We start from the raw sequence: 55458 nt of genomic DNA, 5'->3' as shown, positions 1-55458 counted from the left end.
ACTTGATGTTGTGGCCGCATTGCACAGCCGTCCCGGCCGGGCTGGTTTGTCATCCGCTTACGCGCCCGCCACCTCGCGGTGGCGGCGGTCAAGCTCCTCATTATAGCGCCGCAGGGCATATTGCTCGGTCAGGATGCCCAGCACCTGGCGCGTCTCCGGCCCGTCCAGCACCGCCAGGGCATCCGCCTCCGCCGCCTCGAAACGGCTGAGCGCCTCCTTCACGTTCATGCCCGGCAGGAGAAATTCGTTCTGAAGATGGAGGATATCGGCTACCTTGCGGTCCTGGCCGAGCATGGTCGCCGCCTCGGCGGGGTAGACGATGCCCGCATATTTTCCATCCCCGCCCACCACCACCACGCGCTGGACCGCCCCCAGCGGCACCTCCTGGCGGAAGGCGGCGAGGCTGGTCTCCGGCCGCGCCGTGGCGGTGACAGGGCGCATCATCCGCCCGACGGTGAGGGTCTGGACCCAGCCCACATCCACCGGGGAGCGGATCTGCTCGCCGCGCAGATGGAAGCGCCAGGTCGCGAATGAATAGCCGAACAGGCGGCGCACGGTGATGGTGGCGGCGATGGCCGCGGCCAGAACGGCCATCGTCACCGCGAAATTCTGGGTCAGCTCCAAAGCGAGGCAGGTCATCGTCATTGGGCCGCCGACGATCGCGGTGGCGAGCCCGCTCATCCCCACCACGGCGTAGAGGTCGGAGGGCATGTGATTGAGAAAAGGCAAAACCCCGACGACGCCGGCGAAGACCTTGCCGAACAGCATGCCGAGGAACAGCGAGGCGAAAAACAGGCCGCCGCGAAAGCCGGAGCCGATTGAGAAGGCCGAGGCTACGGCCTTGGCCAGGAACAGCCCCGCGACGGTGATGAAAGGAAAGCCCACACCGATATAGGCGCGCAGGGCGGAATGGCCGGAGGACATCGCCTTGGGGGTGATGCAGCCAAGCAGCCCCACCACCACCCCGCCCAGCATCGGGCGCAGCCAGCCGGGAATGCCGCTGCGGCGAAAAACAGCCTCGATGGTGGTGACGCCGCGCATGATGAGAATGCCCGCCATGCCGCTGGCCACGCCCTCGAGCACGATGATGACGTAGACATCGTTGGGGACGTTGGCGGGCAGGGCCACGTTGAGCGGCGGCGAGGCGAAGCCGAGAATCTGCACGGTGAGCGTGCCCGCCAGCGAGGCGATGACGACGAAGGGCAGCGTGGCGATGGAATACAGGCCGATGACGAGTTCGATTCCGTAAAACGCCCCGCAAAGCGGGGCGTTGAAGGCGCCGCCAATGGCCGCCGCGGCGCCGCACCCCACCATGGTCCGCAAATCGTTACGGCGGAGGCGGAAGTTGCGCCCCAGCCAGGAAGCGATGCCCGAGCCGATCTGCGCGTACCCGGCCTCCATGCCCACCGAGGCGCCGACGCCGTTGGACCAGACCGTCTGCGCCGCGACGATGATGGAATCCAGCAGGGACATGCGCCCGCCATACAAGGCGTTGGCCTCGATGGGGTCGATGGCGGGTTTGGGCCGCAAGCGCGCCAAAACCCACATGAAGAGCCCGAGCAACAACCCGCCCAGCACCGGCGCGGCGATGGCGCGGCGCGGGTCGAGCGAGGGCGATTCCGAAAGCCCCTTGCCCGGCGGCAGGACGAAGAGCGCGGTGTGCATCTGGATGGAGATGGCATCCATGATCGCGACGCCGCACCCGGCGCAAATGCCGATGCCCGCCGCCAGCAAGGCGAGCCAGACCTCGTCCACCCGCACCAAGGCGCGGAGCAAACGCGGAACCTGAAAACTCCCCGGCTTTTCGACCGCCATATCCACGCTGCCCTGTTGCCATGCCGGGGCATGGGCTAACAAGCCGCATGGCCCAAGATTCATTAGATTCCTTGCCGTCTCTGGCGGCGGTCATCCGCGAATTCGATTTGCGGGCGGATAAATCCCTGGGCCAGCATTTTCTGCTGGATGCCGGGCTGCTGGGGCGCATCGCCGCCGCCGCGGGGGATCTCGAAGGGGTGAACGTGATCGAGATCGGCCCCGGCCCCGGCGGCCTGACCCGCGCCCTGCTCGCGCGCGGGGCCCGGCATGTCACGGCCATCGAGTTCGACCCGCGCGCCGTCGCGGCGGTCCAGGCGCTGGCGGCGGCAACGGACAGGCTGACCGTGATCGAGGCCGACGCGCTGCGGGCGGATCTGCCCGCGCTGGTGCCGGGGCCGCGCGCCATCGTCGCCAACCTGCCTTACAATATCGGCACCTCCTTGCTGGTGAACTGGCTGCACCAGGCGGGGGAATACCAGGCGATGACGCTGATGTTCCAATGGGAGGTGGCGGCGCGCATCTGCGCCCGGCCGGGCACCGGCGCCTATGGCCGTGTATCGGTGCTGGCGCAATGGCTATGCGAGGTAACGATGCTGATGCGGATTCCGGCCGGCGCCTTCGCGCCGCCGCCCAAGGTGGATTCAGGGCTGATCCGGCTTACGCCCCGGCCCGCGCAACCGCCGGCGGTGGAGATCAAGGCTATGGAACGGCTGACCGCCGCCGCCTTCGGCCAGCGGCGCAAGATGCTGCGCGGGGCGTTGAAGCCGCTGGGCGGGGCGGCGCTGTGCGAGGCGGCGGGGCTCGACCCCTCGCGCCGGGCGGAGACGCTGGAGGTGGAGGAATTCCTGGCGCTGCTGCGCGCGCTGCGCGGCCAGGGCGGATAGACGCTCAGACCTCGCTGAAACCGATGATGGCGGCGAAGCCCTCCTCCGTGCCCAAAGCGAGCTCCGCGCCGGAGGGGCTCCAGGCCAGGGCCGAGACCGCGCCCCGCCCTGGCCCGCAGACCGGCAGCACGCGCTCGCGCCCCACGTCGATGATCAGCGCCAGGCCGGTATTGAGCCCCGCCGCCACCACCTCGTGCTGGGGGTGGCTGGCGACGCGTTTGACCACGCCATCGCCCATGCCGAGCTCCGTGGGAGGCTTGCCCATGGGGCCGCCGCCGAAAAACGGCCAGAGCACCACCGATTCCGCCCCCGCCGAGGCCAGCCAGCGGCCGGAACGGGTGAAGGCGATGGATTCCGGCTTGCTGGGATAGCCGGACATGCGCATGTGCTTGCCCTCCGGCAGGGTCCAGCCATGCAAGGCGTTTTCCTGCATGGAGGTGACCAGCGCCGCGCCCGCCGGATGCAGGGCGAGGCCGGTATGGCTGCCCTTCCATTCCAGGCGCTGCGGCGTGCTGGCGGCAGGCGCGGTGAAATTGAGCGTGGCGCCGTTGTAATGCGAGGCGGCGATGCGCTTGCCCTTGGCATCGAAGGCGAGGCCGGTGACGGTGGAGGGATATTCCAGGGTTTTCACCACCGCGCCCTCCGGCGTGAGCAAATGCGCGGCCTTGCCGGCCGCCGCCGCCAGCAGGCTCCCCTTGCCGGAAAACGCCGCGACATGCTCCACCCATTTCGAGCCGAAACTCCGCAATTCCTGGGCCACACCGCCGGCGCTGGTATGGACGAGCCGGCCATCATCCCCGCCGGAGCAAAAACCGCCCGCGGGATGGGCGGCGAGGCAGAGCGCCGCGCCCCGGTGCACCTCCAGGGGCGTGAACTCCCGCCCCAGCCGCAGCGTGCCATCGCCCAGGGCGAAGGCGGAATGGCCAGAGGCATCGAAAGCGATGGCCGTAACATATGCGCCCAGCCGGGCCTGGCGGCCGCGCGCGGTGAGAAGCTGGTCGAGATCGGAAGACATGGCGGATCATTTGCCCGGCCCGGGCCGGGGCGGCAAGGGGCCAGAGAACGGCGGCGCGGCCAGGGCGAGCCTGGAAAAATATCTTGCTAACCGTCATCTCGCCATGGCAATCTTGGATATGGTTTCAGCAGCCCAACCAACTGCGCCCAATTTGCAAGCAGAGTTGCTTATTCTCTGCGCACGTATCGGCTTTAGCCCGCCCCGCCGCTGAAAATTCTGAACCCAGCGCTGAATAAGCGCGATTTTTCATGATATTTTCAGCCTTATCGGAGCATCCATTCATGTTGGACGATCTCAATCACGCGATCGATTGGCAGGCCGAGGACGCCGCCCATCATTTCCACCCCTTCACCGACCATAAAGAGCTGCATCAGCAAGGGGTGCGGGTCATTACCTCCGCCGAGGGCGTGTATATTCACGATTCCCAGGGCAACAGGATCATGGACGGCATGGCCGGGCTGTGGTGCGTGGCGGCGGGCTATGGCCGCGCGGAGCTGGTGGAGGCGGCCGCCAGCCAGATGCGCCGGCTGCCCTATTACAATGCCTTTTTTAAAACCACGACGGAGCCCACGGTTTTACTGGCGAAGAAGCTCGCCTCCATCGCCCCCGCGGGGTTCGAACATGTGTTTTTCGCCTGCTCCGGCTCCGAGGCGGTGGATTCCGCCCTGCGCACCGCGCGGGTCTATTGGCAGACCCTGGGCAAGCCCGAGAAAAAAATCTTCATCGGCCGGGAGTATGGCTATCACGGCTCCACCACGCTGGGAGCCTCGGCGGGGGGCATGAAGGACATGCACCGCCAGGCCGGGGATCTGCCGAATTTCGCCCATGTGCTGCCGCCTTACTGGTACGGCAAGGGCGGGCAGATGAGCCCCGAGGAATTCGGCCTCTACGCGGCGCGCGAGGTGGAAAAGAAGATCCTCGAACTCGGGCCCGAGCATGTGGCGGGCTTTATCGGCGAGCCGATCCAGGGCGCGGGCGGTGTCATCATTCCGCCCGAGACCTACTGGCCGGAGATCAACCGCATCTGCCGGCAATACGACATTCTGCTCATCGCCGATGAGGTGATCTGCGGCTATGGCCGCACGGGGCGGATGTTCGGCACTGATTATTTCGGTATCAAGCCGGATATGATGACGACCGCCAAGGGACTCACCTCCGGCTATGTGCCGCTCTCGGCGCTGTTCTTGAACAACCGCGTCGCCGATGTGCTCATCAACGAGGCTGGCGAGTATTTCCACGGCTTCACCTATTCCGGCCATCCGGTTTCCTGCGCCGTGGCGCTGAAGAATATCGAAATCCTCGAGACCGAGAGGCTGGTAGAGACCGCCACCGCCAAAGGGGCGCTGCTGCGCGAGAAGCTGAACGAGGCGATCGGCGATCTGCCGATCGTGGGCGAGATTCGCGGGGTGGGGCTGATCGGCGCCATCGAGCTGACGGCGGATAAGCGCACGCGCAAATTCTTCGCCAAGAATGGCCGGGTGGGCGCGCTCTGCCGTGATCATTGCATCGCCAACGGGTTGATGATGCGGGCGACGCGCGACACCATGCTGTTCTCCCCGCCCCTCATCATCTCCGAGGAAGAGGTCGCCCGCTTCGCGGCGATGGCGAAGACGGCGTTCGAGCAGACCCTGCGCGACGTGCGCGACGAGGTGGCGGAATGAACATGCTGACGCATCCCGAGATCGAGACCAAGCTCGGCCTGCTCAGCAGCGCCGATTATATCGAAACCTTCATCATCGACGTGAACGGCGTGCCCCGCGGCAAATGGCTCCAGCGCGACAAGGCCAAGGCCCTGCTCAATGGCGGGGTGGCGATTCCGCGCTCCGCCTTTCTCCTGGATATCTGGGGGCGGGACATCGTGGAGGGGGGCATCGTCCACGATACCGGCGACCCGGACGGGCTATGCGTGGCCGTGCCGCATTCCATCACCCGCATGGGCTGGGCCGAGGGCAATGTGGTGCAGGCTCTGCTCACCATGCGCGAGGCAGATGGGCGCATCTTCGATCTCGACCCGCGCGGGGTGCTGGCGCGCGTGCTGGACCGCTACGCCGCGGCGGGGCTGACCCCGGCGCTGGGCGTGGAGCTGGAATTCTACCTTGTGGATTCCACCCGGCATGACGGGCTGCGCATCGCCCCGCGCGGAGCGGATGAATCCGGCTGGCGCGGCTGGCAGATCGACGCCGTGGGGCTGGCCGAGGTGCATGATTACGAGCCGATCCTGCGCGAGATGATGGCCTGCGCCCAGGCCCAGGACATTACCCTGGAAACGCTGGTGAGCGAGGCGGGGCCAGGGCAGTTCGAGGTGACGCTGAAATATTCCACAGACGCGCTGCGCGTGGCCGACAGCGCCACCTTGTTCAAGCGCACCATCAAGCAGGTGGCGCGCAAGCACGGGCTTACCGCCACCTTCATGGCCAAGCCCTACGGGCAATGGGCGGGCTCGGGCATGCATGTGCATCTCTCGGTGCTCGACCGGCAGGGCCGCAACATCTTCGCCGCCACGCCGGAGCGCGCCGCGCCGGCCCTGTATCATGCGCTGGGCGGCATCATCCAGGCCATGCCGGATACGATGCTCACCCTGGCGCCCCACGCCAATTCCTACCGCCGCTTCGCCCCCGGCGTGCACGCCCCCACCTATGGCGATTGGGGGCATGACAACCGCATGGCGGCGGTGCGGGTGATCACCGCCGATCCCGCGGCCTCGCGAATCGAGCATCGCGTGGCCGGGGCGGATTGCAACCCGTATCTCGCCTTCGCCGCGCTGCTGGGCACCGCCCTGCGGGGGCTGGAAGGGGAGATGGAGCCGGGCGAGGAAAGCCTGGGTGGCGCCCGCAGCCAAGCGGCGCCGCCTTTGCCCATCGCCTGGTCCGGGGCGGTAGAGCGCTTCGCCGCCTCGCCCGCGATGGCGGAGGTATTCGGGGAGACGTTCCAGCGTTACTTCACCGCCTGCAAGCGGCAGGAAATCAGCGAGATGCGCAAGCGGATTTCCGATGTGGAATACGACGCCTATTTGAAAAATGCCTAAAAGAGAGGGGCAAGAGGTGACGCCGCGCGAGGCCGGGTTCGCCATGCCGGCGGAATGGGCGCCGCATGCCGGGTGCTGGATGATCTGGCCCGAGCGCCCGGATAATTGGCGCCTCGGCGCCAAGCCGGCGCAAAAGGCGTTTACCGAAGTGGCCAGCGCCATCGCCCGGTTTGAGCCGGTGACGATGCTGGTGAGCCGCCGCCAATACGATCATGCCCGCGCCATGCTGCCGCCCGGGGTGCGGGTGGTGGAGATGAGCAGCGACGACGCGTGGGCGCGCGATGTGGCCTGCACCTTTTTGCTGGGTCCCGGCGGCGAGCTGGCGGGGGTGGACTGGCCGTTCACCAGCTGGGGCGGGCTGTACTTCCCCTGGGATAAGGATGACGCCATCGCCCGCAAGATCCTGGAGCTGGAGCGCGCCCGGCGGTTCCGCGCGCCGCTGGTGATGGAGGGCGGCGCCCTGCATGTGGATGGCGAGGGCACCGTGCTCGCGGTCGAGCAATGCGTGCTGAACGAAAACCGCAACCGGGGCGTCACCCGCCAGGAGATGGAGCGGATGCTGAAGGATTATACCGGCAGCCGCCACGTCATCTGGCTGAAGGAGGGGGTGCCGCATGACGAGACGGATGGGCATGTGGATAATCTCGCCTGTTTCGCCGCGCCGGGGGTGGTGCTGCTGAGCTGGTGCGATGACCCCGCCGACCCGCATTACGCGGTCAGCCGCGACGCCGAGGCGGCGCTGCAAGCGGCGCGCGACGCGCGGGGCCGGCGGCTGCGGGTCGAGAAGATCCCGATGCCAGCACCGATGTTCTACACCGCCGAGGAGGCGGACGGGGTGGACGCCACCGCCACCGGCATGAACCGCGAGGCGGGCGCGCGCCTGGCCGCCTCCTATGTGAATTTCTACATCGCCAACGGCGCGATCATCGCCCCCGCCTTCGGCGCCGAAACCGATGCCCCCGCCCGCGCGGTGCTGGCCCGGCTTTTTCCCGGCCGCGAGATCGTGATGATTCCGGCCAGGGAGATTCTCCTCGGCGGGGGCAACATCCATTGCATCACCCAACAACAGCCCAAATCAACGGCCCCGGGCGGGCCGTGATCCAGACAGGAACGATCCTCGAATGACGACACAGCTGAAAGCGGATTCGCTCTCTTTTGCCGAGTCCATCATCATGGGGGTGGCCGGCTCCGCCCCCGGCTTCTCCATCGCCGTGGCCATCGCCGGGCTGCTCTCCACGGCGGGTTATGTCTCGCCCAACGCGCTGCTGGTCTTCGCGGTGCCGATGCTGGGCATCGCTGTCGCCTATAAGGGCCTGAGCCATAAAATGCCGAATGCCGGCGCCGCCTATGAATGGACGAAATCCGTCTTCGGCGGGTTTTTCGGCTATCTGTCGGGCTGGGCGCTGCTCATCGCCGCGCTGGTCTTCATGGTGACGGGTTCGGTGCCGCTCGGCACCGCGACGCTGCAACTATTTGCCCCCGATTATGCCGGCCATGTGCTGCTCACCACCGGCATCGGCGCGGTCTGGTTTCTCGTCATCGGCGCGGTTCTGATCGCGGGGATCGAGCTGACCAGTAAGATCCAGATGGTGATGAGCAGCATCGAGCTGGGCATTCTCTTCATCATTTCAATCGCGGCTTTCTTCCATAGCGGCGTGCGGGGCGCGGCCTCGCCCTTCTCCTGGTCATGGTTTGGATTTCATTATCCCCCCGGCACGTTCGCCGCCTCCTCACTCAGCGTGGTCTTTCTCTATTGGGGCTGGGACGTGACGGCCAATCTGGCCGAGGAAACCAAGGGGCAGGACCGCAACTTCGCCGGGCGCGGCGGGTTCTGGTCCATTTTCGCGACCATCGCCTCCTTCGTCGCCTTCACCGTGGCCGCGCTGATGATGTTCTCGCTCAAAGACGCCTCCGGATTTTCTGATAATCTCATCTATCACGTCGCTTTGGCGGCGGGCCTCGGCAAGGTGGGCGGCTATGCGGCGGCCCTGGTGCTCATTCTCTCCTCCGTGGCGACGCTGGAGACGACGATGCTCCAATTCTCCCGCACCTTGTTCGCCATGGGGCGCGACCGGGCGCTGCCCGCCGCCTTCGGCCAGGTCCATGAGAGAACGGTCACGCCGGTGCGGACCATGTACCTGCTGCTCTTCATCGGTCTGGCGCTGATCGTCCTGTCCAGCTTCATGCCCTCGGTTTCGGTTATTCTGAGCGATTCTGTGGCGGCGATCGCGGTGCAGGTCTGCTATTATTACGGTCTGGCCGGGCTGGTTTGCGCCTGGATCTATCGCGGCAGCCGGGGCTTCACCTTCCTCCAATACGTGGTCTTCCCCGCCCTTTCCGCGCTCGCCCTCATCGGGCTTGGCTTCTACGCCATCACCACCTTCGACATGATCGTCAAAGTGGTGGGGGTCGGCGGGCTGTTGATCGGTATCCTGTTTTTCCGGCCCAGCGGCTATGGCCGCCCGGCCCTGGTTTCAGCAGAATGACTCAAGCCTCGGGCAATGGCCGCGATCAGAGAGTTCGGCCGTTGCCCGATGGCCCATTATCATAGGGCTGGGTATTGGATTGCGGGGCCGGGTTGACCGGCTGGGTTGAATAGGGCTGGGTGCTGCCGCCATTATTGTCGATGAGGGATTGCGTGCAATCCAGCAAATCCTGCGAGGCGCGGGACGTGCCGGTGAGATCTGCGGTCCATTCCGGCTCCGTGCCATTGATGAATTGAATGTCCATGCTGTTGGATTGCGCGAAATCGTTCACGAAATCCTTCATGTCCTTGATGCCGATCGTGTAATCGACAACCTGGCCGTTATCGCTGGCGGCGCTGCCATTCGCGCTCCAGCTGTCGCCATTGGAAAATAGGAATTTCGTCGGCACGTCCGCATTGGCGGGGATCGACCAGTCCGATTTGAACAGATGCAGCTCGAAACTTGGGCTGTTTCCCAAAGGATAGATGGCGAGAACGAGTCCATAGCTCTGGTCGGAGGAGTTCTCCTGCAAGGAACAATAGGAGTTGCCCTGCGAATCCGTGCCCGTGCCGACCTCCCACCCATCATCATTGCCCAGCACATGATAATCGCCACCGGCCCTGGCGGCCTGGGGCAGGAGAATTCCCGCCGCCAATATCCAGGGCAAAGCATGGCTCAAGCAGCGCGGCATAGGCGTCTCCCCTCGATTGCCGCGCCAGTGTAGACCGGTCCGTTGCGGGATTCCAACTGTTTCTTACCCGCTACAAAGCCCGCCTGAAGGTGAGGTTGAGCCGCGCGGCGCCGGTGCGCGGATGCGCGCCCGGCTTGAGCGGGGCGACCCCATGAAAGAATTTGCGCGCGGCGCCGCCCCATACCGCCACATCCCCGCTCCGCAGGGCGAGCCGGGCGGGGCGGTCCGCCCGGTTTGGCCCGCCCCAGAGAAACACGGCCGGCAAGCCGAGCGAGACCGAGACGATGGGAGCGGAGAAATCGCGCTCATCGAGATCCTGGTGGAGGGCCATGCCGGCTCCTGGCTCATAGCGGTTGATGAGCGCCATATCCGGCATGAATCCGGTGAAGCCCGCCGCCCGCGCCGCCCGCGTGGCCAGCCGCCTGAAGAGATCCGGCAGTTCCGGCCAAGGCTCGCCCGTCTGCGGATCCTCCCGCGCGTAGCGATACCCCCGGGCATCGCTCACCCAGCCCGCCGCGCCGCAATTGGTCATGGCGGCGCGCATCTCGCGCCCGCCCGGGGTTTTCATCCGCCGGAAGGGCGCGCGAGACGCGATGGCGAGCGCGGCCTCGACCAGGGCTTCCTCCTCGGCCAGGGCGAAGCCCGGCAGAACGCACAAGCCGGGTGGCGAGACGGGAAACAGATCACCGTTGATCACAGCGTCAGCTGGGAAAACGGAAAGGCGCGCGTCAAGTGACCATCAGTGCGACGACGAGCAATACCGCCACCGCCTGCAGCCCCACCCGCCAGCGCATCAGCCGGTTGGAGGTGCGAGGGTTGCGGCCCGGATTGGTGAGGCCGAGAACCCCGGCCATCATCACGCCAACCACGGCCAGCATGTCCACCGCCAACAGCAGTAACAAAACGCCTCTCATAAGAAATTCATATAATATCGCGGCCTGGATTTTGCCATGGCCTCGGCACAATTGACTTATAGCGCGTTTCTCTCTCAGGCTCCGGCCATGTCGCTTTCGTCCCGCTTTCTCCGCCTTGTCGTGTTGCTCACGGGGCTGGCCCTGGGAGCGCAGCCCAGCGCGGCTCAAACCGCGCCCGCGCCTTCCCAGGCCGCCCCCAACGCCCCCGCGCTCTCTCAGCACAACCCGCCGCCGGCCAAGAGCGCGCCCGCCATCATTCCCGGCTCGCCCCTGGCCGCGCTGACCGGCGCCGGGGCCAATGAGAACGATGCCAAGCAAACCCCCGCCCCGTTCGGCACCGATGAAATCGGCTTCGCCCTTGCCACCGTGCTGGGCAACGAGGCGGGACACACCTTCGCTCAGTTCACCGATGCGCTGAAACGCTCGACCCGGCTGACCCCTGTGCTGAGCTGGATGAAAAGCTTCACGACCCAGCCGCAGCGGCGGAACAATGCCGCCGCGATTTTCGCGGGGCTGGGCATCGCCTTCGTGCCGGGTGTTCTTCTCGATCTCTTCGTGCGGTTCCTGCTGCGCCAGCCCATGGGCTTTTGCGCCCGCACCGCCGTTCCCGGCACGCCCAGAGCCGAGACGGCCCAGGAAACGGAAGGGCTGGCCAGCGCCGAGAGAGGCGAAACCGAGAAACGCCGCTGGCGCTCCGCCTCGCTTGCCTCGGTTTCGCGGCGGCTGGGATTTGCCCTGCTGCGCTTTCTGCTGGCGCTGCTGCCCCTCGCCATGTTCGGCACGTTCGAGCAGCTTTGCCTGAATTCCGGGATGATCGGCACGCGCGCGGCGCATCTCGCCGTGGTCGGCCTCGCCAATGCCTATCTCACCGCACGGCTGGCCCAGGAGGTGCTGCTGTTGCTGCTTGCCCCCGGCGCGCCCAGCCTGCGGCTGGTGCCCATGAGCACGGCCCACGCCAAATGGACCATGCGCCATGCCCTGGTGGTGATCATCACCGTCTTCGCCGAATTTTCCCTGATTTCCGTGGCGGAGATCCTCGGGCTTTCCAAGGATGGGGCGGGCGCGGTCATCCGCCTCGCGGCGCTGATCGTCAACCTGGAGGTCGCCTTCATAATCTGGCAGAGCCGCCGGGTCGTCGGCCGCTGGATGGCGGGGCCGCCCGGTGCCGAGGGCAGCATGGCCGAGCTGCGCCGCCGCCTCGCCAAGGTCTGGCACGTCCTCGCCATATTCTATGTCCTTGCCGTCTGGGTGGCCTGGGCGGGCGGCGTGCGCAACGCTTTGGGGACCTTGCTGTGGGCGGTGCTGGTCGTCATTCTGGCTTTGATCATCGGCCGCGCCGCCTGGAAGGGCGGGGATATGCTCCTGGCCCGGCTGTTCCCGGATAGTGACAGCGCGGCCAAGCCCACCACCTCCACCTTCAAACGGCGCGTCCGCGCCTACAACCCGCTCATCCGGTTTCTGATCCGCGCGATTGTGGTCGCCCTGGTGGTGTTGCTGATGCTGCAAGGCTGGGGGCTCGACGCCTTCAACTGGCTGTTGAGCAACTCGGTGAGCTGGCTGCTGCTGAACGCGCTGTTCTCCATTCTCATCACCGTGGCCTGCGCCATCATTTTATGGGAATATTTCAATTACAGAATTGACCGCCGGATCGACAGGCTGAATGAGACCGGCCGCACCCGCCACGCGGCGCGGCTGCGCACCCTGGCGCCGATGCTGCGCGCCGCCCTGGGCACGGTCATCATCGTCGCCACCCTGATCATCTGCCTGTCCCGTATCGGCGTGAACACGACCGGGCTGCTGGCCGTCTCCTCCGTGGTTGGCATCGCGGTCGGGTTCGGCAGCCAGAAACTGGTGCAGGATCTCATTACCGGTCTGTTCCTGCTCTTCGAGGACGCGATGCAGGTGGGAGACGTCGTCACGCTGGGCGGCATGTCCGGCACGGTCGAGCGTCTCTCCATCCGCACCATCCGTCTGCGCGGCGGCGATGGCTCGATCAACATCATCCCGTTTTCCTCCGTCACCACCGTGACCAACCAGACCCGCGATTTCAGCTACGCGCAGATCTCGATCATGGTCCGCTATGAGGAGGATATCGACCGGGTGATGGCGGTGCTGATGGAAATTGGCAAGCAGATGCGCGCCGAACCGGCCTGGGGCACGATGATGCGGGATGATTTGCAGCTTTTCGGCCTGGATTCCTTCGATGAGCTGGGCCTGGTCTTCGCCGGACAGATCCGCACGGGGCCGGGCCAGCACTGGTCGGTGCGGCGGGAATTTTACGCCAGGGTGCAAAAGCGCTTCAAAGAGGAGGGTATCGAACTGCCCTATCGCCGCCAGAGCCTCCAGCTCGAACTGCCGGAAGAAGTGATCGAGCATCTCGGACCGGAGCTTCATGACGGGCAGGCGAAGCCGGACCAACCCGTCCAGGAAAAGCCGGGCGAAGCCAAGGATAAATCGTAACTCGGATTTCCGCGCGGCCGCCGTGCCGGCCCCCCGCGCGAGGGATATCAAATACGATCCTCGGCCAGCACCCTCCGGCTGGGTGCCCGCCGCCCCGCCGGAATCATTCCGTGCAGGGCCTTCGCCGCCTCGATGATCACCAGCCCGGCGAATCGCGGCGCCAGGGAGGGGCCGCACCGCTCCGCCATCCTCGCGAGAAAGGCGGGTGCGGCGATGGGGGGCGCGTAGAGCGCCGCGTCCCGCCCTTCCAGACGGAAGAAAAGCCCGGTGAGCAATCGGCTGAGCTGACCATCGGAGTAAGGTTGCCCATGGCCGAAGGGCGTGCTCTCCGCATAGGCCCATAACCCCCTGCGGTTGGGCGCAACCACGATCAGCCGCCCGTCATCCTTCAATACCCGCCAGATTTCTCGCAACATCCGCCGGGCGTTTTCAGCCTGCTCCAGCCCATGCACGAGCAAAATCCGGTCGAAGCATAAATCCGGGAAGGGCAGCGCCTCCGTCTCGGCCAGGCAGGCAAGGCGCGGGCCGCTCGCTGGCCAGGGGGCCGGGCCCATCTCGGCGGGTGACAGGCTGACGCAGCGCGCCTGGCGCCGCCAGGCCTCCAGATAAGGACCGGCATGGCCGATGCCGAGCAGGGAGAGGCCCGCCATCGCCGGCCAAAGCCGGTCCAGGCTCTGCTGGAGCACGCCCGCCGTGCGCCGGCCGAGCGGCGTCTCATAAAATGCCGCCACATCTCGCGCATCCATTGTCATAATCCCTATATAGCTGCTTGGAACAGAGAGGAGCGAGAGCCATGACCGTGACGGCGCAAGCCATCCCCATGCTATCGGACAATTATGCCTGGCTTTTAACCGAATCCGTAACCGGCAAGACCGGGATCGTCGACCCGGCCGAGGCGGCCCCCGTGATCGCCGCGCTGGACCGGCTGGGCCGCAAGCTCGACTCCATCTTTCTGACCCATCATCACGACGACCATGTCGCAGGGACCGCGGAGCTGGTCGAAAAATATCACGCTACCGTCGTCGGCAACGGCGCGGATGCGCACCGGCTGCCCCCGCTGGATGTCTCCGTGCATGAGGGGTCGCTGGTGGAGTTCGGCGCCGCCCGGCTGCGCGTGATCGAAACACCCGGCCATACACTCGGCCATATTTCCTATTACATCGCCGATGGCGGGATTTTATTGCCGGGCGACACGCTGTTCAGCCTGGGTTGCGGGCGGCTGTTCGAGGGCACGCCGGGCCAGATGTTCAAGTCCCTCGCCAAATATCACGACCTGCCCGACGAAACCCTGGTTTGCGCCGCGCATGAATATACCGCCGCCAACGCCAAATTCGCTCTCAGCGTCGATCCGGAGAACGAGGCCCTGCAAGCAAGGGCGGAAGAGGTGGCGGCGCTGCGGCAACGCAATCTGCCCACCCTGCCAGTAACCCTGGGGGAGGAGCGCGCCACCAATCCGTTCATCCGCGCCGCAACGGAGGAGGAGTTCGCCCGCCTGCGCGCGGCGAAGGATCGGTTCTGATCCGCCGCCGTGTATTTGCGTCTTTTCTGCAACAGCTTGGGGAAATAGAAACGTTGTTACATAATAACTCTACCATGTTTCGGAGTGAGCTGGCTAAAAGCGGATCGACGCAATGGCCCATTGAGAGGCTCCGTCTGGGAGATCGGATTTCGTTCCGGTTGGGGGCTTGGGTCGGCATGATGCTGGCGAGCTTTGTCTTCGTAAGTCAACCGGCGCGGGCCGCGGCCTTTTCGCCAGGGTATTGGGTCTCGGCCCAGCATCAGATCGTGTTGCAAATAACCCCCTGCGGGGGCGATCTATGCGGCTTCATCATGGGGATCGCGCTGGATCACCCGCAGGACCCCATGCCCAAAACCTGGAAGGGCGACAGCCAATGCGGGTTTCTGATGTTTCGCGCCTCCCCCACCGACCCGGATGGCCAAGGCAATCCCCAATGGAAGGGCGTGCTGCAGGACCCGCGTGATGGCAAGGTGTATCGCCTGATCATAAAATTCGACGCTCAGGGCAATTTGTACCTGCATGGCTATGTCGGCCTGCCAATGCTGGGCGAGACGCAACTCTGGCCCCGGTTCACCGGCCAGGTTCTGCCCGGTTGCCGCGTGCCCGCGCTGGATGGCTCGTAACGCAAGGCCCTATGGCGCGAAGGGCGGCTTGGCCTGGATTTGCTGGGCGGAGGGCAGATCGCTCTCCTCGAAGCCGCCGCCCAGATCCTCATAGAGCGCGACGCTGGCGAGCAGCCGGCTCTGCTGGATGGAGAGCGCCGTCTGCTGGTCGCTCAACAGGGTGATCTGAGCGGTGACGACCGTCGTGTAATCCTGCGTGCCCGCCTCGTACTCATTGAGCGCGATTTGCGCGGCGCGCGCCGCGTCCGCCACCGCGCGGTCCTGCACCTGGGCCTGGAGCGCGTATGTTTGGAGGTTGGACAGGTCGTTTTCCACATTTTGAAAGGCGCTCAGCACCGTCTGCCGGTAGGTCTCCACGCTCTCCAGATAAGAGGCGCGGGCCGCCGCCACCGCCTGGCCGCGCGCGCCGCCGGTGAACACATCCTCCGTCGCGCTGGTGCCCAGGGACCATAGCGCGTTGGTGGTGCTGAACAGATCGGTGATGGGGTTGGCCGAGAACCCGCCCAGCGCGGAGAGGGACAGATCAGGATAATAGGCGGCGACCGCCACGCCGATCAGCGCGTTTTGCGCCGCCATCTGCCGCTCGGCCGCGGCGATATCCGGCCGGCGCTGCAACAGCGTGCTCGGCACTTGCGGCGGCGCCACCGGCACGCGGGCGATTTGCGGCCCGGCGGGGATGGATAATTCGGCGGGGGCGTGGCCGGTGAGCACGGCGATGGCATGCTCGTATTGCGCCCGGACCGCGCCCTGGGCGATCAGGCTGGATCGCGCGCCTTCCAGCTGCGTCTCGGCGGTCAGCACATCGGATTGCGAGACCGTGCCCGCCGCGTATTTGTTTTGGGTGATGCGCAGGCTGGTCTGGTAGGCGGCCACGGTCTGGCCCAGTAGGGCGATATTGGCATCCGCGAGGCGGAGATCCACGTAATCCATGGCCAGCTCCGCCTGGGCGGAAAGCGTGGCATTGGCGAGTTCCGCGGCGCTGATCTGGGCGCTGGCGACATCGCTTTGCACCTGGCGGCGGATCTTGCCCCAGAGGTCGAGGGTCCAGGCGGCCTGGCCCTCGAAGCTGCCCGAGGTGGTGGGGCCGACATGGATGCCGTTGCTGCTATAGGAGGCGCTGCCCGTGCCCTGGCGGGTGGCGCTGCCGGTGAGGCCGAAGCTGGGGAACAGCCCGGCCCGCGCCTCCTGCGCCAGCGCCACCGCCTGCTGATAGGCGTAATAATCCGCCGCCAGCGTCGCGTTGTTCACCGCCACCAACGCTTCCAGCCGGTTGAGCACCGGGTCCTGGAAATTCTCCCACCATGCCCCCTTGGGAGCGGCATCGGCGGGATCCGCCTTTACCCAGCCTGGCGCGGTTTTGTAGGCGGCGGGAACGGCAAGGCCGGGGCGATGATAATCCGGCCCCGCCATGCAGCCGGAAAGCCCCACACAAAGGGCGAGAAGAATGCGCTTCATGGGGCCTCCGCGATGCTGCCCGCGCGCGGGGCGGCGGTGTCGCGCCCGCCCCGCAAGGCGGTGCCCAGCCGTTCGAGCCAGAGGTAGAGCACCGGGGTGGTGTACAGGGTGAGGGCCTGGCTCACCAGCAGCCCGCCGATGATGGTGAGGCCCAGAGGCTGGCGCAGGCTGCCCCCCTGCCCCATGCCGATCGCGAGCGGCACCGCGCCGAGGATCGCGGCGCAGGTGGTCATGAGAATCGGGCGGAAGCGGAGAATGGCGGCGCGGAAAATCGCCTCCTGCGGGGCCAGCCCCTCGCCGCGCTGGAGGGCGAGGGCGAAATCGATCATCAGGATCGCGTTTTTCTTGACGATGCCGATGAGAAGGATGAGGCCGATCAGCGCGATGATGGTGAGCGGCGTGTTGAGAACGAGCAGAAACAGAGTGGCGCCCAGCCCCGCCGAGGGGATCGTGGAGAGAATGGTCAAGGGGTGGATCGTGCTCTCATAAAGAATGCCGAGCACAATATAGACCACCGCCAACGCGGCGAGAATGAGCAGCGGCCCGGCATGGGAGGAGGATTGAAACGCCGCCGCCGTGCCCGCGAAACCGCCTTTGATGGACAGCGGCATGTCGAGATCACGCATGGTTTTCTCGATCGCCGCCGCCCCGGTGCCGAGCGCCACGCCGGGCGGCAGGGAGAAGGATATGGTCGCCGCGATCTGGCCGCCCTGATGGTTGAGGGTGATCGGCATGGTGCCCGGCGCGATGCTGGCGAAGGCGGAAAGCGGCACCATCGTCTCCTGATTGGTGCTGACGGCGGCCCCCGAGGAGCTGGCGCGGCTGCCGGTGATGGCGTTGATCGCGGCATTGGTGGCGCTGTCCTGGGCGATCGTCGCGGTCATCTGGGCGGGGTTGGCGGGGCCATTGCTCACCGAGCCGGCGGCGAGCTGGCTGGCGCTGGCGCCGCTGGCCGCCCCGCCCACGGTGGAGACATAGAGGCGGGCGAGATCGGCTGGGGTCTGCCGGTAGCGGGGCGCGAATTCCATCACGACTTTGTATTGGTTGAGAAGGTTATAGATTGTGGAGACCGTGCGCTGGCCGAACGCGTCGTAGAGCGTGGCGTCGATCTGCTGGGGGGTGAGGCCGAAGCGCGCGGCCTGGGCGCGGTCGATTTTTATATCCGTCTCCAGCCCGCCATTCTCCAAATCGGAGTTGAGGTCGGTCAGGGTTTTATCCCGCTTCAGCGCCGCCAGGAGTTTGGGCACCCATTGCTGCAAATCCTCCAGACTGTCGCTGGTGAGGGTGTATTGATACTCGGCGTTGCCCTGCCTCCCGCCCACCCGCAAATCCTGCCCCGGCACGAGAAAGGTTTGCGCCCCGGCGATACGCCGAAGCGGCGCGCGCAGCCGCGCCACCACCCGCGCCGCCGAGACATGGCGCTGGCTGAGCGGCTTTAGCGTGACGAACAGAAAGGCGGAGTTGGTCGAGCGCCCGCCGGTGAAGCCGGAGACCGATGCCACCGCCGGGTCATGCTGGATCACCGCCTCCGCCGCCGCCATCCGCGCCTTCATCGCCGCGAAGGAGGTGGATTGGTCGGCCTGCATGGTGCCGATCAAGAGGCCCGTATCCTGCTCGGGAAAAAACCCCTTCGGCACCACGGCGAACAGCAGGATGTTCAACAGGATGGTCAGCACGAACCCGGCCCCCACCAGCCGGGCATGGCGCAACGCCCAGCGCAGCGAGCTTTCATAGGCGGCGCGCCCGGTCTCGAAACCGGCGGCGAACCAGCCCTCCAGCCGGGCGAGCCTGGAGCGGCGCGGCGCCGTCACCTCCCCCGCCGGGCGCAGCAAGAGGGCGCAGAGCATCGGCGTGGTGGTGAGCGAGACGAGAAGCGAGATGAGGATGGTGATGGTGAGCGTCAGCGCGAATTCATGAAACACCAGGCCGAGAAGCCCCGGCATGAGCAGGATGGGCGCGAACACGGCGATGAGCGAGAGGCTCATGGAGATCACGGTGAAGGACATCTCCGCCCCGCCGCGCAGGGCGGCGTCGAGCGGGTCCATGCCATCCTCCAGATGGCGCATGATGTTTTCGGTCATCACCACCGCGTCATCCACCACGAAGCCGGTGGCGACGGTCAGCGCCATCAGCGAAAGGTTGTCGATGGAAAACCCCAGCAGATACATGGGGCCGAAGCTGCCAATGATGGAAACCGGCACGGCGAGGCCGGGGATCAGCGTCGCCCGCGGCGCGCGCAGAAAGACGAACACCACCCCCACCACCAGCAGCACGGCGATGACGAGGCTTTTCTCGGTATCGTCCACCGCCGCGCGGATGGATTGGCTGCGATCCATGGCGAGACTGACCTGCACGGCGGGCGGCAGCGCGGCGCGCAAGGCGGGCAGCAGCGCCTTGATGGCATCAACCGTGCGGATGATATTCGCCTCCGGCGTGGCGTGGATGATCACCAGCACCGCCGCCCTGCCGTTGTAAAGCCCGGCATTCAAGGTGTTCTCGACCGAATCCTCCACCCGCGCGACATCCGAGAGCCGCACCCCCTGGCCGTTGCGGTAGGCGATGATGAGGCCGCGATATTGGGCCGCGCGCGTTGCCTGGTCGTTGGTGTAAAGCTGGTAGCGCGTCGCCCCCGTGTCGAAATAGCCTTTCGGAGAATTGGCGTTGGCCGCCGCCAGGGCGGCCCGCACATCCTCAAGGCCGATCCCGTATTTGGCGAGGGGGCCGGGCTGCAATTCCACCCGCACGGCGGGCAGGGCGGAGCCGCCCAGCTCCACCTCGCCCACCCCAGTCACTTGGCTGAATTGCTGCTCCAGTACCGTATTGGCGGAATCATAGAGCTGGGCCGGGGTCATGCTGTCCGAGGTCAGGGCCAGGACCATGATCGGCATGTCCGCCGGATTGAACTCGTGATAGGTGGGGTTGGCGCGCAGGCTGACCGGCAGATCCGCGCGCGCCGCCTGGATGCCCGCCTCCACGTCCCGCGCCGCGCCGTCTATGCTGCGGTCCAGCCCGAATTGCAGCACGATGCGGGTGACGCCCAGGCCGGATTGCGAGGTCATCTCGCTGAGATCGGCAATGGCGCCGAGATGGCGCTCCAGCGGCCCGGCCACGGTGGCGGCCATGGTCTCCGGGCTGGCCCCCGCCATCTGGGCCATGACCTGAATGGTGGGAAAGGCGATCGCCGGCAGGGGAGCCACGGGCATGCGGGTGAAGGCCAGCAGGCCGGACAGCGCGATGCCGATGGTGAGCAGAATGGTGGCGACGGGCCGCCGGATGAAAATCCCGCACAGGTTCACGCCGGCCGCCTCCGCAACCGCGCGGCCAGCGCCTCGAAGGCGAGATAGATCACCGGGGTGGTGAACAGGGTGAGAACCTGGCTGACCAGCAGGCCGCCGACAATGGCGATGCCGAGCGGCGCGCGCAGCTCCGTGCCCATGCCCCCGCCGAAGATCAGCGGCAGCCCGGCCAGCATGGCCGCCAGTGTCGTCATCATGATCGGCCGGAAGCGCAGCAGTGCCGCCTCGCGGATGGCGGCGCGGGCGGGGCGGCCCTCCTCGCGCTGCGCCTGCAAGGCGAAATCGATCATCATGATCGCGTTTTTCTTGACGATGCCGATCAGCAGCACGATGCCAATGATGCCGATGACGCCCAGCCCATCCCCGGCCAGCCAGAGAAAGAATAGCGCGCCGATGCCAGCCGATGGCAGGGTGGAGAGGATCGTCACCGGGTGGACGAAGCTCTCATAGAGCACGCCAAGAACGATATAGACGGCGATGATCGCCGCCAGCAGCAGGAAGGCCTCGTTGCCCAGCGAGGATTGAAACTGCGCCGCCGCGCCTTGAAAGGAAGTCTGCATCGCCGAAGGCAGGCGCGCGGTTTTTTCCGCCCGCTCTATGGCGGCGACCGCCTGGCCCAGCGTGGCGCCGGCGCCGAGGTTGAAGGAGACGGTGGCGGCGGGAAACTGGCCCAGATGCTGGATGACCAGCGGCGCCTTGCGCACCGTGAAGGTGGCGATGGCGGAAAGCGGCACTTGCCCGCCCGTGGCGGCGGAAGACGGCAGATAGATATGACCGAGCGAGGCGACCGAGCTCATCCGCTCGGGTGAAACCCCCATGATGACGCGGTATTGATTGCTTTGGGTGAAAATGGTGGAGATGATGCGCTGGCCGAAGGCGTCGTACAGGGCGTTATCCACCGTGGCGGCGGTGATGCCGAAACGCGCGGCATTGGCGCGGTTGATCTCGATGTAAACCGATTCGCCCGCCGCCTGCAGGCTGCTCGCCACATCCGCCAGCTGCGGCAGGGCGCGCAGCCGCTCCAGCAGGTTGGGCATATAGGTCGCGAAATCGGAGAAAACCGGGTCTTCCAGCACGAACTGGTATTGGGTGGGGGAGACGATGGTATCCAGCGTCAGGCTCTGCACCGGCTGGAGATAGAGCGAGACGCCGGGAACCGCCGCCGCCCTGCGGTTGAGGCGGGGAATCAGCGCCGCCGCGCTTAAGCGGCGCTCGGGTTTCGGTTTGAGGTTGATGAGAAAGCGGCCCTGATTCAGCGTGGTGTTGATGCCGTCCACGCCGATATAGGAGGTAAGGCTCGCCACGTCGGGGTCTTGCAGGATCGCATCGGCCAGCTGTTGCTGATGCAGCGCCATGGCGGCGTAGGAACTGCTCTCCGCGCCCTGGCTGATCCCCTGGATCACTCCGGTATCCTGAACCGGAAAAAATCCTTTCGGGATAAAAACATACATCACGACGGTGAGGATGAGCGTGGCGACGGCCAGGCCGAGGATGAGCGGCTGGCGGCCCAGCACCCAATCCAGCCCGCGCCCATAGGCTTGCGTCAGCCGGGCGAAGCGCGTCTCCGCCCAGCGGGCGAGCGGTCCTGGGCGTTCCTCCGCCTGGGGGCGCAGGATGCGAGCGCTCAGCATCGGCACCAGGGTGAGGGAGACGATGGCGGAGATGACGATCGTCACCGCCAGGGTGACGGCGAATTCCGAGAAGAGCCGGCCCACCACGTCACCCATGAACAAGAGCGGGATCAGCACGGCGATGAGCGAGACGGTGAGCGAGATGATGGTGAATCCCATCTGGCCCGCCCCCTTCAGCGCCGCCTGCAACGGCGCCTCGCCCATTTCCAGATAGCGGGCGATGTTCTCGATCATCACGATCGAATCATCCACCACGAACCCGGTGGCGACGATCAGCGCCATCAGCGAGAGATTATCCAGCGAGTAGCCGCAGAGATACATGAAGGCGAGCGTGCCGATGAGCGAGACCGGCACGGAGACGCTGGGAATGATCGTCGCGCGCGCGCTGCCGAGAAACAGGTAGATGACGGCCACGACGAGAAAAATGCTGATGAACAGCTCATATTTCGCCTCCCGCACCGAGGCGCGGATGGAAAGCGTGTCGTCGCTCATCACCGAGATCTGCAACGCCGCCGGCAGACCGGCGGTGAGGCCCGGCATGGCGCGTTTGATGGCGTCCACCGTCTTGATGACATTGGCGTTGGGCTGGCGCTGGATGTTGAGGATGATGGCGGGCACGCGGTTGGCCCAGGCCCCAAGCTCGGCGTTCTCTGGCGCCGCGATGATCTGCGCCACGTCCTTCAGGAATACCGGCGTGCCGTTCTTGTAGGCGATGACCAGGGTTTCGTATTCGGCGGGATCGCTGATCTGGCCGTTATCGTTGATGGTGTAGCTTTGCGCCGGGCCGGAAAAACTGCCCTTGGGCGCGTTGACGTTGAGGTTGGCGATGTCCGTGCGGATATTGTCGATGGAGATGCCATAGGCGGCGAGCGCCTGCGGGTTGACGTTGACCCGCACCGCCGGGCGGTTGCCGCCGGACACCGAGACCAGCCCGACGCCGGGGATTTCAGAAAGTTTGGAGGCCAGGCGGGAATCGGCGATGCGCTCGATATCGGTGAGGGCGAGCGTCTTGGAGGTGATGGCGAGCGTCATCACCGGCGCGTCCGCCGGGTTGACCTTGTTGTAGATGGGCGGGGCGGGCAGATCCGAGGGCAGGAGATTGCCAGCGGCGTTGATCGCGGCCTGCACCTCCTGCTCCGCCACATCCAGGCTGAGCGAGAGCGCGAATTGCAAGGTGATGACCGAGGCCCCCGCCGAACTCTGGCTCGACATCTGGTTGAGGCCCTGCATCTCGCCCAGCTGGCGTTCGAGCGGCGCGGTGACGGCGGTCGCCATCACATCCGGCGAGGCGCCAGGGTAGAAGGTCTGAACCTGAATGGTGGGATAGTTGACATCCGGCAGCGCCGAGACGGGCAGGAATTGCAGCGCCACCAGCCCGGCCAGCATGAAGGCGATCATCAGCAGCGAGGTCGCCACCGGCCGCAGAATGAAGACGCGGGAGGGATTCACTGCGCGCGGCCACCGCCCTGCCCGCCAGACCCGGCCACCGCGACGCGGCTGCCATCCGCCAGCCGGTCCACGCCATCCACCACCACCGTGGCGCCGGGTTGCACCCCCTTGATGATGACGGTGTTGACGCCATCGGTGGGCCCGGTCTCAACCGGTTGCATCTTCACGCTATGGTCGGGCTGGACGAGATAGACATAGGCGCCGGGCGCGCCCTCCTGCACCGCCGGGCTCGGCACCAGCGTGGCGTTCTGGAGCGTTTTCACAAGCAGATGCACGTTGACGAACTGGTTGGGGAACAGCCGGCCATCCGTATTGGGAAAATCGGCGCGCAGCTTCACCATGCCGGTCGAGCTGTTCACTTGGTTATCCACCGCGGTCAGCGTGCCATCCTCCAGCTTGGTGGTGTCGGCGCTGTCATAGGCGGCGGCTTCCAGCGTGGCGCCGCTCTCGATCTGTTCCAGAACCATCGCCAGATCCTGCTGCGCGACGGAGAAGATCACCGTTGTCGGGCTGATGGTCGTCACCACCGCGAGGCCGGTCGAGCTGCCGGAGGTGACGTAATTGCCGAGATCCACCAGCCGCAGCCCCACCCGCCCCGCCACCGGCGAGGTGATATGGCAATAGACGAGATCGAGCTTGGCGCTGTCGATGTTCGCTTGATCCGCCTTGACCGCCGCCGCGTTCTGGGCGGCGAGAAAGCGCTGGTCGGAGACGGTCTGGGCGGAGATGCTGTCCTGCGCCGCCAGTTTTTCATAGCGGGCGAGGTCGGAGCGCGCCTGGGCGAGGCTCGCCTCGTCCTTGGCCAAGGCCGCCTGATATTGCTCAAGCTGGATCTCGTAGGGTCGCGGATCGATCTGAACCAGGAACTGGCCCTTTTGCACCAATTGGCCCTCGGTAAAGCCGATCCCGGTGATATAACCGCTGATCTGCGGCAGCACCGTCACCGTGGCGAGGGGCGTCACCGTGCCGAGCTCGTCGAGCGTCACCCGCATCGGGCCGCTTTTTGCCTCGGCGACGCCCACCGCCACCGGCGCCGGACCGCCGGCCCGCTCTTTCCGCCCGGCATGACGCCACCAGATGAAAGCCGCCAGCAGGACGATGAGAAAAACGGCGACCCAGCGCCTGCGGCGTTTCTTTCCCGAGCCAGTCTCCGCCACGTTCTTACTCCTCCAACGCGTCGCCCGGCTGCCTTATAGCGCCGGGATCACGGCCTGTCCCGAAGCCTCCCGGGCGCGGCGGGTAACAAATCGTAGCCCGCTTCAGGGCAGGGTGCTGAGGGAGGGATGGTGCAGGCCGGGCAGCCCCGCCGCCCAGGGCAGCGCCGCGAGCGCCAGCGTGACGGCCAGACTCGCCAGCAGCATCAGCGCCGCCTGGCCGCCGCCCAAGCCCAGCCCGGCCTTGAAGATGAACCAGCGGTTCCAGAGCAGATACAGCCCGGCCAGAGCCAGCACCGCCAATTGCGCATCCAGCATGCCCAGGCCAAGCTGGACGAGAAAGGCGCCGAGAAAGGCCGCCACCAGAATCGCGGGCAGTACCAGCCAGAAACACCAGTTGAGCGCGGTGGCCGTGCGCAGCCAGCCCGCCTGCCGTCCGAAGAGCCGGGCGAATTCATACACGATCACCGGCAGGGCGAGCACGGCGCAAAGCCGGGAGAGCAGGCCGATGATCGCCATTTTCCAATCCCCCGCCATGGCGGTGATGATCGCCCCCGCCAGCGGAAAGGCGATGAGCGGGGCGAGGGAGGCGGAAAACGCCTCCAGCGTGCCGGAGAACTCCTCGATTCCCTTGGCATCTCCTCGCGCCAGCCGGGCGATGCCGCGCAGAATCATGCGCAAAAATCCCGGATGAGCGCCTCATAAACACGGGTAAGCTCCTCCAGCTCGGCGAGCGGCACCGCCTCGTCCACCTTATGCATCGTCACCCCCACCAGGCCGAATTCCGCCACCGGACAGTAGCGCGCGATGAACCGGGCATCGGACGTGCCGCCGCCGGTGTCGAGGTCCGGCTCCAGCCCCGTCACCTCGCGGATGGCCCGCGCCAGCGCCCCCAATTCATCGCCCGGGCTGGTGAGAAAGGCCTCGCCTGAGATCTTGACCGAGAGCGAGGCGTCCGGGGCGTGGCGGGCCAGCACCTCCTTCAGCCAGGCGGTCAGCGAGGCGCCGCTATGCAGATCGTTGAAGCGGATGTTGAGCCGGGCCACCGCCTCGGCGGGGATGACATTGGCCGCCTTGTTGCCGACATCCACCGAGGTGATCTGCACGGAGGACGGCTCGAAGAATTCCGACCCCTCATCGAGCCGGCGCGCGGTGAGTTCGCCCAGCACGGCGATGAGCCGGTGGATGGGATTTTGCGCCAGCTGCGGATAGGCGGTGTGCCCCTGACGGCCCGGCATGAGGATGACGGCGTTGAGGCTGCCGCGCCGGCCGATCTTCACCACATCGCCCAGCCGGGCCTTGCAGGTCGGCTCGCCCACCACGCAGAAGGCGGGGAGCTTGCCCTCGCCGCGCAGCCAGTCCAGCACGCGGGCGGTGCCGTCCACCGCCTCGCCCTCCTCGTCGCCGGTGATGAGCAGCGAGACATGGCCAGGCGCGCGCGCCACGGCGGCGGTAAAGGCGGCGATCGCGCCTTTCATATCCACCGCGCCCCGGCCATAGAGCCGTCCATCCGCCTCCTCGGCGGCGAAGGGCGGATGCGACCACCCCTCCCCCGGAGGCACCACATCCGTGTGCCCGGCGAAGCAGAGATGCCGCCCCGGACCCGGGCGCTCGGCGAAGAGGTTGTCGATGTCGCCGAAGCGCAGCCGGGTGACCGTGAAGCCCAGCCCAGCCAGCGCCTCGGCCAGCACATCCTGCGCCCCGGCATCCGCCGGCGTCACGGAAGGGCAGCGCAGCAGGCCGCGCAGCAGCGGGGCGGCGGAGATCACGCCCGCAACAATTCGTTGATCGAGGTCTTGGCCCGCGTCTGCGCGTCCACGCGCTTGACGATGACGGCGCAAGCCAGGCTGGGCGATGCCGCCGTCTTGCCTGGCAGCGTGCCCGGCACCACCACGGCATAGGGCGGCACCTGACCATAAAACACCTCGCCGGTGGCGCGGTCGACGATGCGGGTGGACGCGCCGAGAAACACCCCCATGGACAGCACCGCCCCCCGCCCGACGATCACGCCCTCCGCCACCTCGGAGCGCGCGCCGATGAAGCAGTCATCCTCGATGATGACCGGATTGGCCTGCAACGGCTCCAGCACGCCGCCAATGCCCACCCCGCCCGAGATATGGCAATTCGCGCCGATTTGCGCGCAGGAGCCGATGGTCGCCCAGGTATCCACCATCGTGTTGGCCCCGACATGGGCGCCGACATTGACGAAGCTCGGCATCAGCACCACCCCCGGCGCGATGAAGGCGGAGCGGCGCACCACCGCCCCCGGTACGGCGCGGATGCCGGATTCGGCGAAGCGGTCATCCCCCCAGCCCGCGAATTTCATCGCCACCTTGTCGAAGACCGGGGCGCCGCCCGGCCCCTCCAGCATGCGGTTGGGATAAAGCCGGAAGGAGAGCAGCACCGCCTTCTTCAGCCATTGGTGCACCTCCCAGCCTTGCGGACCAGGGGCGGCGACCCGCGCCTGGCCCGAATCCAGCAATTCCAGCGCCGCCTCCACCGCCGCGCGGGCAGGCCCGGCGCTAACGGGGCTGAGACTGGCGCGGCCTTCCCAGGCGGTCTCGATGGCGGCTTGCAAATCAGCGGTCATGCGGCTTTCCCAAATCATGCGGGCGGACCATGCGAAGGCAGCGCCCGCCCTGTCAAATCATGCGGCGGTGATGCGTTCCAGCCCGCCCATATACGGGCGCAGCGCCTCCGGAACGGCGATAGAGCCGTCCTCGTTCTGGTAATTCTCCATCACCGCGATCAAAGCGCGGCCCACCGCCACGCCGGAGCCGTTGAGCGTGTGGACGTAATCCGGCTTCTGTTCCGGGAGACGGTAGCGGGCGTTCATCCGCCGCGCCTGGAAGGCGAGCGTGTTGGAGCAGGAGGAAATCTCCCGGTAGCTCCCCTGCCCCGGCATCCAGACTTCGAGATCATAGGTCTTGGCGGCGGCAAACCCCGTATCCCCGGCGCAGAGCAGCATCCGCCGGTAGGGCAGGCCGAGGCGTTCCAGCACGGTCTCGGCGGCGCGGGTCATGCGCTCATGCTCCTCCCAGCTTTGCTCCGGCGCGGTGATGGAGACCAGCTCGACCTTGGTGAACTGGTGCTGGCGCAGCATGCCGCGCACATCCCGCCCGGCCGCGCCCGCCTCGGCCCGGAAGCAGGGGGTGAGCGCGGTGAGACGCAAGGGCAGGCGCGCGGCGGGGAGAATGTCCCCGGCGGCGAGATTGGTGAGCGAGACCTCGGCGGTGGGGATGAGCCAGCGGTCATCCTTGGTGACGAAGAGATCATCGATGAATTTCGGTAACTGGCCGGTGCCGAACATGGCGGCCTCGTTGACCAGCAACGGCACCGCCGTCTCGGCGTAGCCATGCTCGCCGGTATGGAGGTCGAGCATGAACTGGCCGAGCGCGCGCTCCAGCCGGGCCAGCCCGCCCCGCAACACGGTGAAGCGCGCCCCCGCGATCTTGGCGGCGGCGGCGAAATCCATCAGGCCGAGCGCCTCGCCCAGCTCGAAATGGGGCTTGGGCGAAAAACCGAACTCACGCGGCGCGCCCCAGTTTTTGACGAGCTGGTTGGCGGTTTCATCCTCGCCCGCCGGCACGGAGTCATCGAGACGATTGGGGATTTTCGCCAGAGCGTCGCGCAGCATGGCGTCCAGCCGCGCCGCCTCCGCCTCCTGCGCCTCGATTTCCACGCGCAGCCGCGCGCCCTCTGTCTCGAGCGCGGCGCTGTCCTGGCGGCCGCGCTTGGCCTCGCCTATCTTCTTCGCCAGCGCGTTGCGCCGCGTCTGCAATTCCTGCTGGCGGGCGATGGCGGCGCGGCGCTGTTCGTCCAGTTCCAGCAATTCCCGCGAGAGCGGCAAGATGCCCCGGCGCGCCAGCGCCGCGTCGAACCCGGCCGGGTCCTCGCGTATCATTCTGATGTCATGCATGTCCGGGCTCTTGATCCGCTTCGGTTGGGTTCTCCGCCTCCGGCCGGGGCTCGACCATCCGCACGAGGAACAGGGAAATCTCAAACAGGAAAATCAGCAGCCCCGCCATGATGCACTGGCTGGGCACGTCCGGGGGCGCCATCACCGCCGCCAGCACGAAACAGCCGACATAAGCATAACGCCGGTATTTTTTCAGCGCCGCGTAAGAGACGATGCCGACCTTGCCGAGCAGGGTGAGCAGCACCGGCAGCTCGAAGCTGAGCCCGAAGGCGAAGATCAGCTTCATCACGATGTTCAGATAATCCGCCACCTTCGGCAGCAGCGAGATTTCCACCCCGCCATTCTGCTGAAAGGAGAGGAAGAACTTCCAGGCCACCGGGAAAAAGACGTAATAGGCGAGCGCCCCGCCCGCGAAGAACAAGATGGGCGTGGCGATGAGAAAGGGCAGCAAGGCCCGCTTTTCCCGCTTATAGAGCCCGGGCGCGACGAACAGCCAGATTTGCGACGCCACGATGGGAAAGGAAAAGAAAGCCGCCGCGAACACCGAGACCTTCACATAGGTGAAGAACGCCTCGTAGAGCGCCGTGTAGATCAGTTCCGGCTTCTCTCCCCGCGCCTCGAGCGCGTGCGCCAGCGGCGCCGCGAGAAAATCGTAAATCCGGGGGGCGAAGTGATAGCAGACGACGAAACAGGCCAAAAACGCCACGGCAGACCAGATGAGCCGCATCCGCAGCTCCGCCAGATGGTCGAGCAGCGGCATTTCCTTGTCGTTGATCTCGTCCTCAGTCTCGGCCATGCCTAGAAACCCCAACGCCTCGTGCCGGGCGGGATCATGGCGGGCACCGGCGGTTTGCGCGCCGCCTCGGGCGGGATGATGGCGGGCGCGTCGGGCGGCGCCTCCTCCACCGGGGCAGGCGGCGTGTAGGGGGTGGCGAGAGAGTCGGTCACGCTTTTCGCCGTGGCGCGCAACCCGCCATCCGGGTCGAGCGCCGTCTCGGCGGCGGCGCGGAAATCGAAGCGGCGGAGCTTGTCGATCTCGGTCTTGACGTCGGAGAGATTGGCCTCGCGCATCATCTCATCGACATGGCTCTGAAATTCCGCCGCCATGCCCCGCGCCTTCTTGATGAGACCGGTGACGGTGCGGATGGCGACAGGCAGATCCTTCGGCCCGATGGCGATCAGCGCCACCGCCATGATCAGCCCGATCTCTCCCCAGGATAATCCAAACATCGCGCCGGCTTGCTAGCAGCCCCTCACGCGGATGGCAAAAACGCGGCAATGCGGCTAAGCGCCGAATCCCGCACGCCCATCGCCCGCAGCGAGGCCATGGTGTTCTCGAAATATTCCCGGCAGGTGCCGAGATCGCCGCAGCCGGAGGTGATCAGCGCCGCCGTTTCCCTCGGGGATAATTCCTTCACGTAACGGGGATGGTCGCGGTTGATGACGAAGGTGACCGCGCGGAGCCGCCGGCCCCCGGCCTCTATCCAGACCCAGCGGGCATGATAGGCGCTGCCATACATCTCCCGCTGCCAGAGCAGCCATAATTCCTCCCGCGCCTTCGCCGCCGCGATGCGGAAGGCCAGGCCCCGGCAGGCGCCGCCATGGTCGAGCGCCAGCATGAGCCCCGGCCGTTCCGGCGTGCCGCGCCCCATGAGCATTTTCAGGCAGAAACGCCGGTGCCAGCCCCGCAACAGGGCCGGACGGGTTTCCTCATATTCGAAGGCGGGGTTCCACATCAGCGAGCCGTAGCCGAACACCCAGAGATCCTCGCCCGGCGGGTGGGAGGCCAGAATCGCCTCGAAGGTCGCGACAAGCTCGTCATCGCTGCGCCAGCGCATATCCGGATGCACCTTGGCGTATTCACGCTGGCGGGCGCGCAGCGTGCCGTCCATCAAGGTCTCGCGCGTGATTTGCACCGGCTTCATGGCGCCCCGCCCTCACCCGCGCCCGGCCCGGCGGGGTCGAGCAGCAAATCCTCCCGCCGGGGCAGTTCCTTAAGATGGTTCAAGCCGAAATGGGCGAGAAATGCCGGGGTCGTGCCCCATAAAGTCGGGCGCCCCGGCGTCTCCTTGCGGCCCTGGGGCGTGATCAGCCCGTTTTCCAGCAGCAGGTCGAGCGTGGTCTGGGCGAGAGCGGCGCCCCGTATCTCCTCGATCTCGGCGCGGGTCACCGGCTGGTGATAGGCGATGATGGCAAGGCCCTCCAGCGCCGCGCGCGGCAGGCGGCGGGGCAGCTCCACCACCTTGCGCAGGCTGGGGGCGAGGTCCGGCGCGGTGCGGAATTGCCAGCCTCCCCCCGCCTGGACGAGATTGACCCCGCGCCCGGCATAAGCCCTCGCCAGCGCCGCCATCACCGCCTCCGCCTCCGCATCCTCCGGCAGGAGATTGGCCAGCATGCGCGCCGTCACCGGCTGGGCGGCGGCGAAGACCACCGCCTCCGCCAGGCGCATCGCCGGGGTGAAATCCTCACTCATTCAACCCCGCTTCCCGTTTGCGCATCAAAATCGGCCCGAATTTGTCATCCTGGCGTAAATCTAAGCGCCCGTCACGCGCCATTTCCAGCCCCGCGAGCAGCGTGGCTGATATGGCGGCGCGGCGGGGAAGGCCATCCTCCAGCCCGCCGGGGAGAAACTGCTCCAAACTCGCCCAATCCGGCAGCGAACCGAGCAGCATTCCCAGCCGCTCCAGCGCGGTCTGTACCGTGAACAACATCATTGGCCTGGGCCGGTAGCGCTGGCGGGCACCCGCCCGCCGCCGCGCCGCGAGATAGGCGGCGAGCAGGCCGGGCAGGTCGAGCTTCAGCCGGGAGCGGTCGGTCTCGGTCATCTCCTCCGGCTGGCCGCGGGCGAAAACCTCCTGCCCCAGCTGCGGCCGCGCCCCCAGCCAGGCCGCCGCTTGGCGCAGGGCCTGCAAATCCAGAAGCCGGGCTTGCAGAATGTCCGCGGCCGCCTCCGCCTCCTCCACGGGGCCAAGCTGCGGCACCAGCAGGCGGGATTTCAGCCAGGTCAGCCAGGCCGCCATCACCAGCCAATCCGCCGCCAGCTCCAGCCGCACCCGCCGCGCCCCCTCGATGACGCCGAGAAACTGCTCGACCAGCTGAAGGATGGAAATCCTGGCGAGATCCACCTTCTGGGCGCGGGCGAGATCCAGCAGCAGGTCGAGCGGCCCCTCGAACCCTTCCAGCTTGAGCACCAGGGCGTCAGCGGCTTCCAATGGGCGTTCCCGTGAGGGTCAGCACCGCCTGCTCCGCGACGGGCAGCACCACCCGGATCAGATCGCCGAACGGATCGAACCTGATCCCGAATTGCGCCAGCGCCAGCGGCAGCACGAAGAGCGCCAGCAGCACCAGCGCGATGCCGAGCCGCTCCGCTTGCGCCAGCAGCGAGGCGAGCGGCAGCGGCAGCAAACCCACCGCGATGCGGCCGCCATCCATCGGCGGCAAAGGAATCAGATTAAACAATCCAAGCAATAAGTTAATATCGATGAAATAGATCAGCGCCTCCGCCGCCACGGGCGACGCCATGGCCGCGCGCAAGGCATAGCCGCCGGCCAAAGCGAGGAGAAAATTGACGGCCGGCCCCGCCAGGGCGACGAGCGCCATCAGCCGGCGCGGGTTGCGGTATGCGCCGATATGCAAGGCGAACGGATCCACCGGCACCGGCTTGGCCCAGCCGAACAGAAACGCCACCCGGCCGAGGGTGAGCCATTGTCCCACCGCCAGGAATAACGGCAGGATGATGCTTCCCATTTGATCGATATGCCGCAGCGGGTTGAGGGTGAGCCGCCCGGCGCGGCGGGCCGTCTCGTCGCCCAGCCAATGGGCGACGACGCCATGCCCCAGCTCGTGCAGGATGATGGCCGCGCCCAGCGCGGCGATGACGAGGAGGATTTCCACGCTACAGCGCCTCCAGCACGGCCCGGTTGCCCGCGAAATCGCCAGGGCAATAGAGCGCCACGTCACAGCCCGCCGCCAGGGCGCGCCGGGCGCGCTCGGCCGGGGTGCCGCTGAGCGCCCCCATGGCAAGATCGTCAGAAACCAGAACCCCGCGGAACCCGATGCGGTCCCGGATAAGATTTTGAATGATAATTTTCGAGCAAGTCGCTGGATTTATTGAATCGTATTGCTCATAAACCACATGCGCCGTCATCGCCCAAGGCAGATCGCGGTTGGCGATGAAGGGCAGAAGGTCGTCCCCGGTCAGCTCCGGCACGCGCGGCAGCGCCAGATGCGAATCCACGAGCGCCCGGCCATGGCCGGGCAGGTGCTTCATCACCGGCAAGACGCCCTCGGCGAGAATGCCGCGCGCGATCTCCCCGCCCAGCCGCGCCACGGTGGCGGCGTCGCCGGTAATCGCGCGGTCGCCGATCACGCCGGATGCGCCGGGCACCCGCAGATCCAGCACCGGGGCGGCGGTACAGCTGAACCCCGCCGCCTTCACCAGCACGCCGAGGGCGCGGCCATGGGCATAGGCCGCCGCCGCTGTGCGCAGCGTGCCGGCGGCGGGCAAGGCGGGCCAATGCGGCGGTTTGAGCCGCGCCACCCGCCCGCCCTCCTGGTCCACCATCAACACCGCGCCAGGGGGGAGGATGGATCGTAAATCTGTTGTAAGATCAGACAACTGATTCGGGTCTATGATATTCCGCGCGAACAAAATCACCCCGCGCGGGGCATGGTCACGAAACAGGGCGCGCTCCTCCTCCGTCAGCGCCGGGCCGGAGATGCCAAGAATCGCGGGCTTCAAAACGCGGCCACGGCGCAGGCCGCGCCCTGGGCGGTGATCTGGGCGCAAAACGCCTTGGCCGCCGCCGCCGAGGCAAAGCCGCCGAGCCGCAGCCGCCATACGCTCTGGCCGTTGACGATGGCCGGGATGATTTCCGGCTGGCGCCCCTGGAGCAAGGAGGGGAATTTTCCTTGCAACTGGGTCCAGACGGCGAGCGCGCCCGCCTCGCTATTGGTGGCGGCGAGCTGCACGGCGGTCAGCCCCTCCGCCTGGGCGGCGCTGGCGGCGGTGGAGCCGGGACGCGGTGTTTGCGAGGCCGCCGGCGTGACGCTGCCCGGCGTATCGCCCGCGGCTTGCTTGGCCTGGGCGGTTTGCGGCGCGGGAGGGCTGGGCTGCCCAGGAGCGGGCTGGACAGGCTGGTTCAGCCCCGCCGCCTGGTCCAGCGCCGCGAGGTCGGGCGCCTGCCCCGCCGGGGCGAGATGCGGGACGGCGTCCCCCTTTTCCCCGGACATGATGGGGATATCCGCCCCCGGCACCACCAGCCCACCCGGCTCGGCCGGAACCACGCGCAGCGGCGTGGCGGGCGGGGTGATGACCGGCGGCGGACCAAACGTATAAGGGTGGATGCCGCTCCACAGCCAGGCGATGACGATGACGAGCGCCGAAACCCCGCCCGCCGCCATCGCCATGCGCTGGATCGCCGGGTCCAGCCGCTGGCCGCGGGCCCGGTGCGGACGGTACAGGAAATCGTCATCATCCTCGGGCAAGACCTACCTCATCTCTTCGGCCGGGGTGACGCCGAGCACGGCAAGGCCGGAGCGAAGCACGATGGCCGTCGCCGCCACAAGCCCGACGCGCGCCGCCGTGCCCTCCGGGTCATCCTCGCGCAGGAAGCGCAGCGCCGCGTTGTCCCGCCCAGCATTCCACAGCGCGTGGAAATCGGCGGCGAGATCGTGGAGGAAAAACGCCACGCGGTTCGGCTCGCGCGCCTCGGCCGCCTGCTCGACCAGGCGCGGCCATAAGATGAGGCGGCGGATCAGCGCCATCTCTTCCGGCGCGCGGAGCCGCGAGACATCGGCCCCGTCCGAGGGGGCGGGGCCGGCCCGCAGCACCGAGCGGCAGCGGGCATGGGCGTATTGAACGTAAAAAACCGGATTCTCGCGGGTCTGCGCCACGGCGGCGGCAAGGTCGAATTCCATCTGCGCGTCCGCCTTGCGCATCAGCATTAAAAACCGCACGGCATCGGGGCCGACCTCGTCGATCAGATCCCGCAGCTCGACGAAGGTGCCAGCCCGCTTGGACATCCGCACCGGCTCGCCATTCTTCAGCACCTTGACGATCTGGCAGAGCAGAATGTCCAGCCGCGCCCCTTCATTGCCCGCCAATGCCCGCACCGCGGCCTGCATGCGCCGCACATAACCGCCATGGTCGGCGCCCCAGACATCGATCATGTCGAGAAAGCCGCGCGCCACCTTGTCGGCGTGATAGGCGATGTCATTGGCGAAATAGGTGTAGGAGCCGTCTGATTTGGCGATGGGGCGGTCCACGTCATCCCCGAAGGCGGTGGCGCGGAACAATTCCTGTTCGCGCGGCTCCCAATCCTCCGGCGTTTTGCCCTTGGGCGGCTCCAATATGCCGCGATAGATCAACCCCTGCGCCCGCAGCCGCTCCAGCCCGCGCTCCACGCCGCCGCTCTCCACCAAGGCCCGCTCGGAGGAAAACACGTCGTGGCGCACGCCCAGCGCGGCGAGGTCCTCGCGAATCATGTCCATCATCCGGGCCACGGCGAACTCGCGGAACAAGGCCAGCCAGGCGGATTCGGGCCGTTCGGCGTATTCATCGCCATATTGCTCCGCCAAGGCCGCGCCGATGGGGATGAGATAGGCGCCGCCATACTGCATGCCGCCGGGCACGGTCTCGATATAGGCCTGGGCAGAGAGGCCGAGCGCCTCGAGATAGCGGACATAGACGGAGCGGGCGAGGGCATCCACCTGCGCGCCGGCATCGTTGACGTAATATTCCTTGGTGACGTCCCAGCCCGCCTTGCGCAGAAGATTGGCGAGCGCGTCCCCCACCACCGCCCCGCGGCAATGGCCGACATGGAGGGGGCCGGTTGGGTTGGCGGAGACGTATTCCACATTCACCCGCCGCGGCCTGGGCTTGCCCTGGCCGTAAGCTTCACCCCGGGCGAGAATGAGAGGGAGCTGCGCGCGCAGCAGGTCTGGCGCCAGGGTGAGGTTGACGAAACCCGGCCCCGCCGGCTCGGCCCGGAGACAGCCTGGCGCGGCGCCCAGCCGCGCCGCCAGCGCCGCCGCCAGTTCGCGCGGGTTTTTGCCGGAGGGCTTGGCGGCGATCATCGCCGCGTTGGTCGCCATATCCCCATGGACCGGGTCCTTGGTCGGCGTCACCTCCACCCGCGCGAGCACCTCCGGCGCCAGGCCGGGGGCCAGAATGGCCAGGGCGGCGAGAACCTCGCCCCGCAGGGCGGCGAACAGATTTTCCTCTTGCATGCTCTCTCTCAAGCGGGGATGGCTGGGTCCGTCAAACGGGAAAACTCGTCCAGCGCGTAGCGGTCGGTCATGCCGGCCACATAGTCGCGCACCGTGGCGGCGGCCTCGGCGGTCTCGCCCTGGCCCGCCCGCTCGCGCCAGTCATCCGGCAGCAAATCCGGGCGCTTGAGCAGCAGCCCGCCCAGCGTGCGGGTCACGTGCTCGCTTTTATATGTCATGCGGTTGACCTTCCAATGCCGGTACATTCGCGCCATCAGAAAGCGCTTGAGGGAGGTGTTGGCGGCGCGGATCTCGCCGGAGAAGCCGATCACCGGGTCCGGCGCGGCGCGGATATCCGCCGCGCTGCGCGGGGCCAGCGCCGCCAGACGCCGCCCGCTCTCGGCCAGAGCGTCGTGCACCAGGGCGTTGATCACCCGCCGGCTCAACTCCGCCCGCAGGCGTGGCGGGTCCTCCGTGAGCCGCCGCGCCTCGCGCAGCAAATCGCCGATCACCGGCAGGGCAAGTATATCCTCGAACCCGAACAGCCCGGCGCGCAGCCCGTCATCGAGATCATGGGTATTATAGGCGATATCATCCGCGAAAGCGGCGACCTGCGCCTCAGCCGAGGTCTGGCGGGCGAGGTCGAGCGGATGCAACGCGTCAAAGGCGGCGATGGCGGGGGGCGGGCGCTTCAACGGGCCATTATGCTTGGCCAGACCCTCCAGCGTCTCCCAGGTGAGGTTGAGTCCGTCGAACCCGGCATAGCGCTGCTCCAGCATGGTGACGACGCGGAAGCTCTGATCGTTATGGTCGAAGCCGCCGAAATCCCGCAGCGCCTCGTCCAGCCCCCGCTCCCCGGCATGGCCGAAGGGCGGATGGCCGAGATCATGAGCGAGGGCCAGACACTCGGTGAGATCCTCATCCAGCGCCAGGGCGCGGGCGATGGCGCGGGCGATCTGCGCCACCTCCAGGCTGTGGGTGAGCCGGGTGCGGTAAAAATCCCCCTCGTGATTGACGAAGACCTGGGTCTTGTATTGCAGCTTGCGGAAGGCGGCGCTGTGCACCACCCGGTCGCGGTCGCGCTGAAAAGGCGTGCGCTCATCCGAGCGTTCCTGCGCATGCACGCGGCCGCGCGACTCCTGCACCTGCACCGCATAGGGGGCCTTCATCATGGGGCAGGCTTTAAAACAGCCCGGCCTTACCACCAAGGCCCCGCCGCGCTATATTAGGTGGCATGAGCGACACGATGACCCCCTTCTCCATATCTCCGGCGGCCGCCGCCCGGGTGGCGGAAATTCTGCGCGCCGAGCCGGGGGCGCGGGCGCTGCGGGTGGAGGTGCTGGCGGGCGGCTGCTCCGGGCTGCAATATAAATTCGACCTCACCGATACCCAGGCCCCGGACGATACCGTGCTCGAGCGCGGCGGCGCCACGGTCTATGTGGACCCGGTGAGCCTGGATTTTCTCGCCGGGGCGGAGCTCGATTTCAAGGACGCGCTGATGGGCGCGCATTTCCTGGTGAAAAACCCCAACGCGACCTCCGCCTGCGGCTGCGGCACCTCCTTCTCCGTTGATTAAGATCACCACCTGGAACATTTCCATGTTGATTTTAAACACTTTTCTTGTGGTTTTTGGCCCAAATATAAGCCAAAATGAGACGCTTATACTGCCCTAAATTGCCATCATTATCTGAGGCAATAGAAAGCCACCACACCAGCTGGCTTCCATGTGGCCAGACGCGAGTTGGAAGGGTGGCCGCTGACCAGCATCCACAAGAAGGCGGCGAGGATCGGCGCGGAAGGAATCGCTCTGGCCCGCTATGTCGTCTTCCAGATGGCCGCAGTCGCTATGCCGCGCGACCCTGTTCCGGCGCGTCCTCGTAAGCATGGTTTACGACCTACCCCCTGAGAGCCAAGCCAGCACCATGTTGACAGCCGAGGTCATCGGCGCCGGGTGAACGATAGGAGCTGTGCGTCCCCTACTATAGGACGAAATGGCCGGGAATCGCCCCGTCGAGGTCGGTCATAACGCTCCCGTCAGTCATCATGCCGAGGCGGAGGGCGTCGCCGATCAATGGCTATGCAGGATGAGCCAGATAATGATGAAGGCGATCACCAGCGTCAAAAAGCCGTGGCGTTTTTTAAGCCGCCGGTGGAAGCCGATGCGCTTTCTGTAGCTGAGCCCAGAGCCAGATATGCCGGTGGTTATGGTCTCGCCATGACGGCCGACATTCAACGTGGCTCCGCGTTCGCCGATCGACAGGCTCGTGCCGGATTTCGAGAGGTTCAATTTGAACCCCGGAGCGATCTTGATTTGCTTTCGGTAGCGAAAACCCATTGCAATCTCCTAGCCGGCACGGCTTGCCGACTCACAGAATGAGATTAAACGTGTTTTCTTACAAAGGATAGCATTTTGTTATTGCCAATATAATAGCTAAAAGCTATAAAGCAATATGAAGGAAGTGGTCTACACTCTACCTGCGCTCAAATCGCTCAAGCTACACAGCAATGTACGGGAGCGCATCATGAGGGCAATTTCCGAATACGCGGCGGACCAACGGGCTCATGCGAATCAGGTTACCGCTCTTGTGGGGATGAATGCCAAGCGGCTCCGCATAGGCGACTTCCGGGTGATATTCGAAGAAACGGTGGACCGGATTATCGTCACCAAAGATCGGCTCGCGAGGCGGTGTTTATGATTAAGGAGAATGGCCGTGAACAGCATTACGATTACAACTGAGGAGTATCAAAACCTCATCGATGCCCGCGATCACGCGATTGCGATGCGTGACGTAGCCAATGGCGCGCCTTTACTCACCGAGAAAGAGGCGCTCGACTACCTCGCCGCCCCAACGCCGCTCGCATTCTGGCGTAAATACCGGGGATTAAGCCAAGAGCAGCTCGCCAAGGCGGTGCATATATCCCAAGCTTATTTGGCGCAGATCGAGACCGGCAAGCGGACCGGCGCGATCGGTATTTACGCCAGCCTTGCCCGCGCGCTGGGGCTGAGGATCGAGGATCTGTTGCCGAAAGAAGATCAGGCCAATATCCCGCCAGACTGTTCGTAGGCCGCCAAAGGGGAGGATATTCCTTACCACGATAGGCATGCCCACGCGCGCCCAACGCGGCAGCTTTTGCGCAGGAATCCCCGACAACCGGTGCTACGCCGGGTAAAAGCCCGATCCCGACCACAGCTTGGGGATGTCTGCCATGGCGGCATAGATTCACCGCTTGGCCAGCATATCAACGGAAAGAACTCGCCGGTAGTGGGTCAGTATTAGACATTTGGCCAAGCGGCTGCGATAAAATGGCATGCGTTTTCGATGTCATTCATCCGTCTAGAGTTTGCGTTTGGAGCCACGAAAATTTCGCCATGCTGGATGTCTATCGACATGCACAGGCGATTTGCGGGTGGTCGGTTCAAATTGAGATTTTGCTCAACATGGAGTCTCGCCAAGGATGCTACATATATCCCCATGTTTCGGCGGCGTTCCTTAGCGGCATCAGTTTCAGCATCATCTTGAGTCATACGAAGGACCGCCGCTCCTACCTGGTCTTGTCCCTTGGCCACACCATGCACCAGCAAATCAGCCCATACTGAAATTTCGACACCTCCAACGATTAGCTTTGGCTGCTCGCGGGGCGCAGCAATAAAGTCGAACTGCCCTAGTTGATTTGCCATGCGCTGAACAGCGCGCAGGACTTCAATCGAAAATTTGGCGTCTTCTTGCCAGAATGCTGAAATGGCTGGATCTTCCGACCTCTGTTTAAGCATTGACTCCGCTGAGACAAGTTGATTCAAGCTACGTGTGCGGTCTGTCAAATACCGGCAAACGGCGTCGCGGGCGTCCCGATACCGGATCAGCGGAGCGGATTGAGGATATTTGGCGCGGCGTAGGATGCCCATACGCGCTGTGTCTGAGGAGACCATGTAATGTGCAAATTCGTTAGCAGACAACCGTGGTGCTTGGCGTTCTTTTTTGAGGGGCGCGGCCATGGATGACGTTCTTTCAAGTATTGAACTTGGAGTTGATTGTAGCTTGCATATCGCAACCTTGTCGCGTCAAACAATAATCGAGTCTGGCGCGGAGCATATGGGATTCGAGGGGTATTTTTTGTTCGAGGCCAGCGATTCGCCGGAGCGGAAAGGTATTAATATTTTGTGCAAGGCCCGCTCATTTGAAGCGGCGCTGCGCCTTGCTGATCTATGGGAAGGCGCCCGCCAGCTTAGCTGACGGACGCCGCTTTTTGTAAAGCGTATCCGGATTTAGCTGCGTAGAACGGCTCAGAGCTTGCCCTCCTCGATGAGCCTGGTCAGTGTTGAAATGTCGGTGCCGTAGTTCTTCGCAGGGATCGAGGATCTATTGCCGGAAGATGATCAGGCCAGCACCCCGCCAGCTCGCCCATAAGCGGCTTGCAGGTCCGCAGCGGATGCTCGGGCTGGCCGTAGCTATTCCCCGGCAGGCTGGCCCAGATCGCCGCGCAGAGGTCGATTGCCACGCTCAGCCGCCCGGCATCGATGGCGGGCATCGCGCCCCGCTCGCGGATGAGGTGCAGCGCCGCCCAATCCTGGCTTTGCGGCGAAAAATCCGGCAGCCGCAGCGCCTGCTGGCATTCCAGATGCCGGTCATAATTATGGGCGATTATGCACTTTACAATACCTTCCGACACATAGTGATATCAGGGCCGCTATGCGCTAATCGGTTTTAGGTAGTTTCTTGACCTTACCATTTTTGGGCTTGGCGGGTGGTTTTGAGTCCTCGTTGGGCGGTGGCGTGCCGAGTGCCCGGCGCATTATGGTATCAAACTTTTCAGCAGGTATCTTCATCTCGTCTGGCTCAATTGCTTTTTTGGTCATCGGTAAATATCCTTCCGGTGATCGATATCAAGGATCACAACTTCACGATGCTTATCTCGAACGACATAAAGAATCCGGTAATCCCCTGAACGCTCCCGATAAACGGGTTCCCCCGCCGCTGTCGCAATGCCGTTTAGTTTCTTTGCGCCCTGCGGATATGGATTCTCAAGCAGAGATTTTGCCTTTTTCATGACTTGCGAGCGCAGTTTTGGCGGCAAGCTTTCCAAAAAATCAAGCGACGCCTCCGAGAAGGCAAACCCAACGAGCGGCATACTGTCTACTGCTCTTCTAACTTAAGAAGACGCTTGTTAAGAGCAGATCCCCGTAACCACCTCTCAGGGTTTCGACTTAATTCAGTTAACCGCCGTTTCGCAATTGAAGCGTCTCGTTCGTCCTCTGTCTGATATGGAGACAAACTGGCCGCTATCACTTCCTCAAATTTTCCATAAAGGTTTGCGGCAAATGCGAGTATATCGGGAGAGTGACTTAATTTCACGCCAGCGAGGCGCTGGGGCGTGATCTTGCGGCCATAGTTATATCTCCATTTCTCCAAACGGATTGCGGATGCCGCCATTATTAACTCGGAGATCGTTGACCATTCTGCACGCCTCGGAAGCAATACGATGCAATCGGAATTAGGCGCGCAAGGCTCTAGATGAACGAAAGCCTCGCCAATACTTCCAGTGCGAGCAACGGTAATGAAGGGGGGCTCTAGAACGGTATCGAATTCTAGCCAACCGTCGCACCCGTTATACTGCTCTGTAGGTGAGATTATGAGCGTACGTCCCGGCGGTATGCCTTCGCGAGATTCCAGTGCTCCTAGGCCATAAAACATATCAAAACGACCGCCGACGTCATCCTTGTTGCCGCTGATTGTGGCTGCGTTATCTAGCTTCTTGTTTGAAACAATCTCCCTGTAGGGTTGTTGCACGATCTCGCCAGCCTCAATTGCGCGTCTTTGGTTCAAAACTTCTGGCGCGTAGCGAGTATAGAAGGAAGCCATGCGCCTCAACAAAACATCTACCGCTTCACGTAGCTCTGCCTCCTCCGGTGGAGCGGATGGAATATACGCACCGGCTGACCATTCTACCGCACCTGCGATTGAGGCGGTTCCAGAGAAGCCCGGCTTGACCGTTCCATTCAGAATAGCCTCAATCGCCTCAGGAATTTGGTTGCTACCACGCTCAACGCGTGCGCCTTTTTGCAACTCCAACCCATCATAATGAAGGCGTACAAACGTAGTCTTCCGCTTGGGATTGTGCGGAACTCCCTTCTCTATTACAACAAATGATGTGGTTGCCGCCGCGAACGGCTGAAACAACTCATTGGGAAGCTGACAGACAGCTACAAGCGTATTGTGCCGAAGAATTTTAGCCCGCCACTCCCCTGCTCCGGGCTTGGCGAGTAGCCCGGTAGGAAGTATTACAGCCAGTTTCCCGCGATCTCTAAGCGCTTCAAGGGCGCGATCAACAAACTCCTCACTAGGGGTGTCGGTCTTTTGATGTGGGAATGGCGGATTCATAAGCGCCACTGACGCAAGACCTAAAGGATATGATGGCGAAGACAGGCAGTCAGCTCGATGGATTCCAGTAGAGCCATCACCCCGCAAAATCATGTTCGCGACGCAGAGTGCTGCTGTTTCAGGCTCCGCCTCAAATCCGATTAGTTTTGATTTGATCACCTCAACCATCTGGCTTCGCGACAGATGATCTTCCTTTAATAGGCGGTCCATGCACGCGATTAAAAACCCTCCCGTGCCACAGGCGGGGTCGATAACAACGTCCTTTTGCGTCACGCCACAAACGTCGGCCATCATCTTGGTTATGTGGCGAGGCGTAAAATACTGACCGATCGTATTGCCGCCAGTGTATCGAAAGAATGTTTCGTAGAGTTGCCCTAGATAGTCATGCTCTGCCGTGAGAACGGTGACATTCAATCTTTCTAGTATAGTCGTAATGCGACGGGACTTATCTCTAAGTTTCTCATTTGCCTCGTCCACGCGCAGGCTCTTGGCTAAATCTGCCTTGCCAGCGCGCACAAAGGCATCCCTGCAAGACTCGTTGATATCGCGCAGAATGTATCGGGGGTCTCGGCGAATTTCGCCTTTAGAGTTCCACAGGGCAAGCATGATCGCGCCCACTACAACAGGCCGAAGACCATCTCGAATTTGCGATTCACGCAACAACCTGTTGATTTCATCAGCACGCGCCGCCAACACGTCTAATGGCGGCATCGTCGGTCTTATCTCAGCAGGGCCGCGAGGTACGGCTACGCGATCTAGATCGATCCGTGTGGGTATCCAGCTTATTGGATAGCCATCATATGTGACTGGTACCCATTTCGAGTTGACTCTCTTTGAAACCTGTAGCCGAAACTCGTCATCCGATGTTCCGGCCAGCCCGATCGCCAGCGGCCGTGACCCCGCTTTCCAAAAAGCCTCAGCGTAGGCTTGCGCTTCTACCGTTGCTTTATCGATTTCTCCTACGAGAGGCTTAACCTCAATGACCGCAAGCGGAGCCTGAGTTTCACGATCGACAAGAATGGCTTCGGGAATTCCAAAACCCAACCCCGATTTACTGGCCTTAGATAGAGCGTCAGCGAGGTCGGGGATAGAACGGTACTCATTCTGGAAGAGAACATCGCCATGCGGCGGACGCCGCAGTACCCACCCCTGCGAGACAAGAAGATCGTTCAGCAAGTGCTCTGAACGGCGCTCCGAAATTCGTTTTAGCAAACCAGCCACGATATCAAACCTGCTTCGTTGAGGGGCGCAATATTAAGCGCTTGCCCTCCATCTTTTTTATACCATCCTGAGTCCGAGCGCCATCCGTTAACTTGCGATTGCTGTATTTGTGATCCAACTCCGCAAAATAAAGACCAACATGCTTGCGACCGATATGATGGTGCGTCCCATCGATCGACCTCTTGCTGTTGCCGAAAAAGCCCTCCGCTGCGTTCGTGGTGGCTTTACGCCCGGTTTTTTTATCGTTGCGGGCGTATTCTTCTATTGAATGGTTTACAGTGTCATGGGCAAAAAACTCTTTGCCAACCTTCTTATATAGAGGAGACTCGTCAGTGTTTAGACATGCATCACTCGCGACATTCGCGCGCAGAAGAGAAGTTATATCTTCGCTGTTGACCGTATCAAGGGCGCGCGAGCGAACTCGCCCACCCCGCTCAACCAGAGACACGACAGCAGTCTTGTTCTTGACATAGCCGCGACCTTTACCGCGCGCCTTGCCTCCAATATATGTTTCGTCAGCCTCCACTGTACCAACCAGCAAGTCGCGTGGGTCCGCTTCTTTGAGCGCATACCGAATGCGATGGCAGAGGAACCAAGCGGTACGATAAGAGCCAATCTCTAGTTGGCGCTGCAACTGAAGTGCGCTCACTTGAGTCTTGCTGGCACACATCATGTAGAAGGCGATGAGCCATTTATTGAGCGGAAGATGCGAGTCCTCCATTACGGTGCCAACTGTGACCGTAAAACCTTGAAGGCACTCAGCGCATTTATACAATCCATCCCGGATTTTCCTCTCTGGATTTGCCGTGACTTTATAAATGCGATCGGAGGAGCTATTGCCGCAATGGGGGCACGTCGGGCCATTCGGCCAGCGAATATGCTCGAAATACGCGCGCGCCGACTCCTCGGTAGAAAAACGCTGCATAATCTGCATTAGCGTAAGGTCGCCGCTGGAGGTCTTTTCACCCTTGGTTTGGTTGTTCGCATTTTCCATACCCTGATAGTATGCTCATTTTCTGGTATTGTAAAGTGCATAATCGCCTAATTATGGAACAGCAGCGGCTGCGCGGGGCCACCCTTTCCATTCGGCGCATCGGCAGCCACAAGGCTTATCTCTTTTTGTGTGTATTTTGTAGTTGACATTTCGTGCGAATGTGTAGTATATAGTTTACATGATCGCGATCCGCGCCACCGCTGAATTTGCCGCCTGGTTGGACGGCCTCAGGGACGGGAAAGCGAAGCAAAAGATCGATGTTCGTATATTCCGCGCTTCTCAGGGAAATCTGGGAGACGTAAAATTCTTCAGCGGCATCGGTGAGATGCGGATCGACTTCGGGCCCGGCTACCGGATTTATTTTGTGAGGCGCGGGCAAGAGGCGATCATCCTTCTCTGCGGCGGCGACAAATCCACGCAAGACAGAGACATAAAGCGCGCGCTTGATATGGCAACGGAGATATAGGATGTCCCTGGAAACCAAACCCTTCGACATGGCCAACCATCTCAAGACAGAGACTGAGGTAGTTGACTTTCTGAGCGCGGCCTTTGAAGAGGAAGACCCTGCTTATATTGCCCATGCGCTTGGGGTTGTGGCGCGGGCGCACGGCATTAGCCAGCTCTCCAAAGAAACCGGATTGACGCGAGAAACGCTATACAAGTCATTGTCTGATGAAGGTAACCCCACGCTTTCCACCCTCACCAAGGTCATGAAAGCCATGGGCCTCCGAGTTACTGTCCAAACGGCATAACGTATAAATCAGCGCCTTCGGGCCTACCGTCCGTACAAAAACGCCCTAGACAGGGACCATCATCCATAGCGGCCACCAGCATCCCATCGGCCAGACCAGCGCCCAGGTCAGCACCGGGGCGCTGCCCGCGTAGGGGCGGCGCGTCCACAGGTCGATTGCGCGCGGGTCGATCATGCCACTACCCCGCCAGCTCGTCCGTAAGCGGCCTGTAGGTCCGCCAGCGGATGCTCGGGCTGGCCGTAGCTATTCCCCGGCAAACTGGCCCAGATCGCCGCACAGAGATCGATCGCCACGCTCAGCCGCCCGGCATCGATGGCGGGCATCGCGCCGCGTTCGCGGATGAGGTGCAGCGCCGCCCACTCCTGGCTTTGCGGCGAAAAATCCGGCAGCCGCAGCGCCTGCTGGCATTCCAGCCAAGTGGCATGGATGAGCTGATACCGCCCGGCCGCGGTGGAATTGAGCTGATGGTTCAAAACATCCGGATGCCGGTCATAGCTATGGAACAGCAGCGGATGCGCGGGCGTGCTGCCCACCAGCACATTATAGCCATCATCCGATATGGCGAGCAGGGCGGGGCCGATCTCGGACCAGGCGAGCATATCGAGGAAGGCGACGCGATTCGCGCTGCCGGCCTGGGCGGGAGTGAGGCGCGCCATCACTGCGCCCCCCGCCATGCCTGCACCGCGAGGCTCAGCACCGTACGGCAATCAGCGGCGGCGGCGCGCTCGGCGCCGTCATGCGCCCGCAGCTGCTCGATATAAGCCGCCACCTTGCTGCCCGCGTGCGGGTCGCTGGCGGCGATATGCGGCGTGTCCAGCAGCGGGGCGTCCGGCGCGCAGGATTGCAGGTCAGGCGGCCAATCCCAATGCACATATTTCACCTGCGTCTCCACCAGCGGCGGGGGCGGATTGGCCGCGCAGCCGGCCAGGCTGGCGATTACACAAAAAATCAGGGCGGTTTTCCTGCTTTGCGCAAAACCCATGTTTTTGACCATCACGGAAACTCCCGCGCCAGCACGGGCGGGATCGGGCCATCCTGCCCCGCCTGCTGGCTCTGCTGCTGGATATCGGCGAGGGCCTTGGAGACCGCCGCTTGCGCCGATTGGACCTGCTGCGCGGCCTGCTGGCGGGTCTGGCCGAGACTGACCTCCGCCGCATCCGCCGCCGCCTGGGCGCGGCTCTGGGCCGCCGCCGTGGCGGCGTTGACCTGGGCGGTGAGCGCCGCCGCCTGCGCTTGGCATTGCGCCTGCACGGCGGCGATGCGGGCGTTGGCCGCACCTAACCGCTCATGCTCGATGACCAGCAGGCCGAGCAGCAGCGCCGCCAGCGCCCACGGCCCGATTTTCAGGGCGAGCTTGAGCCAGGTCATGGCGTCACCAGCGCGAACGCCGCTCCCACGATTCCGCCGGCGAAGACCTCGCCCCATTCCTGCCCGCGTGCGAAGCGCGGGATGACGGGCCAAGGCAGCCGTGCGAGCAGATAGGCCGGGGCGAAGAGCAGCCCGGAAACCAGCAGGATAACCGCGCCATGCCAGCCAGCGAGCCACCCGGCCACGGCGGCGGGAGGGGCCATGCAGAGCAGCCCGCATTCGGCCATGCCGATCAGGTCATAGGCAATACCGTCCTCGGCCAGCCCGAGCGCGCCGGGCAGCCAGCGCTTCCAGCTTGGCTCGGACTTGCCAATGTCGGGCAGCCCCATGCCCTGGAACGGGCCCCAGCCTGCGATGCAGACGCCGAGAAATAGCGCCGGGATTTCGGCGAGGCCAGGCCAGCCGAAACGCCAGCACAGAATCGCCCCCAGGCAAGCGCGGATGGCGCGGGCGAAATCCGTGCCGAGGCTGAAGCCGGTGAGCGTGGTCAACGCCCCGCCGCCCAGCCGCCAGAGCAGGCCGCCAAGCAGGGCGCAGCAGATGATGAAGGTCATGATTTATCTCCTGGGCCGAATTTGCCCGCCCGGCCTTGGCTGAGGTTGTAGAGCCCGGCGACGGAGCCGAGGCCGATGCCGAAGCCCTCGGCGTTGAAGGGATGGCTGGGGAAGAGCGTGGAGTAGATCGCGCCCCAGCACAGCGTGGCCATGCCGGCGAGGAAGCCGAGCGCGGCCTCGTCCGGCACCCAGTCGCCCGCCGGGGTGCGGCGGTAGAGCAGCCCAATAAAAAACCCCGGCGCTTGGGCCGGGGTTGAGGGCTGGGCTTGGGTTTCGTTCACAGGTGTTTGTGGCACCACGCCTTGATCTTGTCCCAAAACCCATCGGCATCGTGGCCGATGGCGTCGAGATCGTTGCGCAGCGCCGTAAGCTCGTGTCCCACCGCCTTCTCCGCATCGGCGATCAATGCCTCGATCTTGGCCTTGATCCCGGCGATGAGGGTTTCTTTGGCGATAGGAGCCGCCGGGGTCACGGTTGGGGCGGACGAAGTTGCATTCGAGGCCGCCTGAGTTGCATTCGGAACCGCCGTAGTTGCATTCGAGGCCGCCGGGGTTGCGGTTTCCGCCGCCCGGGTTGCGGGGGCGGGCGAGGTCGTATCGGTCATATTCATTCCTTCTTCATAAAAAATGGCTGATGATACCGCTGATGATTCCTCCGACGAGGATCGCCAGGAATGTGCTGAGTTTGAATCCTCCTTTCCATTCATTAATGGTTGCGGCCAGACGCTCGTATCTGGCGAGCATAGTGGTTTCGAGTTCTTTGAGCATATCGCCGATTTTCTCATTGCCTTTTTCGCGGTCACGCTGGCCGTGCAAAAAGCCGGCATTCATGACGCGCTCCAATTCGGCGAGTTTTGCCGCTGTCGTCGATTCGATGCGGTCGACCCGCGTCTTGAGGGCATCCAGCGCTTCCTCGACCCGGCCCCGGCGATATTCCTCGGTAGTCATGTCAATCCTTCAAGATGGAATGTAGAGGATGATGCTGGCTTGAAGCGTGCGGCCGCCAGCGGTGAGGGCGGTGACCGTCGCCGTGTATTCCGTGCCCGCCAGCCCGCCGCTCAAAAAAAACACCGCCATGGCGGCGGTAGCATAAGGCGGCGGCGCGGGGAGCGCGGTTTCGGCAAGGGGCGGCGATGTCGCGGGTGAAATCGCCACCGTGAAGGAGCTGAGGCTATCGCCGGTATCGGCCAGCGCGGCGCTGAAATCCACGGCGTAATCCAGCGCCTCCGCCGCCTGCTTATTGGGAAAGGCAAGCGGCAGCGGGGTGGCGGCGCGCCCTGCGGGAGCCAGCCCGGCGGGCATGCCTGGCGTGACCAGGCGCGGGATCAGCCCCGGCACGGCCGGATCAGCTCCACACCACCGCTTGCGCGGCGGCAACGCTGGCGGCGGCGATCACCTGCGCCAGCAGCCCGGCATATTGGCTCTGGCAAGACTGGATATGGGCCGTCAAATCCTTCTGCACCTGCTGCGCCTGCGCCGCTGTATGCGCGGTGAAGGCCCAGCTTGTGCCGGTCTCGCACCAGAGCGAGCCGCCATTGGCGGCGGCGAGGGCGATATTCACCTGGCTGCGCGGATCGCTGGGATAATTGGCGGATGCGCCAAGTGCGGCGGAGGTGAATCCCGCCTCGATCGCCGCCTGACAGGTGGATTGCAGCGCCGTGATCTGCGCAGCCTGGACTTGGGCAAGCGGTGGCGTGTAGGCCACGATCTGGTCGTTTGCCACCGTCCACGCGCTGGCGTTTTGATACTGTTCTTCGGTGCATTCCACCGCTCCGGTCGGGAGCGTGCCGTCGGCGGAGACGCCGCAATGGGTGTTATCAATGATATAATAGATCATGGTTATTTTTCACTTTAAGGAGAGGGGATAAACAACGCCATAACTTCTGTTGTGGCGGTTATGGCGGGGGACGTGCTTCCTGAGGTAAGATTAAAAGCCGCTGTTACGCTAGTTCCATTTGTTACTGGCAAAACCGCCAAATGCGATTGAGATGCTAAGGTGCTATCGGTGGATTTTACATTTCCATTAATCAACAAATTTCCAGTGATAGGTGAAGCGGCTGTTGTATCGGTATTCACTTTTCCAAAAGCAACCACGGTACCGTCACAGGGGGCCGTGAACGACACAGATATGGTCCCGTTAAAGTTGGCTCCAATAGACGTACCTTGGCCCGATGCTGTTTGAACTGGTATCGGAAACTGCCCAAGGGCTACTGCTTGATTAGAAGAATATGCGTTTGAAACGACTTTTCTGCCTTCGGTCGAACCGCGCCAATTATTCCCATCAAAGACAAGTTCCAACCTTGAAACAATGCCCGTGGGCAAAGCTATACTGTAAACAGAACTCCCATCCGGCAGATAGAAATAAGGGCTTCCAGATGAAACGGTCGAGGCGACGGTTATTGCGTAGTTTGTTCTACCATAAATTATCACCCTCTGACCAGCAAAGGCCCCCGGGCCTACTGTTATCGTTATCGGACCCGTCGCCGCATCCGTAAAAATATAGGTGGTCTGCGCCTTTCCGAGAGAAACTGTCGTAGATGACCCGTAATTGAATTCTTGAAAAACTTGCCCAAGGGCTACTGCTTGATTGGCCGAAGAAGCGTTAGCTACACTGAATGTCTTATTCGCATTCCCGCTATCGGGCGCAGCCGTGTTCAATGCCTGCCAGGCCGTGCCATTATAGACCGCCTCGACAAGCTGCCCAGCAACGATCTCATAGCCGGTAAACGCATTGCCTAGGCGAGAGACGAAGGGGATCGCCCCCAGCCCGCCATAGTTGAGGGTGCAGGGGCCGGTATTCGGCCCGGCAGCGGCGAAGAAGGCGATGCGCATGCCCTTGCCCAGCGCCGCCATCGGCTTGATGGGCGAGACGGCATAGGCCCCAGCCGCGCCGGTATCGACACAGAAAGTAAGCGCGCCGGATTGCAGCGCTTGCAGGAGCTGGTTGACCTGCGCCTTGGCGGGAGTGATGCCCGCGCCGATGACGACGTTGCGGAGCTCCTCGCATATCGAATAAATCCAGTAGACATCGATCACCGAGGCGGGAACGCCGGGCGGAATGCCCGCCGTCGGGAACACTTCCGCCCCTTGCGTGCCGGGCGGGGGCGGCGTCGACAGGCCATCCGTGCCATCGTAACGATAGACCATTAAACTCCTCCGTAATTCATGATGAGAAGGGAATAGGTTGGCTTGATGCGGGTGAGCACGCAGGCCAGATCGCCGCTCGAGAACGCGACATAGCGTTCGCCAAACGTGGATGCGCTGAACTTCGCCGGGAACGCCACGAAGGAGGGCGAATTGACTTGCCAGACGAAGCGCCATGGCACGGCGTAAAAGCGCGCCTGGTTGAACCGCGCCACGTTGTATTGCGGCGGGGTGAAAGTGGTGATGGTGACGGCGTAGCCCATCTGTGCGGCGACGCCGATGAAATAGGCGGCGGTCTGGCCGCCATGCGCGGCCATGCGCGCGGCCACCGCGGCCTGGCGCTGCGGGATCGAAGCGTTAACCGGCGAGCAGGGATCGGGCAGGTTATAGACGCCCTCCCAGGCCGGCAGCAGTTCCTGCGCATGATGCGGCTGGGCTTCGCGCTCGGTGAGATCGGCCGCGCGCGCGTGCAGCCGGGCCAGGACGGCCACACAGGCGCCCAGCAGCGCGGTGAGCGTGGCATCCGTCTCGCGCGGCCAGGCATCGCCTGGCGGCAGCAGCGCCTGCGCGGCGTGCAGAAATTCCTCCTGCCCGGCCCAGGGAATGGTCAGCGCCTGGCTCATGTGAAGGACGGCGCCCCGAGCTGGACGATATAGCCGTAATTGGCGGTGATATCCGCCGCCGGCGCGGCGAGGTCGAAGGCGGCGACGCCGGGCGTATTGGCGATGGCGGCGTAGATTTGCTCGAGATAGAGCGTGCCGCCGCTCAGGAAATTCTGCGCTTGGCCGTCCCAGCCGTAACCGCCCGGCGTGGTGAGGTAATTGAGGGCGGCGATGGCGGCGCTCACCCCGGCTTGCACCTGGGCCAGGGTATAGCCATTGGCGGCGGTGAGGCCATGGACGGCGACGGGCACGGCTTGCGCCTGGATGGACAGGACGATGTAATCGCCCACGACCGGGGCGGCGGCGTTGATGGCGGCCTGGACATTGGCGACATCGGCGGCGAGCGGCACCGGATTGGCGCGGCCATCCATCATGAAGGCGAGCGTGGCCGTGCCGGGCCCGTTCTGGGTGGGATAGACCCAGACGCGGGTGACGCCGCCCACCTGTTTGGCCCAGGCGACAAAATCCATCACCGCCCCGCCTTGGGGCGGGCTGCCGAGCCGCTCGGCCAGCCGCGCCTGCAAGGCGGCGTCGCTTTCCTGGTTGGCGCCGCCGCTGAGACCGTTGCCATCGACCGCGCCGGTGGCGAGGATGCCGGCGATGGCCGTGAGCAGGGTGACGGGGGCGTTGGGCAGCAGATTGGCCGCCATGCCGGTGGTGATGGATTGCACCGGCACGGCCACGCTTTGCGCGCCGGGGGCGATTTGCGCCGCCGCCATGGTTTGCAGCGTCACCGTGCCGGTGGAATCCTGCATCTGCGCGCCGGCGGGAATGGGGATGCTGGGCGCGCCGGTGAGGATGACATTGCCGCTGGCGGCGGTGGCGGGCTCGCGCGTGAGGCCGAAGGGCTGGCAATACACGTCGAGATAGGGGAAGGCCATAAGGGTGGGGATGAGGGCGCGGTTGGGCAGCTGCGCCAGATAGGCGTATTCCCCGGCGGCGAGCTTGGCCAGGACCAGCGCCAGCACCGGCGTCACGCCCACGCCGAGAGTTTGATCGAGGCCGGGCACGCTGGCGAGATCGGCGAGGATCTGGGTTTGCAGATCCGCGAGCGCCGGCACCGGGAAAACGGGAACTTGCGTGGTCATGCGATTCCTCCCGCGCCTTGCGCGGACCAAACGAGATTGAAGACGGGCGAGCCGCCTTGCTGGTTGAGGGTGATGGCGAGGTTGATGGCGTTGAGCCCGATTTGCGTCGCCGTCACGCCGATGCTGCCGGCCACGCCGTCATCGATCAGCCATTGCAGCGCCTCGCGGGCATAATCCTGGGCGGCGGTGAGCGTGTCCTGAGTGATGACCGCGCGGCGCAGCAGCCACAGACGCGAGCCGATCGGGCGGCTGAGATAGGCATTGCCCCACCAGCCGCGCGGCCCGGCATGATCGGGCAGGATATCGCCCGGCAAAGCGGGGGCGTCGGTGAACAGGCTGACGATGATGGCGGTCTGCAGGCCGCGATCGAGGGCGATATCGCCGCGGCTGACGGCGAGATCGGCCCGCAGCACGGCATTGTTCCAGACCAAAGCGAGATCGGCCATCAGCCGCTCACCATGCCGGAGGAGGCGTTGGGCGCCTGGGTGACGCCGGCGCCGGTCTGCACGCCGGGATGGGTGTGCGTGTCGGTGGCGAGCTTGTGCATGGTCTGGCCGTCCGGGCTCCAGTAGAGTTCCGGGGTTTGCAGGACGATTTTCTGCGGATCGGTCAGGACAATGCCGTTGACGCGCAGGATGATGCTGCGCGGCCCGCGCGCGAGCCCGACCTCGCCCGGGGCGAGATTGGCGACGGTATCGGCGGTGTTATCGCCGCACAGGGCGACGAGATGCGAGCGCAGGCCGTTCGTTTGCAGCAGGATGACATCGGCGCCGGCGAGCGGCGAGGCGACGTAGCCGGGCGGCAGCAGCAGCTCGACATTGTTGAAGGTCTCGTTGTCGAGGCCAGTGACCTGCAGCAAGGTGCGCGCGGCCATGCGGGCGAGCATGACCTTGCCCCGCGTGATCAGGGTGGCGAGGCTCATGCCTTGGCCACTCCCAGCGCCGAGAAATCGAAGCCGCCCTTGCCGCGCGCATGGCGCCCGCGCTTGCGGCGGCGGTGGCGCAGCAGGCTGGGCGACGGGATCGCGCCCTCGACCGGGCCGATGGTGATTTCCGTGAGGTAGCCGTCCCGGCCGGAATAGCGGAAGGCGGTTTTGAGAATGAGCAGATCCTCATCGATGCCGAGGGTGGGGGAATTCGCCGTCGCCATCTCGTTGATGCGCCAGAAACTGGTATCCGGCTGGGTCCAGCCCGGCACGGTGAAGGTGGCAGCGAGGGATTTGCCGTAAGCATAGGCGCGCTGCCAATTGGCGCGCAGCTGCAGCTGCGCCTGATCGAGCTGGCCCTCGGCGATGATGATCTTGGGCCGGTAGAGTGGCACGCCGGGATCATTGGCGACGGCGCGCTGCTGGGTTTGCACCGCGCCCGTTGGCGGGGTGACGAGGCTGGGGCTGGCGTCATCCGCCGCCCCGGCCTCGCCCGCGCCGGAAGGGAAGCCCGACGCCCCGGCGGCGGCGCAAATGCCCGACTGACCCTTGACGATATAGGTGGAATAACGCTCGGCGCAGTCATTCTGCAGCCGGGCGCTGACGATATTGCCGCCCTCGGTGAGCGTGCCGCTGGCGCGGCTGGCGCCGGCATTGGCGAGGACGAGGGCGCCGCTTTCATCGTCGAAGGCGAGCACGCCGCAGATGGTGGCGAGACGGTCGATGAAGCGGAAGGCGGTTTCGGCGCGCTCGAGCGTGGCGTCGGCGAGGGCGGCGTTGGCGAGATTGGTCTGGATCTTGGCTTTCAGCCCGAAGAGCTGGCAGAGGGAATTAGCGATCGCCGCGAGGGAATAGCCCTGATACTGCCCGGCGGGGATATCGGGGCTGCAATCGACCAGCTGCGCGGTCAGGCTGCGGCCGCTGATGCTGGCGCGGCGCTGGCCGGGCGCGAATTGCGCGTCATAGGCGAAGACATAGCCGGTGAGAATGATCTGCCCCTTGAGGCGCAGCTGCACCGGGGTGAAGGGGGCGAGCGGCACGGGCAGGCCGTTGCCGAGAAAGCGTTCCGGGCAGGTGACGGTGAAATGCGAGGCGCAGGCATCGATGCCGCGCTCGATCTCGATGGTTTCCCAGCCGGTATAGGCGACGCCGCCCGCGACCAGCTCGAGGGTGGTATCGAGAGCCGCGCTCATGGCGCCGTCTCCAGCCAATAGCCGCTGGCGGGCATGAACAGCGGGTGGATGGCGGCGTTGAGCGCGGCGAGGGCATCGCCCTGGCTGCCATCGCCGAGCAGGCGCTGCGCCAGCACAACATCGGGGAACGAGCCGGGCATACTATATTGCGCCAGGACGGGCAGGCCTTGGGCGCGCGCGATCATGTCCTGCACCGCCATGGCGGCGAGGGCGTTCCAGGCGCGGTAGAGATCGGTCTGGCCGGCATCAACGATGCTGGCGCCGATGGCGTTGAGCGCGGCGGTAAGCTGGGCGCGGGCGGTATCGGCGGCGGCGGCGTTGGCGAAATCGATCTGGGCGTAGAGGGCCATGAGCGCGACGCCGGCGCTTTGCCGGACCAGCCCCGTCACCCCGGCCTGGGCCTGGCCGAGCCCGGCCGGAAAGAGCGGCGGCGGCGGCAAGGCCGCGCCCCAGGCGCAAAGGGCGGCGAGGCCCATGCTGGGATCGGCGGCGGCGGTATTGGCGGGGGTGACGCCGCTGACCGGATTGGGCGCGGCGCTGGCGGTGAAGGCGCTGGCGGGCAGCCCGGCAGTAACGGGATCGACGCCGCTAGTCTGGCCGCTGGAGCTTGCCCCGCCGCCCGGCAAGGCGGCGGGCTGCGTCACGCTTTGGGGCTGGGCAGCGGTATAGGCGGGCGCGGCGGCGCTGGCGGCGGCGGCGGCATTGCCGCTCACCCCGAGATAGGCCGAGGTGACCGCCGCGGCCGTGCTGAACGGATTGGCGGGCGCGGCCGCGAAGCTGGCGTTGATCCCGGAAATCAGGGCTTGCGGCAGGGAAAGCAGGGAGGCGCCGGCGGAGAGCAGCAGCGAGGACGCATATTCCAGCGTCGCCGCGTCCTCGAGCAACGGCCCCATGAGGGTATCATAGGCCGTGGTGACCTGGTTGATGAGGCCTTCGATATTATTCAGCAGCTTGCTGGCAAAATCCGCATTGCCGTAGGGCGCGAGGAGGCTGTTATCCTGAATGAACTCGATATCGACGGCGCCATAAGCGCCGATGGCCTCATCATCCTGATAGCTGACCTCGCCGACGCGCACCTTGAGCGGGCCCTTGGTCGGTAAAATCAGGGTTTGCGCCGTGTTGCTGGCGTTGAGGACGGCGAGCAGCGCCTCGCGCTCCGCCAGCCAGCCCGGCCCCAGGAAATAGGCGGTGACGGTGAAGCGTTGCGGCAGCGCGCCCTGATCGGAGAGCGCGGCGACGCCGAGCGGGATCTCGTTGATGACGAGGCGGCGCCCAGCCTTGGCCTTCTGGGTTTTGACGTAGAAGCCGATGCCCGCGAAGGCGGCGCGGCGCAGCGCGCTTTGCAGGAGCCCGGCGGCGCCCGCAACCGGCAAAGAAAACGCAAAGCTCATTTCAGTAATTCCGGTGGTTGCTCAGCGTGCCGTTGCGGCCGACATTTTGCACGCGCGCGGGCGGCGCCGCGCCTTGCGTGCTGGTTTGCACCTCGATGTTGTCAGGAAAGCCGTGCAGATAGATGTCCACCTGCTGCGTCGCGGCTTGCGGCCCCGGGGCGTCGTTTTGCCGCGTCAAATAAGCCAGGGCCGCCGGCGAGAGCGTGAGCGCGCCCGGCTGGGCATCGGCGGGGGATGGCGGGGCCAGGGGCGGCGCAGGCGCGGGC

The 55458-nt window shown here is 64.7% G+C and carries 63 protein-coding genes (1 of these 63 only partly in view); 15 read left to right on the top strand and 48 right to left on the bottom strand.

From position 1 onward, the window contains the following. Positions 1-6 carry the 3' end of a hypothetical protein gene (locus tag M7H45_RS02670; protein ID WP_298214440.1) on the top strand. The gene continues 141 nt to the left of window position 1, outside the view, so only the last 6 of its 147 coding nucleotides appear in the window; its start codon lies beyond the left edge, outside the window; its stop codon occupies positions 4-6. Between the two features lie 51 nt (positions 7-57). Here the strand turns inward: M7H45_RS02670 and M7H45_RS02665 are convergent, their stop codons facing one another. Beyond that, positions 58-1815 (bottom strand): chloride channel protein, encoded by a 1758-nt coding sequence (locus tag M7H45_RS02665; RefSeq protein ID WP_298214438.1) that lies wholly within the window; start codon positions 1813-1815, stop codon positions 58-60. Between the two features lie 47 nt (positions 1816-1862). On the opposite strand from M7H45_RS02665, the gene rsmA reads away from it, so the two are divergent. Beyond that, complete coding sequence (gene rsmA, locus M7H45_RS02660) at positions 1863-2699, top strand: 16S rRNA (adenine(1518)-N(6)/adenine(1519)-N(6))-dimethyltransferase RsmA (RefSeq protein ID WP_298214436.1); 837 nt, start codon at positions 1863-1865, stop codon at positions 2697-2699. A gap of 4 nt (positions 2700-2703) precedes the next feature. On the opposite strand, the gene M7H45_RS02655 is transcribed toward rsmA, so the two are convergent. Then, positions 2704-3714 (bottom strand): WD40 repeat domain-containing protein, encoded by a 1011-nt coding sequence (locus M7H45_RS02655; RefSeq protein WP_298214434.1) that lies wholly within the window; start codon positions 3712-3714, stop codon positions 2704-2706. On the opposite strand from M7H45_RS02655, the gene M7H45_RS02650 reads away from it, so the two are divergent. The 5 genes from M7H45_RS02650 (at position 3713) to M7H45_RS02630 (ending at position 9225) form a co-directional block, all read left to right on the top strand. Continuing rightward, positions 3713-3925: a hypothetical protein gene (locus M7H45_RS02650; protein ID WP_298214432.1), complete on the top strand. Its 213-nt coding sequence runs from the start codon at positions 3713-3715 to the stop codon at positions 3923-3925. The two genes, M7H45_RS02655 and M7H45_RS02650, sit on opposite strands and share 2 nt — an antisense overlap. A gap of 70 nt (positions 3926-3995) precedes the next feature. Then, positions 3996-5375, top strand: coding sequence for an aspartate aminotransferase family protein (locus tag M7H45_RS02645; RefSeq protein WP_298214430.1), 1380 nt, complete (start codon positions 3996-3998; stop codon positions 5373-5375). Then, the gene (locus tag M7H45_RS02640; RefSeq protein WP_298214428.1) at positions 5372-6739 is read left to right on the top strand and encodes a glutamine synthetase family protein; all 1368 of its coding nucleotides are present in this window, start codon (positions 5372-5374) and stop codon (positions 6737-6739) included. The genes M7H45_RS02645 and M7H45_RS02640 overlap by 4 nt, the downstream gene beginning before the upstream one ends. Then, positions 6732-7838: an agmatine deiminase gene (gene aguA, locus M7H45_RS02635; RefSeq protein WP_298214426.1), complete on the top strand. Its 1107-nt coding sequence runs from the start codon at positions 6732-6734 to the stop codon at positions 7836-7838. The genes M7H45_RS02640 and aguA overlap by 8 nt, the downstream gene beginning before the upstream one ends. Positions 7839-7860: 22 nt before the next feature. Next, positions 7861-9225 (top strand): APC family permease, encoded by a 1365-nt coding sequence (locus tag M7H45_RS02630; RefSeq protein WP_298214424.1) that lies wholly within the window; start codon positions 7861-7863, stop codon positions 9223-9225. A gap of 25 nt (positions 9226-9250) precedes the next feature. Here M7H45_RS02630 and M7H45_RS02625 read toward each other — a convergent pair whose 3' ends face one another. The 3 genes from M7H45_RS02625 to M7H45_RS02615 form a co-directional block, all read right to left on the bottom strand. Then, positions 9251-9895, bottom strand: coding sequence for a hypothetical protein (locus tag M7H45_RS02625; protein ID WP_298214421.1), 645 nt, complete (start codon positions 9893-9895; stop codon positions 9251-9253). 70 nt (positions 9896-9965) lie between these two features. Continuing rightward, positions 9966-10592, bottom strand: coding sequence for a DNA oxidative demethylase AlkB (alkB, locus tag M7H45_RS02620; protein ID WP_408832348.1), 627 nt, complete (start codon positions 10590-10592; stop codon positions 9966-9968). 31 nt (positions 10593-10623) lie between these two features. Next, the gene (locus M7H45_RS02615) at positions 10624-10797 is read right to left on the bottom strand and encodes a twin transmembrane helix small protein (protein WP_298214419.1); all 174 of its coding nucleotides are present in this window, start codon (positions 10795-10797) and stop codon (positions 10624-10626) included. A gap of 99 nt (positions 10798-10896) precedes the next feature. Here M7H45_RS02615 and M7H45_RS02610 point away from each other — a divergent pair, with 99 nt between their 5' ends. Next, positions 10897-13269, top strand: coding sequence for a mechanosensitive ion channel domain-containing protein (locus M7H45_RS02610; protein ID WP_298214417.1), 2373 nt, complete (start codon positions 10897-10899; stop codon positions 13267-13269). A 47-nt stretch (positions 13270-13316) separates the two neighbouring features. On the opposite strand, the gene M7H45_RS02605 is transcribed toward M7H45_RS02610, so the two are convergent. Then, entirely contained in the window at positions 13317-14015 is a 699-nt protein-coding gene (locus M7H45_RS02605) for a methyltransferase domain-containing protein (protein ID WP_298214415.1), read from the bottom strand. Positions 14016-14062: 47 nt separating this feature from the next. On the opposite strand from M7H45_RS02605, the gene gloB reads away from it, so the two are divergent. Together gloB and M7H45_RS02595 are read left to right on the top strand one after the other, a co-directional pair. Then, a complete protein-coding gene (gloB, locus tag M7H45_RS02600) occupies positions 14063-14788 on the top strand; it encodes a hydroxyacylglutathione hydrolase (RefSeq protein ID WP_298214413.1) in 726 nt (241 codons plus the stop codon). A 74-nt stretch (positions 14789-14862) separates the two neighbouring features. After that, positions 14863-15411, top strand: a complete 549-nt coding sequence (locus M7H45_RS02595; protein WP_366145505.1) for a DUF2147 domain-containing protein — start codon at positions 14863-14865, stop codon at positions 15409-15411. A gap of 9 nt (positions 15412-15420) precedes the next feature. On the opposite strand, the gene M7H45_RS02590 is transcribed toward M7H45_RS02595, so the two are convergent. The 18 genes from M7H45_RS02590 to M7H45_RS02505 form a co-directional block, all read right to left on the bottom strand. Continuing rightward, a complete protein-coding gene (locus M7H45_RS02590) occupies positions 15421-16866 on the bottom strand; it encodes an efflux transporter outer membrane subunit (RefSeq protein WP_298214411.1) in 1446 nt (481 codons plus the stop codon). Beyond that, the gene (locus M7H45_RS02585) at positions 16863-20162 is read right to left on the bottom strand and encodes an efflux RND transporter permease subunit (RefSeq protein ID WP_298214409.1); all 3300 of its coding nucleotides are present in this window, start codon (positions 20160-20162) and stop codon (positions 16863-16865) included. The genes M7H45_RS02590 and M7H45_RS02585 overlap by 4 nt, the downstream gene beginning before the upstream one ends. Continuing rightward, positions 20159-23242 carry an efflux RND transporter permease subunit gene (locus M7H45_RS02580; RefSeq protein ID WP_298214407.1) on the bottom strand — a complete coding sequence of 1028 codons (3084 nt, stop codon included), beginning with the start codon at positions 23240-23242 and terminating at the stop codon, positions 20159-20161. Before M7H45_RS02580 ends, M7H45_RS02585 begins: the two co-directional genes overlap by 4 nt. Next, positions 23239-24399, bottom strand: a complete 1161-nt coding sequence (locus tag M7H45_RS02575; RefSeq protein WP_298214405.1) for an efflux RND transporter periplasmic adaptor subunit — start codon at positions 24397-24399, stop codon at positions 23239-23241. The genes M7H45_RS02580 and M7H45_RS02575 overlap by 4 nt, the downstream gene beginning before the upstream one ends. Positions 24400-24501: 102 nt before the next feature. Then, a complete protein-coding gene (locus M7H45_RS02570) occupies positions 24502-25071 on the bottom strand; it encodes a hypothetical protein (RefSeq protein ID WP_298214403.1) in 570 nt (189 codons plus the stop codon). Further along, positions 25068-26165 carry a succinyl-diaminopimelate desuccinylase gene (dapE, locus tag M7H45_RS02565; protein ID WP_298214401.1) on the bottom strand — a complete coding sequence of 366 codons (1098 nt, stop codon included), beginning with the start codon at positions 26163-26165 and terminating at the stop codon, positions 25068-25070. Before dapE ends, M7H45_RS02570 begins: the two co-directional genes overlap by 4 nt. Next, on the bottom strand, positions 26162-26986 hold the full coding sequence (gene dapD / locus M7H45_RS02560; protein WP_298214399.1) for a 2,3,4,5-tetrahydropyridine-2,6-dicarboxylate N-succinyltransferase: 825 nt from the start codon (positions 26984-26986) through the stop codon (positions 26162-26164). The genes dapE and dapD overlap by 4 nt, the downstream gene beginning before the upstream one ends. Positions 26987-27043: 57 nt before the next feature. Then, positions 27044-28315, bottom strand: a complete 1272-nt coding sequence (gene serS, locus M7H45_RS02555; RefSeq protein ID WP_298214397.1) for a serine--tRNA ligase — start codon at positions 28313-28315, stop codon at positions 27044-27046. Beyond that, complete coding sequence (gene tatC / locus M7H45_RS02550; protein ID WP_298214395.1) at positions 28308-29111, bottom strand: twin-arginine translocase subunit TatC; 804 nt, start codon at positions 29109-29111, stop codon at positions 28308-28310. The genes serS and tatC overlap by 8 nt, the downstream gene beginning before the upstream one ends. A gap of 2 nt (positions 29112-29113) precedes the next feature. Further along, positions 29114-29545, bottom strand: a complete 432-nt coding sequence (gene tatB / locus M7H45_RS02545; RefSeq protein WP_298214393.1) for a Sec-independent protein translocase protein TatB — start codon at positions 29543-29545, stop codon at positions 29114-29116. A 23-nt stretch (positions 29546-29568) separates the two neighbouring features. Then, positions 29569-30240 (bottom strand): gamma-glutamylcyclotransferase, encoded by a 672-nt coding sequence (locus tag M7H45_RS02540; protein WP_298214391.1) that lies wholly within the window; start codon positions 30238-30240, stop codon positions 29569-29571. Beyond that, the gene (gene scpB, locus M7H45_RS02535) at positions 30237-30788 is read right to left on the bottom strand and encodes an SMC-Scp complex subunit ScpB (RefSeq protein ID WP_298214388.1); all 552 of its coding nucleotides are present in this window, start codon (positions 30786-30788) and stop codon (positions 30237-30239) included. Before scpB ends, M7H45_RS02540 begins: the two co-directional genes overlap by 4 nt. Continuing rightward, positions 30781-31527 (bottom strand): ScpA family protein, encoded by a 747-nt coding sequence (locus M7H45_RS02530; RefSeq protein WP_298214387.1) that lies wholly within the window; start codon positions 31525-31527, stop codon positions 30781-30783. The genes scpB and M7H45_RS02530 overlap by 8 nt, the downstream gene beginning before the upstream one ends. Continuing rightward, the gene (locus M7H45_RS02525; protein WP_298214385.1) at positions 31514-32209 is read right to left on the bottom strand and encodes a site-2 protease family protein; all 696 of its coding nucleotides are present in this window, start codon (positions 32207-32209) and stop codon (positions 31514-31516) included. The genes M7H45_RS02530 and M7H45_RS02525 overlap by 14 nt, the downstream gene beginning before the upstream one ends. A 1-nt stretch (position 32210) precedes the next feature. Then, on the bottom strand, positions 32211-33056 hold the full coding sequence (nagZ, locus tag M7H45_RS02520) for a beta-N-acetylhexosaminidase (protein ID WP_298214384.1): 846 nt from the start codon (positions 33054-33056) through the stop codon (positions 32211-32213). Next, positions 33053-33802, bottom strand: coding sequence for an SPOR domain-containing protein (locus tag M7H45_RS02515; protein WP_298214382.1), 750 nt, complete (start codon positions 33800-33802; stop codon positions 33053-33055). Before M7H45_RS02515 ends, nagZ begins: the two co-directional genes overlap by 4 nt. A 3-nt stretch (positions 33803-33805) precedes the next feature. Next, positions 33806-35545: an arginine--tRNA ligase gene (gene argS, locus M7H45_RS02510; protein WP_298214380.1), complete on the bottom strand. Its 1740-nt coding sequence runs from the start codon at positions 35543-35545 to the stop codon at positions 33806-33808. An 8-nt stretch (positions 35546-35553) separates the two neighbouring features. Beyond that, positions 35554-36696 carry a deoxyguanosinetriphosphate triphosphohydrolase gene (locus M7H45_RS02505; RefSeq protein ID WP_298214378.1) on the bottom strand — a complete coding sequence of 381 codons (1143 nt, stop codon included), beginning with the start codon at positions 36694-36696 and terminating at the stop codon, positions 35554-35556. Between the two features lie 62 nt (positions 36697-36758). On the opposite strand from M7H45_RS02505, the gene M7H45_RS02500 reads away from it, so the two are divergent. Further along, positions 36759-37100, top strand: coding sequence for an iron-sulfur cluster assembly accessory protein (locus tag M7H45_RS02500; RefSeq protein WP_298214376.1), 342 nt, complete (start codon positions 36759-36761; stop codon positions 37098-37100). 492 nt (positions 37101-37592) lie between these two features. Here the strand turns inward: M7H45_RS02500 and M7H45_RS02490 are convergent, their stop codons facing one another. Continuing rightward, positions 37593-37859, bottom strand: a complete 267-nt coding sequence (locus tag M7H45_RS02490) for a DUF4236 domain-containing protein (RefSeq protein WP_298214374.1) — start codon at positions 37857-37859, stop codon at positions 37593-37595. 376 nt (positions 37860-38235) lie between these two features. On the opposite strand from M7H45_RS02490, the gene M7H45_RS02485 reads away from it, so the two are divergent. Beyond that, entirely contained in the window at positions 38236-38589 is a 354-nt protein-coding gene (locus M7H45_RS02485; RefSeq protein WP_298214372.1) for a helix-turn-helix transcriptional regulator, read from the top strand. Positions 38590-38798: 209 nt separating this feature from the next. Here M7H45_RS02485 and M7H45_RS02480 read toward each other — a convergent pair whose 3' ends face one another. Continuing rightward, positions 38799-39518 (bottom strand): hypothetical protein, encoded by a 720-nt coding sequence (locus tag M7H45_RS02480; protein WP_298214370.1) that lies wholly within the window; start codon positions 39516-39518, stop codon positions 38799-38801. On the opposite strand from M7H45_RS02480, the gene M7H45_RS02475 reads away from it, so the two are divergent. Next, positions 39517-39756, top strand: coding sequence for a hypothetical protein (locus M7H45_RS02475; RefSeq protein WP_298214368.1), 240 nt, complete (start codon positions 39517-39519; stop codon positions 39754-39756). The genes M7H45_RS02480 and M7H45_RS02475 overlap by 2 nt on opposite strands. Positions 39757-39835: 79 nt before the next feature. On the opposite strand, the gene M7H45_RS02470 is transcribed toward M7H45_RS02475, so the two are convergent. Genes M7H45_RS02470 through M7H45_RS02450 form a run of 5 tightly spaced genes read right to left on the bottom strand, consistent with a single transcriptional unit; the run spans position 39836 to position 44047 of the window. Continuing rightward, complete coding sequence (locus M7H45_RS02470) at positions 39836-40192, bottom strand: hypothetical protein (protein ID WP_298214366.1); 357 nt, start codon at positions 40190-40192, stop codon at positions 39836-39838. Between the two features lie 25 nt (positions 40193-40217). Next, positions 40218-40379 carry a hypothetical protein gene (locus M7H45_RS02465; RefSeq protein WP_298214364.1) on the bottom strand — a complete coding sequence of 54 codons (162 nt, stop codon included), beginning with the start codon at positions 40377-40379 and terminating at the stop codon, positions 40218-40220. Then, the gene (locus M7H45_RS02460; protein ID WP_298214362.1) at positions 40376-40651 is read right to left on the bottom strand and encodes a type II toxin-antitoxin system RelE/ParE family toxin; all 276 of its coding nucleotides are present in this window, start codon (positions 40649-40651) and stop codon (positions 40376-40378) included. The genes M7H45_RS02465 and M7H45_RS02460 overlap by 4 nt, the downstream gene beginning before the upstream one ends. Before the next feature lie 5 nt (positions 40652-40656). Continuing rightward, positions 40657-43122 carry a class I SAM-dependent DNA methyltransferase gene (locus M7H45_RS02455; protein ID WP_298214360.1) on the bottom strand — a complete coding sequence of 822 codons (2466 nt, stop codon included), beginning with the start codon at positions 43120-43122 and terminating at the stop codon, positions 40657-40659. 4 nt (positions 43123-43126) lie between these two features. After that, positions 43127-44047 carry an IS1595 family transposase gene (locus M7H45_RS02450; protein ID WP_298214457.1) on the bottom strand — a complete coding sequence of 307 codons (921 nt, stop codon included), beginning with the start codon at positions 44045-44047 and terminating at the stop codon, positions 43127-43129. 247 nt (positions 44048-44294) lie between these two features. Here M7H45_RS02450 and M7H45_RS02445 point away from each other — a divergent pair, with 247 nt between their 5' ends. Both M7H45_RS02445 and M7H45_RS02440 read left to right on the top strand, forming a co-directional pair. Then, positions 44295-44582 carry a type II toxin-antitoxin system RelE/ParE family toxin gene (locus tag M7H45_RS02445; protein WP_298214357.1) on the top strand — a complete coding sequence of 96 codons (288 nt, stop codon included), beginning with the start codon at positions 44295-44297 and terminating at the stop codon, positions 44580-44582. Between the two features lies 1 nt (position 44583). Then, a complete protein-coding gene (locus M7H45_RS02440) occupies positions 44584-44868 on the top strand; it encodes an addiction module antidote protein (RefSeq protein WP_298214355.1) in 285 nt (94 codons plus the stop codon). A gap of 170 nt (positions 44869-45038) precedes the next feature. Here the strand turns inward: M7H45_RS02440 and M7H45_RS02435 are convergent, their stop codons facing one another. The 17 genes from M7H45_RS02435 to M7H45_RS02355 all read right to left on the bottom strand — a co-directional run. Beyond that, entirely contained in the window at positions 45039-45524 is a 486-nt protein-coding gene (locus M7H45_RS02435) for a glycoside hydrolase family 104 protein (RefSeq protein ID WP_298214353.1), read from the bottom strand. After that, on the bottom strand, positions 45524-45850 hold the full coding sequence (locus M7H45_RS02430; protein WP_298214351.1) for a hypothetical protein: 327 nt from the start codon (positions 45848-45850) through the stop codon (positions 45524-45526). The genes M7H45_RS02435 and M7H45_RS02430 overlap by 1 nt, the downstream gene beginning before the upstream one ends. Positions 45851-45861: 11 nt before the next feature. Next, positions 45862-46236 (bottom strand): hypothetical protein, encoded by a 375-nt coding sequence (locus M7H45_RS02425; RefSeq protein ID WP_298214349.1) that lies wholly within the window; start codon positions 46234-46236, stop codon positions 45862-45864. After that, positions 46233-46790 carry a hypothetical protein gene (locus tag M7H45_RS02420; protein ID WP_298214347.1) on the bottom strand — a complete coding sequence of 186 codons (558 nt, stop codon included), beginning with the start codon at positions 46788-46790 and terminating at the stop codon, positions 46233-46235. Before M7H45_RS02420 ends, M7H45_RS02425 begins: the two co-directional genes overlap by 4 nt. Continuing rightward, positions 46787-47086 (bottom strand): hypothetical protein, encoded by a 300-nt coding sequence (locus M7H45_RS02415; RefSeq protein WP_298214346.1) that lies wholly within the window; start codon positions 47084-47086, stop codon positions 46787-46789. Before M7H45_RS02415 ends, M7H45_RS02420 begins: the two co-directional genes overlap by 4 nt. Beyond that, entirely contained in the window at positions 47068-47394 is a 327-nt protein-coding gene (locus M7H45_RS02410) for a hypothetical protein (RefSeq protein WP_298214344.1), read from the bottom strand. The genes M7H45_RS02415 and M7H45_RS02410 overlap by 19 nt, the downstream gene beginning before the upstream one ends. Before the next feature lie 13 nt (positions 47395-47407). Continuing rightward, entirely contained in the window at positions 47408-47737 is a 330-nt protein-coding gene (locus M7H45_RS02405) for a hypothetical protein (protein WP_298214342.1), read from the bottom strand. A gap of 9 nt (positions 47738-47746) precedes the next feature. After that, on the bottom strand, positions 47747-48127 hold the full coding sequence (locus M7H45_RS02400) for a hypothetical protein (protein WP_298214340.1): 381 nt from the start codon (positions 48125-48127) through the stop codon (positions 47747-47749). A 7-nt stretch (positions 48128-48134) separates the two neighbouring features. Next, the gene (locus M7H45_RS02395; RefSeq protein ID WP_298214338.1) at positions 48135-48626 is read right to left on the bottom strand and encodes a hypothetical protein; all 492 of its coding nucleotides are present in this window, start codon (positions 48624-48626) and stop codon (positions 48135-48137) included. Positions 48627-48640: 14 nt separating this feature from the next. After that, entirely contained in the window at positions 48641-49936 is a 1296-nt protein-coding gene (locus M7H45_RS02390; protein WP_298214336.1) for a hypothetical protein, read from the bottom strand. Next, a complete protein-coding gene (locus M7H45_RS02385) occupies positions 49936-50556 on the bottom strand; it encodes a YmfQ family protein (protein ID WP_298214335.1) in 621 nt (206 codons plus the stop codon). The genes M7H45_RS02390 and M7H45_RS02385 overlap by 1 nt, the downstream gene beginning before the upstream one ends. Further along, complete coding sequence (locus tag M7H45_RS02380) at positions 50553-51683, bottom strand: baseplate J/gp47 family protein (protein WP_298214333.1); 1131 nt, start codon at positions 51681-51683, stop codon at positions 50553-50555. Before M7H45_RS02380 ends, M7H45_RS02385 begins: the two co-directional genes overlap by 4 nt. Then, a complete protein-coding gene (locus M7H45_RS02375) occupies positions 51680-52129 on the bottom strand; it encodes a phage GP46 family protein (RefSeq protein ID WP_298214331.1) in 450 nt (149 codons plus the stop codon). Before M7H45_RS02375 ends, M7H45_RS02380 begins: the two co-directional genes overlap by 4 nt. Then, complete coding sequence (locus M7H45_RS02370; RefSeq protein ID WP_298214329.1) at positions 52129-52605, bottom strand: phage baseplate assembly protein; 477 nt, start codon at positions 52603-52605, stop codon at positions 52129-52131. The genes M7H45_RS02375 and M7H45_RS02370 overlap by 1 nt, the downstream gene beginning before the upstream one ends. After that, complete coding sequence (locus M7H45_RS02365) at positions 52602-53801, bottom strand: phage baseplate assembly protein (protein WP_298214327.1); 1200 nt, start codon at positions 53799-53801, stop codon at positions 52602-52604. The genes M7H45_RS02370 and M7H45_RS02365 overlap by 4 nt, the downstream gene beginning before the upstream one ends. Further along, positions 53798-55192: a DNA circularization N-terminal domain-containing protein gene (locus M7H45_RS02360; RefSeq protein ID WP_298214325.1), complete on the bottom strand. Its 1395-nt coding sequence runs from the start codon at positions 55190-55192 to the stop codon at positions 53798-53800. Before M7H45_RS02360 ends, M7H45_RS02365 begins: the two co-directional genes overlap by 4 nt. A 1-nt stretch (position 55193) precedes the next feature. Next, positions 55194-55458 (bottom strand): hypothetical protein (locus M7H45_RS02355; protein ID WP_298214323.1); only part of this gene is annotated, 265 nt, incomplete at its 5' end.

Origin of the sequence: Acidocella sp., assembly GCF_027352905.1 — a bacterium.
Taxonomy (GTDB): Bacteria; Pseudomonadota; Alphaproteobacteria; order Acetobacterales; family Acetobacteraceae; genus Acidocella.
Note: the sequence above shows the minus strand (reverse complement) of the source record. Positions and strands in the feature narration are given on the sequence as shown.

Coding starts and splice junctions, on each gene's coding strand:
- M7H45_RS02665 (WP_298214438.1), bottom strand. CDS start 1,815: ATGGCGGTCGAAAAGCCGGGGAGTTTTCAGGTTCCGCGTTTGCTCCGC.
- rsmA (WP_298214436.1), top strand. CDS start 1,863: ATGGCCCAAGATTCATTAGATTCCTTGCCGTCTCTGGCGGCGGTCATC.
- M7H45_RS02650 (WP_298214432.1), top strand. CDS start 3,713: ATGGCGGATCATTTGCCCGGCCCGGGCCGGGGCGGCAAGGGGCCAGAG.
- M7H45_RS02655 (WP_298214434.1), bottom strand. CDS start 3,714: ATGTCTTCCGATCTCGACCAGCTTCTCACCGCGCGCGGCCGCCAGGCC.
- M7H45_RS02645 (WP_298214430.1), top strand. CDS start 3,996: ATGTTGGACGATCTCAATCACGCGATCGATTGGCAGGCCGAGGACGCC.
- M7H45_RS02640 (WP_298214428.1), top strand. CDS start 5,372: ATGAACATGCTGACGCATCCCGAGATCGAGACCAAGCTCGGCCTGCTC.
- aguA (WP_298214426.1), top strand. CDS start 6,732: ATGCCTAAAAGAGAGGGGCAAGAGGTGACGCCGCGCGAGGCCGGGTTC.
- M7H45_RS02630 (WP_298214424.1), top strand. CDS start 7,861: ATGACGACACAGCTGAAAGCGGATTCGCTCTCTTTTGCCGAGTCCATC.
- M7H45_RS02625 (WP_298214421.1), bottom strand. CDS start 9,895: ATGCCGCGCTGCTTGAGCCATGCTTTGCCCTGGATATTGGCGGCGGGA.
- M7H45_RS02610 (WP_298214417.1), top strand. CDS start 10,897: ATGTCGCTTTCGTCCCGCTTTCTCCGCCTTGTCGTGTTGCTCACGGGG.
- M7H45_RS02605 (WP_298214415.1), bottom strand. CDS start 14,015: ATGGATGCGCGAGATGTGGCGGCATTTTATGAGACGCCGCTCGGCCGG.
- gloB (WP_298214413.1), top strand. CDS start 14,063: ATGACCGTGACGGCGCAAGCCATCCCCATGCTATCGGACAATTATGCC.
- M7H45_RS02595 (WP_366145505.1), top strand. CDS start 14,863: ATGTTTCGGAGTGAGCTGGCTAAAAGCGGATCGACGCAATGGCCCATT.
- M7H45_RS02590 (WP_298214411.1), bottom strand. CDS start 16,866: ATGAAGCGCATTCTTCTCGCCCTTTGTGTGGGGCTTTCCGGCTGCATG.
- M7H45_RS02570 (WP_298214403.1), bottom strand. CDS start 25,071: ATGATTCTGCGCGGCATCGCCCGGCTGGCGCGAGGAGATGCCAAGGGA.
- dapD (WP_298214399.1), bottom strand. CDS start 26,986: ATGACCGCTGATTTGCAAGCCGCCATCGAGACCGCCTGGGAAGGCCGC.
- serS (WP_298214397.1), bottom strand. CDS start 28,315: ATGCATGACATCAGAATGATACGCGAGGACCCGGCCGGGTTCGACGCG.
- tatC (WP_298214395.1), bottom strand. CDS start 29,111: ATGGCCGAGACTGAGGACGAGATCAACGACAAGGAAATGCCGCTGCTC.
- tatB (WP_298214393.1), bottom strand. CDS start 29,545: ATGTTTGGATTATCCTGGGGAGAGATCGGGCTGATCATGGCGGTGGCG.
- M7H45_RS02540 (WP_298214391.1), bottom strand. CDS start 30,240: ATGAAGCCGGTGCAAATCACGCGCGAGACCTTGATGGACGGCACGCTG.
- scpB (WP_298214388.1), bottom strand. CDS start 30,788: ATGAGTGAGGATTTCACCCCGGCGATGCGCCTGGCGGAGGCGGTGGTC.
- argS (WP_298214380.1), bottom strand. CDS start 35,545: ATGCAAGAGGAAAATCTGTTCGCCGCCCTGCGGGGCGAGGTTCTCGCC.
- M7H45_RS02505 (WP_298214378.1), bottom strand. CDS start 36,696: ATGATGAAGGCCCCCTATGCGGTGCAGGTGCAGGAGTCGCGCGGCCGC.
- M7H45_RS02500 (WP_298214376.1), top strand. CDS start 36,759: ATGAGCGACACGATGACCCCCTTCTCCATATCTCCGGCGGCCGCCGCC.
- M7H45_RS02490 (WP_298214374.1), bottom strand. CDS start 37,859: ATGGGTTTTCGCTACCGAAAGCAAATCAAGATCGCTCCGGGGTTCAAA.
- M7H45_RS02475 (WP_298214368.1), top strand. CDS start 39,517: ATGGATGACGTTCTTTCAAGTATTGAACTTGGAGTTGATTGTAGCTTG.
- M7H45_RS02480 (WP_298214370.1), bottom strand. CDS start 39,518: ATGGCCGCGCCCCTCAAAAAAGAACGCCAAGCACCACGGTTGTCTGCT.
- M7H45_RS02465 (WP_298214364.1), bottom strand. CDS start 40,379: ATGACCAAAAAAGCAATTGAGCCAGACGAGATGAAGATACCTGCTGAA.
- M7H45_RS02460 (WP_298214362.1), bottom strand. CDS start 40,651: ATGCCGCTCGTTGGGTTTGCCTTCTCGGAGGCGTCGCTTGATTTTTTG.
- M7H45_RS02450 (WP_298214457.1), bottom strand. CDS start 44,047: ATGCAGCGTTTTTCTACCGAGGAGTCGGCGCGCGCGTATTTCGAGCAT.
- M7H45_RS02445 (WP_298214357.1), top strand. CDS start 44,295: ATGATCGCGATCCGCGCCACCGCTGAATTTGCCGCCTGGTTGGACGGC.
- M7H45_RS02440 (WP_298214355.1), top strand. CDS start 44,584: ATGTCCCTGGAAACCAAACCCTTCGACATGGCCAACCATCTCAAGACA.
- M7H45_RS02435 (WP_298214353.1), bottom strand. CDS start 45,524: ATGGCGCGCCTCACTCCCGCCCAGGCCGGCAGCGCGAATCGCGTCGCC.
- M7H45_RS02430 (WP_298214351.1), bottom strand. CDS start 45,850: ATGGGTTTTGCGCAAAGCAGGAAAACCGCCCTGATTTTTTGTGTAATC.
- M7H45_RS02425 (WP_298214349.1), bottom strand. CDS start 46,236: ATGACCTGGCTCAAGCTCGCCCTGAAAATCGGGCCGTGGGCGCTGGCG.
- M7H45_RS02420 (WP_298214347.1), bottom strand. CDS start 46,790: ATGACCTTCATCATCTGCTGCGCCCTGCTTGGCGGCCTGCTCTGGCGG.
- M7H45_RS02410 (WP_298214344.1), bottom strand. CDS start 47,394: ATGACCGATACGACCTCGCCCGCCCCCGCAACCCGGGCGGCGGAAACC.
- M7H45_RS02405 (WP_298214342.1), bottom strand. CDS start 47,737: ATGACTACCGAGGAATATCGCCGGGGCCGGGTCGAGGAAGCGCTGGAT.
- M7H45_RS02395 (WP_298214338.1), bottom strand. CDS start 48,626: ATGATCTATTATATCATTGATAACACCCATTGCGGCGTCTCCGCCGAC.
- M7H45_RS02390 (WP_298214336.1), bottom strand. CDS start 49,936: ATGGTCTATCGTTACGATGGCACGGATGGCCTGTCGACGCCGCCCCCG.
- M7H45_RS02385 (WP_298214335.1), bottom strand. CDS start 50,556: ATGAGCCAGGCGCTGACCATTCCCTGGGCCGGGCAGGAGGAATTTCTG.
- M7H45_RS02380 (WP_298214333.1), bottom strand. CDS start 51,683: ATGACCACGCAAGTTCCCGTTTTCCCGGTGCCGGCGCTCGCGGATCTG.
- M7H45_RS02375 (WP_298214331.1), bottom strand. CDS start 52,129: ATGGCCGATCTCGCTTTGGTCTGGAACAATGCCGTGCTGCGGGCCGAT.
- M7H45_RS02370 (WP_298214329.1), bottom strand. CDS start 52,605: ATGAGCCTCGCCACCCTGATCACGCGGGGCAAGGTCATGCTCGCCCGC.
- M7H45_RS02365 (WP_298214327.1), bottom strand. CDS start 53,801: ATGAGCGCGGCTCTCGATACCACCCTCGAGCTGGTCGCGGGCGGCGTC.
- M7H45_RS02360 (WP_298214325.1), bottom strand. CDS start 55,192: ATGAGCTTTGCGTTTTCTTTGCCGGTTGCGGGCGCCGCCGGGCTCCTG.